This is a genomic window from Allobosea sp. P1_B10 (assembly GCF_056406735.1).
Genome location: NZ_JBFTZP010000008.1, coordinates 286,262 through 343,932 on the forward strand (window position 1 = coordinate 286,262; position 57,671 = coordinate 343,932).

At 66.5% G+C, this 57,671-nt stretch carries 47 protein-coding genes and 1 pseudogene (2 of these 48 running past the window's edge); 28 read left to right on the forward strand and 20 right to left on the reverse strand.

Features of this window, described 5'->3' with window-relative positions; genetic code table 11:
* A protein-coding gene (locus AC1D2L_RS17900; protein ID WP_476847242.1) for a dihydrodipicolinate synthase family protein crosses the window boundary here: on the reverse strand, positions 1 to 512 show its beginning. The gene continues 652 nt to the left of window position 1, outside the view; the window shows 512 of its 1,164 coding nt (coding positions 1–512); it begins with the start codon at positions 510 to 512; its stop codon lies off the left edge, out of view.
* 167 nt (positions 513 to 679) lie between these two features.
* Between AC1D2L_RS17900 and AC1D2L_RS17905 the strand changes: the two genes are divergently transcribed.
* The 8 genes from AC1D2L_RS17905 to AC1D2L_RS17940 all read left to right on the forward strand — a co-directional run bounded on the left by AC1D2L_RS17905 (position 680) and on the right by AC1D2L_RS17940 (position 8,085).
* The gene (locus AC1D2L_RS17905) at positions 680 to 1,729 is read left to right on the forward strand and encodes a LacI family DNA-binding transcriptional regulator (protein WP_476847243.1); all 1,050 of its coding nucleotides are present in this window, start codon (positions 680 to 682) and stop codon (positions 1,727 to 1,729) included.
* Between the two features lie 33 nt (positions 1,730 to 1,762).
* Entirely contained in the window at positions 1,763 to 3,355 is a 1,593-nt protein-coding gene (locus tag AC1D2L_RS17910; protein WP_476847244.1) for an acyl CoA:acetate/3-ketoacid CoA transferase, read from the forward strand.
* Positions 3,352 to 4,125, forward strand: coding sequence for an enoyl-CoA hydratase/isomerase family protein (locus AC1D2L_RS17915; protein ID WP_476847245.1), 774 nt, complete (start codon positions 3,352 to 3,354; stop codon positions 4,123 to 4,125). The genes AC1D2L_RS17910 and AC1D2L_RS17915 overlap by 4 nt, the downstream gene beginning before the upstream one ends.
* Position 4,126: 1 nt before the next feature.
* A complete protein-coding gene (locus tag AC1D2L_RS17920) occupies positions 4,127 to 4,891 on the forward strand; it encodes a 3-ketoacyl-ACP reductase (RefSeq protein ID WP_476847246.1) in 765 nt (254 codons plus the stop codon).
* 110 nt (positions 4,892 to 5,001) lie between these two features.
* Positions 5,002 to 5,670: an amino acid ABC transporter permease gene (locus tag AC1D2L_RS17925; RefSeq protein ID WP_476847247.1), complete on the forward strand. Its 669-nt coding sequence runs from the start codon at positions 5,002 to 5,004 to the stop codon at positions 5,668 to 5,670.
* An 11-nt stretch (positions 5,671 to 5,681) separates the two neighbouring features.
* On the forward strand, positions 5,682 to 6,332 hold the full coding sequence (locus tag AC1D2L_RS17930) for an amino acid ABC transporter permease (RefSeq protein ID WP_476847248.1): 651 nt from the start codon (positions 5,682 to 5,684) through the stop codon (positions 6,330 to 6,332).
* Between the two features lie 48 nt (positions 6,333 to 6,380).
* Positions 6,381 to 7,202, forward strand: coding sequence for a transporter substrate-binding domain-containing protein (locus AC1D2L_RS17935; RefSeq protein WP_476847249.1), 822 nt, complete (start codon positions 6,381 to 6,383; stop codon positions 7,200 to 7,202).
* An 88-nt stretch (positions 7,203 to 7,290) separates the two neighbouring features.
* Positions 7,291 to 8,085 carry an amino acid ABC transporter ATP-binding protein gene (locus AC1D2L_RS17940; protein WP_476847250.1) on the forward strand — a complete coding sequence of 265 codons (795 nt, stop codon included), beginning with the start codon at positions 7,291 to 7,293 and terminating at the stop codon, positions 8,083 to 8,085.
* A gap of 10 nt (positions 8,086 to 8,095) precedes the next feature.
* On the opposite strand, the gene AC1D2L_RS17945 is transcribed toward AC1D2L_RS17940, so the two are convergent.
* Positions 8,096 to 8,920, reverse strand: coding sequence for an MBL fold metallo-hydrolase (locus AC1D2L_RS17945; protein ID WP_476847251.1), 825 nt, complete (start codon positions 8,918 to 8,920; stop codon positions 8,096 to 8,098).
* Between the two features lie 225 nt (positions 8,921 to 9,145).
* On the opposite strand from AC1D2L_RS17945, the gene AC1D2L_RS17950 reads away from it, so the two are divergent.
* A complete protein-coding gene (locus AC1D2L_RS17950; RefSeq protein ID WP_476847252.1) occupies positions 9,146 to 10,339 on the forward strand; it encodes a CaiB/BaiF CoA transferase family protein in 1,194 nt (397 codons plus the stop codon).
* A gap of 15 nt (positions 10,340 to 10,354) precedes the next feature.
* On the forward strand, positions 10,355 to 11,134 hold the full coding sequence (locus tag AC1D2L_RS17955) for an enoyl-CoA hydratase/isomerase family protein (RefSeq protein ID WP_476847253.1): 780 nt from the start codon (positions 10,355 to 10,357) through the stop codon (positions 11,132 to 11,134).
* Positions 11,135 to 11,172: 38 nt separating this feature from the next.
* Here the strand turns inward: AC1D2L_RS17955 and AC1D2L_RS17960 are convergent.
* Positions 11,173 to 11,414 (reverse strand): annotated as a pseudogene (locus AC1D2L_RS17960) (SDR family oxidoreductase); the annotation flags it as partial.
* 285 nt (positions 11,415 to 11,699) lie between these two features.
* Here AC1D2L_RS17960 and AC1D2L_RS17965 point away from each other — a divergent pair.
* Positions 11,700 to 13,154, forward strand: a complete 1,455-nt coding sequence (locus tag AC1D2L_RS17965; protein WP_476847254.1) for a sensor histidine kinase — start codon at positions 11,700 to 11,702, stop codon at positions 13,152 to 13,154.
* Between the two features lie 19 nt (positions 13,155 to 13,173).
* Here AC1D2L_RS17965 and AC1D2L_RS17970 read toward each other — a convergent pair whose 3' ends face one another.
* Together AC1D2L_RS17970 and AC1D2L_RS17975 are read right to left on the reverse strand one after the other, a co-directional pair.
* The gene (locus AC1D2L_RS17970; RefSeq protein WP_476847255.1) at positions 13,174 to 13,449 is read right to left on the reverse strand and encodes a GNAT family N-acetyltransferase; all 276 of its coding nucleotides are present in this window, start codon (positions 13,447 to 13,449) and stop codon (positions 13,174 to 13,176) included.
* Between the two features lie 78 nt (positions 13,450 to 13,527).
* A complete protein-coding gene (locus tag AC1D2L_RS17975; protein WP_476847256.1) occupies positions 13,528 to 13,719 on the reverse strand; it encodes a DUF3008 family protein in 192 nt (63 codons plus the stop codon).
* A 138-nt stretch (positions 13,720 to 13,857) separates the two neighbouring features.
* Between AC1D2L_RS17975 and AC1D2L_RS17980 the strand changes: the two genes are divergently transcribed.
* From AC1D2L_RS17980 to AC1D2L_RS17990, 3 genes are all read left to right on the forward strand, one after another.
* On the forward strand, positions 13,858 to 14,064 hold the full coding sequence (locus AC1D2L_RS17980) for a hypothetical protein (protein WP_476847257.1): 207 nt from the start codon (positions 13,858 to 13,860) through the stop codon (positions 14,062 to 14,064).
* Positions 14,065 to 14,151: 87 nt separating this feature from the next.
* Positions 14,152 to 16,227 carry an ATP-dependent helicase gene (locus tag AC1D2L_RS17985; RefSeq protein ID WP_476847334.1) on the forward strand — a complete coding sequence of 692 codons (2,076 nt, stop codon included), beginning with the start codon at positions 14,152 to 14,154 and terminating at the stop codon, positions 16,225 to 16,227.
* Between the two features lie 204 nt (positions 16,228 to 16,431).
* A complete protein-coding gene (locus AC1D2L_RS17990) occupies positions 16,432 to 19,143 on the forward strand; it encodes a response regulator (RefSeq protein ID WP_476847258.1) in 2,712 nt (903 codons plus the stop codon).
* 90 nt (positions 19,144 to 19,233) lie between these two features.
* Here AC1D2L_RS17990 and AC1D2L_RS17995 read toward each other — a convergent pair whose 3' ends face one another.
* The 3 genes from AC1D2L_RS17995 to AC1D2L_RS18005 form a co-directional block, all read right to left on the reverse strand.
* Positions 19,234 to 20,442 carry an amidohydrolase gene (locus AC1D2L_RS17995; RefSeq protein ID WP_476847259.1) on the reverse strand — a complete coding sequence of 403 codons (1,209 nt, stop codon included), beginning with the start codon at positions 20,440 to 20,442 and terminating at the stop codon, positions 19,234 to 19,236.
* Positions 20,443 to 20,553: 111 nt separating this feature from the next.
* On the reverse strand, positions 20,554 to 21,792 hold the full coding sequence (locus AC1D2L_RS18000; protein ID WP_476847260.1) for an MFS transporter: 1,239 nt from the start codon (positions 21,790 to 21,792) through the stop codon (positions 20,554 to 20,556).
* Between the two features lie 186 nt (positions 21,793 to 21,978).
* Positions 21,979 to 22,425, reverse strand: coding sequence for a MerR family transcriptional regulator (locus AC1D2L_RS18005; RefSeq protein ID WP_476847261.1), 447 nt, complete (start codon positions 22,423 to 22,425; stop codon positions 21,979 to 21,981).
* A 76-nt stretch (positions 22,426 to 22,501) separates the two neighbouring features.
* Here AC1D2L_RS18005 and AC1D2L_RS18010 point away from each other — a divergent pair, with 76 nt between their 5' ends.
* The 3 genes from AC1D2L_RS18010 to AC1D2L_RS18020 are packed head-to-tail and all read left to right on the forward strand — an operon-like array spanning position 22,502 to position 25,896.
* A complete protein-coding gene (locus AC1D2L_RS18010) occupies positions 22,502 to 24,808 on the forward strand; it encodes a heavy metal translocating P-type ATPase (RefSeq protein WP_476847262.1) in 2,307 nt (768 codons plus the stop codon).
* 15 nt (positions 24,809 to 24,823) lie between these two features.
* Positions 24,824 to 25,441: a methyltransferase family protein gene (locus AC1D2L_RS18015; RefSeq protein ID WP_476847263.1), complete on the forward strand. Its 618-nt coding sequence runs from the start codon at positions 24,824 to 24,826 to the stop codon at positions 25,439 to 25,441.
* Between the two features lie 56 nt (positions 25,442 to 25,497).
* Positions 25,498 to 25,896: a group III truncated hemoglobin gene (locus AC1D2L_RS18020; RefSeq protein WP_476847264.1), complete on the forward strand. Its 399-nt coding sequence runs from the start codon at positions 25,498 to 25,500 to the stop codon at positions 25,894 to 25,896.
* Positions 25,897 to 25,899: 3 nt separating this feature from the next.
* On the opposite strand, the gene AC1D2L_RS18025 is transcribed toward AC1D2L_RS18020, so the two are convergent.
* Positions 25,900 to 27,513 carry a hydantoinase B/oxoprolinase family protein gene (locus AC1D2L_RS18025; protein WP_476847265.1) on the reverse strand — a complete coding sequence of 538 codons (1,614 nt, stop codon included), beginning with the start codon at positions 27,511 to 27,513 and terminating at the stop codon, positions 25,900 to 25,902.
* Complete coding sequence (locus AC1D2L_RS18030) at positions 27,513 to 29,564, reverse strand: hydantoinase/oxoprolinase family protein (protein WP_476847266.1); 2,052 nt, start codon at positions 29,562 to 29,564, stop codon at positions 27,513 to 27,515. Before AC1D2L_RS18030 ends, AC1D2L_RS18025 begins: the two co-directional genes overlap by 1 nt.
* 329 nt (positions 29,565 to 29,893) lie before the next feature.
* On the opposite strand from AC1D2L_RS18030, the gene AC1D2L_RS18035 reads away from it, so the two are divergent.
* A complete protein-coding gene (locus tag AC1D2L_RS18035; RefSeq protein WP_476847267.1) occupies positions 29,894 to 30,640 on the forward strand; it encodes a GntR family transcriptional regulator in 747 nt (248 codons plus the stop codon).
* A gap of 67 nt (positions 30,641 to 30,707) precedes the next feature.
* Positions 30,708 to 32,030 (forward strand): NAD(P)/FAD-dependent oxidoreductase, encoded by a 1,323-nt coding sequence (locus AC1D2L_RS18040; protein WP_476847268.1) that lies wholly within the window; start codon positions 30,708 to 30,710, stop codon positions 32,028 to 32,030.
* Between the two features lie 50 nt (positions 32,031 to 32,080).
* On the opposite strand, the gene AC1D2L_RS18045 is transcribed toward AC1D2L_RS18040, so the two are convergent.
* The gene (locus tag AC1D2L_RS18045; protein WP_476847269.1) at positions 32,081 to 33,604 is read right to left on the reverse strand and encodes an ABC transporter substrate-binding protein; all 1,524 of its coding nucleotides are present in this window, start codon (positions 33,602 to 33,604) and stop codon (positions 32,081 to 32,083) included.
* Positions 33,605 to 33,891: 287 nt separating this feature from the next.
* Here AC1D2L_RS18045 and AC1D2L_RS18050 point away from each other — a divergent pair, with 287 nt between their 5' ends.
* From AC1D2L_RS18050 to AC1D2L_RS18080, 7 genes are all read left to right on the forward strand, one after another.
* The gene (locus tag AC1D2L_RS18050) at positions 33,892 to 34,320 is read left to right on the forward strand and encodes a RidA family protein (RefSeq protein WP_476847270.1); all 429 of its coding nucleotides are present in this window, start codon (positions 33,892 to 33,894) and stop codon (positions 34,318 to 34,320) included.
* An 8-nt stretch (positions 34,321 to 34,328) separates the two neighbouring features.
* Positions 34,329 to 35,486: an NAD(P)/FAD-dependent oxidoreductase gene (locus tag AC1D2L_RS18055; protein WP_476847271.1), complete on the forward strand. Its 1,158-nt coding sequence runs from the start codon at positions 34,329 to 34,331 to the stop codon at positions 35,484 to 35,486.
* Between the two features lie 11 nt (positions 35,487 to 35,497).
* Positions 35,498 to 36,211 carry an SDR family NAD(P)-dependent oxidoreductase gene (locus AC1D2L_RS18060; RefSeq protein WP_476847272.1) on the forward strand — a complete coding sequence of 238 codons (714 nt, stop codon included), beginning with the start codon at positions 35,498 to 35,500 and terminating at the stop codon, positions 36,209 to 36,211.
* Positions 36,212 to 36,339: 128 nt separating this feature from the next.
* The gene (locus AC1D2L_RS18065) at positions 36,340 to 37,893 is read left to right on the forward strand and encodes an ABC transporter substrate-binding protein (RefSeq protein ID WP_476847273.1); all 1,554 of its coding nucleotides are present in this window, start codon (positions 36,340 to 36,342) and stop codon (positions 37,891 to 37,893) included.
* A 126-nt stretch (positions 37,894 to 38,019) separates the two neighbouring features.
* Entirely contained in the window at positions 38,020 to 38,958 is a 939-nt protein-coding gene (locus tag AC1D2L_RS18070) for an ABC transporter permease (protein WP_476847335.1), read from the forward strand.
* 13 nt (positions 38,959 to 38,971) lie between these two features.
* Positions 38,972 to 39,862, forward strand: coding sequence for an ABC transporter permease (locus tag AC1D2L_RS18075; RefSeq protein ID WP_476847274.1), 891 nt, complete (start codon positions 38,972 to 38,974; stop codon positions 39,860 to 39,862).
* Entirely contained in the window at positions 39,859 to 41,673 is a 1,815-nt protein-coding gene (locus AC1D2L_RS18080) for an ABC transporter ATP-binding protein (RefSeq protein ID WP_476847275.1), read from the forward strand. Before AC1D2L_RS18075 ends, AC1D2L_RS18080 begins: the two co-directional genes overlap by 4 nt.
* 4 nt (positions 41,674 to 41,677) lie before the next feature.
* Here AC1D2L_RS18080 and AC1D2L_RS18085 read toward each other — a convergent pair whose 3' ends face one another.
* The 4 genes from AC1D2L_RS18085 to AC1D2L_RS18100 all read right to left on the reverse strand — a co-directional run bounded on the left by AC1D2L_RS18085 (position 41,678) and on the right by AC1D2L_RS18100 (position 48,263).
* Positions 41,678 to 43,915: a glycosyltransferase family 2 protein gene (locus tag AC1D2L_RS18085; RefSeq protein WP_476847276.1), complete on the reverse strand. Its 2,238-nt coding sequence runs from the start codon at positions 43,913 to 43,915 to the stop codon at positions 41,678 to 41,680.
* A gap of 136 nt (positions 43,916 to 44,051) precedes the next feature.
* Positions 44,052 to 46,550 carry a glycosyltransferase family 2 protein gene (locus tag AC1D2L_RS18090; protein WP_476847277.1) on the reverse strand — a complete coding sequence of 833 codons (2,499 nt, stop codon included), beginning with the start codon at positions 46,548 to 46,550 and terminating at the stop codon, positions 44,052 to 44,054.
* 42 nt (positions 46,551 to 46,592) lie between these two features.
* A complete protein-coding gene (locus tag AC1D2L_RS18095; protein ID WP_476847278.1) occupies positions 46,593 to 47,654 on the reverse strand; it encodes a DUF4214 domain-containing protein in 1,062 nt (353 codons plus the stop codon).
* A gap of 186 nt (positions 47,655 to 47,840) precedes the next feature.
* Positions 47,841 to 48,263, reverse strand: a complete 423-nt coding sequence (locus AC1D2L_RS18100; protein ID WP_476847279.1) for a hypothetical protein — start codon at positions 48,261 to 48,263, stop codon at positions 47,841 to 47,843.
* 413 nt (positions 48,264 to 48,676) lie between these two features.
* Here AC1D2L_RS18100 and AC1D2L_RS18105 point away from each other — a divergent pair, with 413 nt between their 5' ends.
* Both AC1D2L_RS18105 and AC1D2L_RS18110 read left to right on the forward strand, forming a co-directional pair.
* Complete coding sequence (locus AC1D2L_RS18105) at positions 48,677 to 50,419, forward strand: type I secretion system permease/ATPase (protein WP_476847280.1); 1,743 nt, start codon at positions 48,677 to 48,679, stop codon at positions 50,417 to 50,419.
* Between the two features lie 9 nt (positions 50,420 to 50,428).
* On the forward strand, positions 50,429 to 51,748 hold the full coding sequence (locus tag AC1D2L_RS18110; protein ID WP_476847281.1) for an HlyD family type I secretion periplasmic adaptor subunit: 1,320 nt from the start codon (positions 50,429 to 50,431) through the stop codon (positions 51,746 to 51,748).
* A gap of 118 nt (positions 51,749 to 51,866) precedes the next feature.
* On the opposite strand, the gene AC1D2L_RS18115 is transcribed toward AC1D2L_RS18110, so the two are convergent.
* The 5 genes from AC1D2L_RS18115 to AC1D2L_RS18135 all read right to left on the reverse strand — a co-directional run.
* Positions 51,867 to 53,486 (reverse strand): ABC transporter ATP-binding protein, encoded by a 1,620-nt coding sequence (locus AC1D2L_RS18115; RefSeq protein WP_476847282.1) that lies wholly within the window; start codon positions 53,484 to 53,486, stop codon positions 51,867 to 51,869.
* Positions 53,483 to 54,376: an ABC transporter permease gene (locus tag AC1D2L_RS18120; RefSeq protein WP_476847336.1), complete on the reverse strand. Its 894-nt coding sequence runs from the start codon at positions 54,374 to 54,376 to the stop codon at positions 53,483 to 53,485. Before AC1D2L_RS18120 ends, AC1D2L_RS18115 begins: the two co-directional genes overlap by 4 nt.
* 29 nt (positions 54,377 to 54,405) lie before the next feature.
* Positions 54,406 to 55,347 (reverse strand): ABC transporter permease, encoded by a 942-nt coding sequence (locus AC1D2L_RS18125; RefSeq protein WP_476847283.1) that lies wholly within the window; start codon positions 55,345 to 55,347, stop codon positions 54,406 to 54,408.
* A gap of 157 nt (positions 55,348 to 55,504) precedes the next feature.
* Complete coding sequence (locus AC1D2L_RS18130) at positions 55,505 to 57,073, reverse strand: ABC transporter substrate-binding protein (RefSeq protein ID WP_476847284.1); 1,569 nt, start codon at positions 57,071 to 57,073, stop codon at positions 55,505 to 55,507.
* Positions 57,074 to 57,187: 114 nt separating this feature from the next.
* Positions 57,188 to 57,671: the end of a M20/M25/M40 family metallo-hydrolase gene (locus AC1D2L_RS18135; RefSeq protein WP_476847285.1), read on the reverse strand. Its footprint extends 653 nt past the window's final position; only the last 484 of its 1,137 coding nucleotides appear in the window; its start codon lies beyond the right edge, outside the window; the stop codon is at positions 57,188 to 57,190.

Below are 57,671 nucleotides of genomic sequence, written 5' to 3' on the forward strand. Positions count from 1 at the left end.
AGGTAATCCTCGGGGCTCTTGGCCGCCGCGCAGAGCGCCCGGCTCGCCATCAGGATGATCCGGCCGCCATGGCGCTCGACATGGCCGATCTGCTCCTCATAGGCCGCGACGACGTCATCGAGCGTGTGAGCCACGGCGGGGTCGAGCTGGTCGGTGCCGGCACCGCAGGCGAGATCGGCGCCATCGGTCGTGCGCGCCTCGGCCAGGACCCGCGAGATCAGCTCGGCGGCATTGGCCCAGTCGAGCCCCATGCCACGCTGCGAGGTGTCCATCGCTTCCGCAACCTTGAAGCCCAGGCCCCAGAGATGGCGCCTGAAGGCCAGGGTCGCGTCCCAGTCGATAGCGGGCTTGCGCCAGGGCTCGATCAGGCCGCGCGGATCGGCAACCACATGGGCGGCCGCATAGACCGTGCGGATAGCCGACGGCCTGTGGGCAGCCGGAAAGCGCGAGGCCGGGCCGAGCCGAAACAGCTCCGTGCCCCCGTCCTCCTGGGGCAAAGCGATATGGACCATCGTTTCCTCCCTGGAAATGGAACGTTCCAGTTACATTTTCGTTAGTAACCCTCATAAACGAACAGATAGACGAATGAAAGAGGCCTATTGCCGATAAGGAAAAGCCGATGTATGGAACGTTCCATAAAAAATAACGCACCGCTTCGCGGGCGACAGGGATGGGATGCATGGCGCAGCAGCGCGCGACCAGGGACAGTGTGACGATCATCGATATCGCGGATGCCGCCGGCGTCTCGAAATCGACGGTATCGCTCGTCCTGACCGGTCGCGGCAGCGTCAAGCCGGAGACCCGTAAACACGTCCTGAAGGTGATGGCCGAGCTCGGCTATGTCTATAATCGCGGTGCCGCGAACCTGCGCAACGCGCAGTCGAAGATCGTCGGGCTCGTCCTGAACGACCTCTCGAACCCGTTCTTCGCGGAGTTCGCCATCGGCGTCGAAACCGTGCTGCAGATGGCGGGTTACGTCGCCTTCATGGCCAACACGGCCGAAAGCGTGGTGCGCCAGACGCAGGTGATGCGGATGATGCGCGAGCATGGTGCGGGAGGCATCATCCTGTGCCCCGCCCTCGACACCAAGCCCGAGGATGTCGTCTGGACGAGCGGCCTCGACACCACGCTCCTCGTCGCCATCCGCCGCCTGCCCGGCGCCGAAAGCAGCGTCGTGGTGCCCGACAATGTCGCCGGCTCCGGCCGGATCACGCGCCATCTGCTCAATCTCGGCCACACGCGCATCGCCTATCTCGGCGGCATGCACTCCATGGTCGTGCGGCAGGAGCGCCATCGCGGCTTCAGCGACGCCATGAGCCAGGCCGGAATCGCGGTCGATCCCGCGCTCAATTTGGAGAGCATGCCCACGCGCGATGGTGGATTTTCAGCGATGAGCGCGGCGCTGGCGCTGGCTGACGGGCCGACCGCCATCGTCTGCTACAACGATGTCGTGGCCATCGGCGCCATGCTGGCTGCAGCCAAGCGCGGCCTCGTCGTCGGGCGCGACATCGCCATCGTCGGCTTCGACGACACCAGCGAAGCTCGCCATGTCTCGCCCGCCTTGACCACCGTCGCGATCGACGCGGTGGGCCTGGGCGAGCGCGCCGCCGCCATTCTGCTGGCGGGGATCACCGATCGCACTCCACCGGCCACCTATGTCGGCCCCGCCAATCTTGTCATCCGCGAATCCTGCGGCGCCCATTTCCGCGCCCTGGCCGCCGCCGGCTGACCCCTTCACTCGACCGTCAAGAGACAAAACCCGATGCCATTCCCCCGCGTCCTCACTGCCGATGAAGCCGCCGCCCTGATCCCGGACGAGGCGATTGTCACCGTCTCCTCCTCCTCGGGCCTCGGCTGCCCCGATGCCGTGCTGGCCGCGATCGGCCGCCGCTTCGACGCATCGGGCCATCCGAAATCGCTGACGACGATGCACCCGATCGCGGCCGGCGACATGTGGGGCGTCAAGGGCATCGACCATCTCGCCAAGCCCGGCCTGCTTGCCCGCATCCTCGCCGGCTCCTATCCGTCGGGTCCGTCCAGCGCCGAGCCGCCCGCGATCTGGAAGATGGTCACGGGTAACGAGATCCCGGCCTACAATATCCCGAGCGGCATCCTGTTCGACATGCATCGCGAGGCGGCCGCCAAGCGGCCCGGCGTCCTGACGAAGATCGGCATGGAGACCTTCGCCGATCCCCAGCACCAGGGCTGCGCGATGAACGACCGCGCCGCCGCCGAGCCCATCGTCAGCCGCGTCGCCTTCGACGGACAGGACTGGCTTTATTTCCGCAGCATCGTCCCCAAGGTCGCGATCATCCGCGCCACCACCGCCGACGAGCGCGGCAATCTCTCCTATGAGCATGAGGGCGGCTATCTCGGCCCGATGGACCAGGCGTTGGCCGTGCGCAACAATGGCGGCATCGTCATCGCGCAGGTGAAGCGCCTCGTCGCCGCCGGCAGCCTCAAGACGCAGGACGTCTTCGTGCCCGGCATCCTGGTCGATGCCATCGTGGTCGCGCCCGACCAGATGCAGACCACGCAGACCGTCTACGACCCCGCCATCTCCGGCGAGGTGAAGCGTCCGCTCTCGAGCTTCGCGACACCGGCCTTCGACGTCGCAAAGGTGATCGCCCGTCGCGTAGCGCGGGAACTGCGCCATGGCGACGCCGTCAATATCGGTTTCGGCATCTCGGCCAATGTACCCCGCATCCTGATCGAGGAAGGCCAGCACGGCGCGGTGACCTGGGTCATCGAGCAGGGCGCCGTCGGTGGCGTGCCGCTTCTCGACTTCCAGTTCGGCTGCTCCTCCAATGCCGAGGCGATCGTGCCCTCGCCCTACCAGTTCACCTATTTCCAGGGCGCGGGCTTCGACCTCTCGCTGCTGTCCTTCCTGCAGATCGACCGCAAGGGCTGCGTCAACGTCTCCAAGCTCGGCGTGTGCCCCCATGTCACGGCCGGCGCGGGTGGGTTCGTCGACATCACCTCGCGCGCCCGCAGGATCGTGTTTTCCGGCTATTTTTCGGCAGGCGCCAAGCTGGCCGTCGCCAATGGCAAGCTGGTCATCGAGAGGGAAGGCAAGGTCAAGAAATTGGTCGAGTCCGTCGACCACATCTCCTTCTCGGGCCCCCGCGCCATCGCCCAGGGCCAGGATATCACCTACATTACCGAGCGCTGCGTGATGAAGCTGACGGCAGAGGGCATCGTCGTGACCGAGATCGCGCCCGGCGTCGACCTGCAGCGCGACATCCTCGATCAGGCCGAGTTCCAGCTGCTAGTGCCGCAGGCGCCGGCGTTGATGGACCCAGCCTTGTTCCACGAGGCCCTGCTCGGCCTCGAAGTTCCCGCGAGGGCAGCATGAGCGATCCCGTCCGCCTCGAGATGACTGAGGGCGTCGCGGTCATCACGCTCGCCCGTCCCGAAAAGCTGAACGCGCTCGACGAGACCATGGTCGCGCTGCTCGGCCGCTATGCCGACCAGATCGACGCCGACCGCTCGGTCCGCGCCGTGATCCTGACCGGCGAAGGAAAAGCCTTCTGCGCCGGCGGCGACATCGTCGCATGGGGCGGGCTCTCGCCGCTCGACATGGGCCACGGCTGGGTCCGCGACGGCCACCGCGCCTTCGACAAGCTCGCGCGCATCAAGCCCCCGATGATCGCGGCGCTGAACGGCCACGCGCTCGGTGGCGGTCTCGAACTGGCTGTCACGGCCGACATCCGCGTCTGCGAGGTCCAGGCCAAGATCGGCATGCCCGAAAGCGGGCTCGGCATGATCCCCGGCTGGTCGGGCACGCAGCGCCTGGTCAAGCGGCTGGGCGGCCGCGTCGCGCGCCGGCTCGCCTTGACCGGCGAGATCATCACAGCTGAAACCGCTCTGTCGCTGGGCATCGTCGACGAGGTCGTCGAAAAGGGCGGCGCTCTTGCTGCAGCCAAGATCATCGCCGACCGCATCCTGACGCGTGGCCCGGTCGCCAACATGGTGGTCAAGCAGTTGATCAACGCCGCCGAGGACGAGGACCGCTCTGCCACTATCGAGCAACTCGCGACCTCGCTGGTGTCCTTCACGCAGGACGTCAAGGAAGGTGTCGCAGCCTTCAAGGACAAGCGTCCGCCTGTGTACCGGGGTGAGTGAGATGGCGCGTCCCGTTGCTCTCATAACCGGCGCGCGGCGTGGCATCGGCCGCGCCATCGGGCAGGCGCTGGCGCAAGCCGGCCACGACATCGTCTTCACCGACATCGTCGAGGACGAGGCGGTCGAGGCTGCACGCACGGCCTTCGAGGCGGCGGGCGCGAAGGCGCTCTTCATCCGCCACGACGTCACCGCGATCGAAACCCATGCCGATCTCGTCGCGACTGTGATGCGCGAGTTCGGCCGGCTCGACCTGTTCGTATCCAATGCCGGCATCGGCGCGCCGGTACGCGGCGACATGCTCGATATCACGCCCGAGGCCTATGACCTGGTCATGGACGTCAATCTACGCGGCGCCGTCTTCCTGAGCCAGGAGGTCGCCAAGACCATGCTGGCAGCAGACGACGCGATCGATCCGATGATCGTCTTCGTCACCTCGGCCAGCACCGAGCTGGTCTCGATCGACCGCGCTCAGTACTGCGTCTCGAAACTCGGCCTCTCGATGTGGGCCAAGGCGCTCGCCGTGAGGCTGGCGCCGGAAGGGATCCCGGTGTTCGAGGTCCGCCCGGGCGTCATCCGCACGGAAATGACAGCCAAGGTCGCCGCAAAATACGATGCCCGAATCGCCGCAGGACTGATCCCCGCGGGACGCTGGGGCGAGGGTGAGGACGTCGCGCGCTGCGTCATCGGCCTGCGCAGCGGAAATTTCGGCTATGCCACGGGCACAGTTATCAACGCCGATGGCGGCCTGCTGATCCCGCGCCTGTAGTTTTGATCGACCCTAGGGCAAAGAGCCGATAATGAAGCGGCCAACGAGAGCATTTGGAGGAAACAGATCATGATCAGCCGTTTGGTCGGCAGCAGGGCCGGGTCCGCTGCATGAGCTACGAGTTTGATTTTGCCGACGTGTTCGCAGCGTGGCCGGAGCTGCTGGATGGCCTGCTCAACACGCTCGTGCTCTCGGCGCTGGCGATGGCGATCGGTATGGTGGTCTCGGTCGCAGGCGCGCTCGGCAAGACCTCAGGCCCGAAATGGCTGCGCTGGATCATCGACGAGTATATCGAGCTGATCCGCAACACGCCGTTCCTGATCCAGATCTTCATGATCTATTTCGGCCTGCCGGCGGCAGGCGTGAAGCTCTCCTCCAACGAGGCGGCGCTGCTGGCGCTGGTCGTCAATGTCGGGGCCTACGGCATCGAGATCATCCGCGCCGGCATCGAGAGCATCCACAAAGGCCAGGTCGAGGCCGGCAAGTCGCTCGGCATGCGTCCGCTCCAGATCTTCCGCTACATCATCGTCAAGCCGGCGGTGCAGGCGGTCTATCCGTCGCTGACCAGCCAGTTCATCCTGCTGATGCTGAATTCGAGCGTCTGCTCGGCGATCGCCGCCAGCGAGCTGACCGCGATGGCCGGTGACATCCAGTCGCGGACCTTCCGCAGCTTTGAGGTCTATTTCGTCGTGACCTGCATCTATTTCGCGCTGTCGCTCTTCTTCTGGAGCGCGTTTGCCGCCATCGAGCGCACCTTGCTGCGCAAGCCAACCCGATAGGTCCGGCGATCATGCGTACACTTGGACCCAACGAGATCCTCTACATCCTTGCAGCCGTGCGCTGGACGCTGCTGCTCTCGCTCGTCGCCTTCATCGGCGGAGCCGTCGGCGGCGCGCTGGTGGCGCTGGCGCGCGTCAGCGCGCTGAAATGGCTGCGGATCCTGGCCAATGGCTACATCAAGGTCTTCCAGGGCACGCCGCTGCTGATGCAGCTGTTCCTGGCCTTCTTCGTGCCGGGCCTGTTCGGCTGGTCGGTCGACCCCTGGACCGCCGCGGCGATCGGCCTGTCGCTGCATGCCAGCGCCTTCCTCGGCGAGATCTGGCGCGGCGCCATCGAATACGTGCCGCGCGGCCAGTGGGAGGCAGCGACGTCGCTCGGCCTGCGCTACCCCCACAAGATGGCGCTGGTGATCGTCCCGCAGGCGATCCGGATCGCGATCCCGCCGACCATCGGCTTCGTCGTCCAGCTGATCAAGGGCACCTCGCTGGCGTCGATCATCGGCTTCGTCGAGCTCACGCGCGCCGCCCAGATCATCAACAACGCAACCTTCCGGCCCTTCACCATCTTCGCGCTGGTCGGCCTGATCTACTACATCATCTGCCGGCCGCTCTCGGCCTACAGCAAGCGAATGGAGCAAAAGCTCCTCGTCGCCGCACGCTGAGTGCGGAGGCGCAAGTCCCAACGATAATCACCCCGAGGAGAACGCATAATGTCGGTATTCAAGTCCATCCTGCGCCGCAGCGTCGGCGCGCTGCTCCTGGCCGGCGTCGCCGCCGCTGCCATCGGCACAGCGCCCGCCAGCGCCGCCACGCCGGAGGAAATCAAGACCCGCGGCAAGCTCATGGTCGGCCTTCTGACCGACTACCCGCCCTTCGGCGGCACCGACAACCAGCAGCAGCCCGCCGGCTATGACGCCGACGTCGCCAAGCTGATGGCCAAGGCGCTGGGCGTGCAGGTCGAGCTCATCCCCGTGACCGGCCCCAACCGCATCCCCTATCTGCTGACCAACAAGGTCGACGTGCTGATCGCGACCTTCGGCATCACCGCCGAGCGCACCAAGCAGGTGCTGTTCTCGAACCCCTACAGCTCCCTGACCATCTACGTGCTTGCGCCCAAGGCCCTGAACGTCAAGACGATCGAGGACATCAAGGACGTCAGCATCAGCGTCGCGCGCGCCTCGACCCAGGACACCGCGATCACCGGTTCCGCCCCCAAGGGCACGCCGATCAAGCGCTATGACGACGACGCCACCGCCCTCCAGGCCCTGATCTCGGGCCAGGTCCAGGCGATGGGCGCGAGCAACACCATTCTCGCCCAGCTCAACAAGGACTATCCGCAGCTCAACATCGAGCCGAAGTTGACGATGCGCGAGCAGGCCAACGGCATGGCGTTCCGCAAGGCTGACACCGTCCTCGCCGAGTTCGCCAACAAGTTCATCGCCGACATCGAGAAGAACGGCGAGCTGAGCGCGATCAACAAGCGCTGGTTCGGCATCGAGCTCAACAAGCTTCCCCCGATGCCGACCTTCTGAGCCAGGCTCGGATACAACGACAGGACACGCCCGGCTCAAGGCCGGGCGTGTTGAACGTCCCGATCGAAGCGAGTTCAAGCGAATGACGATGTCCGTGACGCAAGCGACTGCCGGATCAGCCACGTCCGGCAACGTCATGATCGAGATGCGCAAGGTCGACAAATTCTATGGCGACTTCCAGGTCCTGCGCGACATCGACCTGACGGTGGAGCGTGGCGAGCGCATCGTGATCTGCGGGCCCTCGGGCTCGGGGAAGTCGACGCTGATCCGCTGCCTGAACCAGCTCGAGGAGCATCAGGCCGGTGAGATCATCATCGAGGGCACGACGGTGCACGCCCATATGCGCGGCATCGAGACCATCCGTCGCGAGATCGGCATGGTATTCCAGAGCTTCAACCTTTTCGGCCACCTGACCGTGCTCGAAAACTGCACGCTTGCGCCGATGAAGGTGCGCGGCATCAGCCGGGAGGAAGCGGAGGCGACGGCCCGTGCCGTGCTCGAGCGCGTCCATATCCCCGAGCAGGCGCTGAAATATCCGATCCAGCTTTCGGGCGGCCAGCAGCAGCGCGTCGCGATCGCGCGTTCGCTCTGCATGAACCCCAAGATCATGCTCTTCGACGAACCGACCTCGGCACTCGACCCCGAGATGGTCAGCGAGGTCCTGGACGTCATGGTCGAGCTCGCCGAAACCGGAATGACCATGCTCGTGGTGACCCATGAAATGGGCTTTGCTCGCAAGGTCGCCGACCGCGTGATCTTCATGGATGCCGGCGAGATCGTCGAGGTAGCCCCGCCCGAAAAATTCTTCTCAGCGCCCGAAAGCGAGCGCACACGGCGCTTCCTCGGTCAGATCCTGCGCTCAGGCGAGGCCAGCCACGGCTGATTGCCCCCCGTCAGCCTGCCTTGGCCATCCAGAGTTCGTCCTTGAGCACCGCCCTGCCCTCGGCCTGGAGCTTGAGCAGATGGGCAGCGACGTTCCGTTCCGCCGCGCGACGAAGCCAGGGATCGGTCTTGGAATAGAGCCGGTCGACAAGCTCCCAGGTCCCGATCGGCCCGGCTTCGAGCACGGTCGCGATCTCGTTCTCGCGCGCGATGCGGCGATCAAGCAGCTCCTGCACATAGGGCCGCGGCTGCGGCAGCGGCGGACCGTGGCCGGGCAGATAGAGCTGGTCGTCGCGCGCCAACATGCGCTTCAGGCTCGCGCAGTAATCCGCCATATCGCCGCCCGGCGGCGAGACGATGCTGCTCGACCAGGACATCACATGGTCGGCGCTGAAGACCACCCCGTCGGGACGCGCGAAGCAGAGATGGTCGCTGGCATGGCCCGGCGTATGGAGCGCGGTCATGTCGAACACGCTGTCGCCGTCCCGCAGGAGCACGTCGGGCGTGAACGAGGGATCGCCGCTGACATGGAAGGCATAGGTTACCGCACCGGTACGGGCCTTCAGCGCGGTCGTCGAGCCCAAATGGTCGGAATGGGTGTGGCTGATCAGGATCGCGTTGACCGCGCCCTTGGCCGCTCTCAGGATGTCCTCGAGATGCCCGTCGTCGTCGGGGCCGGGATCGAGCACCACGAGTCCATCAGCTGTCTCGATCAGATAGGTGTTGGTGCCGTGATAGGTCATCAGGCTGGGGTTGTTCGCCACGATGCGCGACACCCCCGGGATCACGGGCAGCAATGCGCCCCGCTCGGGCACAGTCTCTGTCAGGAAGGCCATTATCCGTCGACAAGCTCTCGATGAGGGATCGGAGCGGCCATGGCCGGCCGCGGGCTCTGGGACACGTCAGCTCAGGGCTTGGACAAAGCCGCATCCCGGGTCAAGCCGGCGACGTCAATCATCGGCTGCATCCGCGCCGGCTGCGCATGCACGCCGCCGAGCATTGACCTTCTTGCGCGCGCTTCCGATAGTCTGCAGCCCTCAAGCAGCCTTGCAAGACGCCCCATGCCTCGGCCGACCCCCTCTTCCGCCCTCGCGCGTTTGCGTGTCCTCGATCTCTCGCGCGTCAGGGCGGGGCCGACCTGCGCCCGCATCTTCGCCGATTTCGGCGCGGATGTGATCAAGATCGAGAGTCCGCCGGGCTTTGACCCCAACGAGAACATGAGCGGTCCCCGGCATGGCTATGACATGCAGAACCTGCATCGCAACAAGCGCTCGCTGACGCTCAACCTGAAGACCACCGAGGGCAAGGCGGTCCTGCTCAAGATGATCGAGAGCGCCGACCTGCTGATCGAAAACTTCCGCCCCGACGTGAAGGACCGGCTCGGGCTGGATTTCGAGACGCTGCACAAGCACAACCCGCGCCTGATCCTGGTCTCGATCTCGGGCTTCGGCCAGAGCGGCCCGTATCGCACCCGCGCAGGCTTCGACCAGATCGCACAGGGCATGGGCGGCATGATGTCGGTGACCGGACTTGCAGGCCAGGGCCCGGTCCGCGCCGGCATCGCGGTCGCCGATTCCGCCGCCGGCCTTTATGGCGCAATCGGTGCGCTGGTCGCTGTCACCGAGCGCGAGGCCTCCGGCAAGGGCCAGTGGGTCCAGACCTCGCTGCTCCAGGCCCAGATCGCGATGATGGATTTCCAGGCGGCGCGCTTCCTGGTCGAGGGTACGGTGCCGCCCCAGGCCGGCAACGACCACCCCTATTCGACGCCGATGGGCGTCTATGCGACCCGCAACGGCCACATCAATATCGGCGTCGGCGCCGAGGGACACTGGCGCTCCTTCTGCCAGGCCATCGACCGGCCCGACTGGGCCGCCCATCCAGACTATGACGACATGGCCAAGCGCTATGCCAGGCGCCCGCAGCTACGGGACATGATCGAGGCGATCCTGACGCAGCACGACAGCGCCCATTGGCTCGATGCCTTCGAGACGGCCGCCGTGCCTGCCGGGCCGATCTATGCCGTCGACGAGATGTTCGACGACCCGCAGGTCCGGCATCTCGGGATCGCCGCACCCGTCACGCACCCTGCCCTGGGCGACATTCGCGTCGTCGGCGAGCCCGTGCTGCTCTCGCGGACACCGGCGACGGTTGAAACCCCGGCGCCGGATGCCGGCGACCATAATGACGAAATCCTGGCCGAGCTCGGTTATGACGCAGCCGCAATCGCGGCATTGCGGGCCGGCGGCGCGATCTGAGGGAGCCTCTTCCGCATGAGTGACGAAATTCTCTATGAGGTCAGCGACGGCATCGGCCAGATCACGCTGAACCGTCCCCAGGCCCGCAACGCGCTGACCTTCGCCATGTATGAGCGGCTGGCGCAGATCTGTGGCGACCTGCCCGGCCATGGCGACCCCAAGGTGCTCGTCATCACCGGCGCGGGCGAAAAGGCCTTTGCCGCCGGCACCGACATCGCCCAGTTCCGCAGCTTCACCACGCCCGAGGATGCGCTCGCCTACGAGACCCGCATCGACCGCGTCATCACCACGATCGAGAGCTGCCCGATCCCGACCATCGCCGCCATCTCGGGCGCCGTCACCGGCGGCGGCGCCAGCATCGCCTGCGCCTGCGACATGCGCATCGCGACGCAGTCCGCGCGCTTTGGCTTTCCGGTGGCCCGCACGCTGGGCAACTGCCTCTCGATGAGCAACTACGCCAGGCTCGCCACCCTGCTCGGACCCGCTCGCGTCAAGGACATCGTCTTCACCGCGCGACTGGTCGAGGCCGATGAAGGCCTGCGCGTCGGCCTCTTCAACGAGATCGTGGCCGATCATGCAGCCTTGCTCGCCCGCGTCGCCGAACTCGCGCGGACGATCTCCGGCCACGCGCCGCTCACCATGCGCGCGACCAAGGAGGCCCTGCTGCGGCTGGCCAAGTCGAGGGACTTGCCGGAAGCCGATGACCTCGTGGTGATGTGCTATATGAGCGCCGACTTCCGCGAGGGCATGGAAGCCTTCCTCGGCAAGCGCCCGCCGCAGTGGAAGGGCGAATAGCTCTCGCCGCGGGCTCGCATGCCTGCCCAGGCGCGCCCTCACAGGATCGGCTTGCCGCCTGTGACAGCGATCGTCGCACCCGAGACGTAGCTCGACAGCGGGTCGGCGACATCACATAGGCCGTCGCCAGCTCCGCAGGCCGGCCCTGCCGCTCCATCGGCATCTGTTTTCCGAAATTCGCCGCTGCATCCTCTGGCATGGTCGAGGGGATCAGCGGCGTCCAGATCGGCCCCGGCGCGACGGCATTGGCGCAGGTTCCCTTCTCGGCGAGAAGCCGGGCATGGGTTGTCTCTGCTTCGGAAACGGCGGTGTCGGATGCTGGTCTAAGATGGTCGCACTCCTGTTTGGCGTCCAACTTCGAGGGCCGTTCGCGGTTCCGGCGCGGCGCGGTGCCGGGAATTTTCAGGACGCCTGTCACTGGCACTTGCAGGCGCGGCCCGGCCATGGAACGGAAGCGCGGCTGGTTGGTTGAAACGCTGGCGCGACGAACCAGGATCGATCGCGCGGAAGGACGTCGATGCAGAGCGGTCGGGCGGAGTTCGAGTTTCTCGCGGGAGGAGGCGAGATGGGGCTTCTGACTCGCGCCTTCGACTGGGCGAGCACCTCGATCGGCACCCCCGAGACATGGCCCCAGAGCCTGAGGGTGATGGTCCGCCTGATCCTGAACACCCGGCACCCGATGTTCATCTGGTGGGGGCCGGACCTCGTGCAGTTCTACAATGACGCCTATGCCGAGACGATGGGCCCCGAGCGCCACCCCAGCGCGCTAGGCGCCCGCGGCCGCGAGTGCTGGGAGGAAATCTGGCCGCAGATCGGCCCGCAGATCGACTATGTCATGGCCGGCAAGGGCTCGACCTGGGACGAGGAGCGCCAGTTCGAGATGACCCGGAACGGGCGCAAGCAGAGCATCTGGTGGACCTACAGCTACGGCCCCATCGACATCGAGGATGGCGTCGGCGGCGTCCTCGTCGTCTGCAACGATGTCACCCAGCAACACCTCGCCACGGCCGCCTCGCAGTTCCAGACGCGGTTCCTTGAGCAGTTGTTCCAGCAGGCGCCGAGCTTCATGGCCGTGCTAGAGGGGCCCGATCACGTCTTCCGCCTCGCCAACTCCGCCTATCTGCGGCTGGTCGAGGCGCGCGACATGGTCGGCAAGCCGATCCGCGAGGCCTTGCCCGAAGTCGAGGGCCAGGGCTTCGTCGCCCTGCTCGACCGCGTCTACCAGACCGGGGAACCCTATATCGGCAAGGCGGTACCGGTGACGCTCGGGGCCAACAAGAGCCCTTCGAAGGATGTGTTCGTCGATTTCATCTACCAGCCGATCGTCCTCGCCGGCGGCAAGATCGTCGGCATCTTCGTCGAGGGCGTGGACGTCACGGACCATGTCGAGGCCGAGCGAAACCTCAGCCTGATCAATCTCGAGCTGACCCATCGCGTCAAGAATACGCTGGCCATCGTCAGCGCTATCGCGTCGCAGACCCTGCGGGCGGGTGTCACCGACGGCGCCCTCAGGTCTTTCCAGGAGCGCCTGCGTGCCTTCGGCACCGCCCATGACATCCTGACCGACGCCAACAAGGCCGACGCCTCGATCAGGCAGATCGTCAAAGGCGTGCTCGACGCACACATCACCGACCCCGAGCGCTTCTCGGTGTCGGGACCGGAGATCCTGCTCGGCTCGAAGCAGTCGCTTTCGCTTGCGCTGGCGCTCAACGAGCTCGCGACGAACGCGATCCGCTACGGCGCGCTCTCCAATGACACCGGCAAGATCGCGGTCGAATGGGCGGCCGACAGCGGCGGGGAGCAAGCCGTCTTCCGTTTTTCATGGCGCGAGGCCGGCGGCCCGATAGTCTCGGCGCCAACGCGCCGCGGATTCGGCTCGCGACTGGTCGAGCGCGGCCTTGCCGCCGACTTCAAGGGCGAGGTGGACATCCGCTACGAGCCCGGCGGACTGGTCTGCACGCTGACGGCGCCCTGGTCCCATCTGCGCTACGCCCAGCCCTTCTACGACAAGTTGAATTGACGCCGGCGGAAGGTCCCTCTCAGGCCTCGACGAGATCGGCATAGTCCGGGTGCCGGCGCACCCAGTCGGCGATGAACGAGCAGCGGATCACGATCTTGCGCCCGCTGCCGCGCACGGTCTCGAAGATGCCCTGCGCCAAGCGCGATCCGATCCCGCGCCCCGAAAACGCATGCGGCACCTCGGTATGGGTCAGGATCACGCGGTCGCCATCGGCGCGATAACTCGCAAACGCCGTCCCGCCCTCGAAATCCAGTTCGAAGCGTCCGCGGTCGGCACGCTCGATCACAGTGTCCACGCTTGCCTCCTTGGTCAGTCTGCGGTCCCCGCTGAAATGGGATCGACGCCGGAGCATCGCAAATGCCTTGCGGTCAGCTCAGCCCTGCTTGGCGACATGCTCGGGCTTTCCCTTGCGCTTCGTCGACGCCATCTTTTCGAGTTCGCTCTCGCTCATCGACTTCTCCATCGATTTCGAAGCGCCCTGCAATTCGCTTTTCGGGGTGTCGCCGCGCTTGGCCGACAATGCGGCTCCCGCCGCCTTCTGCTGCGCCTTGGATCTGGCCGGCATGTCCAATCTCCTGAAACCCGGTTTGCCCCCGAGCCCCCGGACAACCGCATCCCCGGCGACAGGTTCCCCGCACGCGGAACTGAGAGCGTGCTCGCGCGTCTCCGCTGGCGCCGGTTCAACCCGGATGGAGACAAGACAATGGATGAGGAACGCATCAAGCGGATTGCGCGAGCCATGTGCCGGGCGGCGCGGCTCGATCCCGACAAGCCGGTCGACAAGAACGGCGGCTATACCGTCATGATCCAGACGCCGGGAGCGCAGGGCGTACAGCCGGCCTGGACGATGTTTCGACAGCAGGCCGAACTTTTCGCCGCCAGCCATCGCGAGGGCGCCTGGCACCATTGACCCCCGGCGTGGATGACGTTGCGCCGCATTGCGAACAAAACGCGAATCTGGGAGCCTGACGTCTTCCAGCGTGGATGATTCGTGATCGTGCAGACGGCAGCCGCCTACCTCGAAGCCCTCAATCCCGAGCAGCGGCGCGCCGTCGAGCACGGCGTCGGCGACAGCGCCGCGATGCCGGCGCGCGCCCTGCTCGTCATTGCCGGCGCCGGCTCGGGCAAGACCAACACGCTGGCGCATCGCGTCGCTAACCTGATCGTCAACGGCGCTGATCCGCGTCGCATCCTGCTGATGACATTTTCGCGCCGGGCCGCGGCCGAGATGAGGCGCCGCGTCGAGCGCATCACCCGCAAGGTGCTGGGCGACGGGGCCTCGGTCATGGCCGATGCGCTGAGCTGGGCCGGGACCTTCCACGGGATCGGTGCCCGGTTGCTGCGCGATTTTGCCGACCAGATCGACCTCGACCCGAGCTTCACCATCCATGACCGCGAGGATTCGGCCGACCTGATGAACCTTGTCCGGCACGAGCTCGGCTTCTCGAAGACCGAAAGCCGCTTCCCGACCAAGGGCACCTGCCTCTCGATCTATTCGCGCTGCGTCAACGCGGAAATGCCGATCGAGCCCGTGCTGGCGGCATCCTTTCCATGGTGCAGCGCCTGGGCCGATGAGCTGAAGGAACTCTTCGGCGGCTATGTCGAGGCCAAGCAGCGCCAGAACGTGCTCGATTACGACGACCTGCTGCTCTACTGGGCCCAGATCGTCGGCGATCCAGATCTGGCCAGCGAGATCGGCGACCGCTTCGACCATGTCCTGGTCGACGAGTACCAGGACACCAACAGGCTGCAATCCTCGATCCTGCTGGCGCTGAAGCCCGGCGGGCGCGGACTGACCGTCGTCGGCGACGACGCGCAGTCGATCTATTCGTTTCGTGCCGCGACCGTGCGCAACATCCTGGACTTCCCCAAGGCCTTCGAGCCGCATGCCGAGATCATCACGCTCGACCGCAATTACCGTTCGACGCAGAGCATCCTGGCCGCGGCAAACGGCGTCATCGACCTCGCGGCTGAGCGCTTCACCAAGAACCTCTGGACCGACCGGATAGCAGGGGACCGCCCTCGCCTCGCCAGCGTCCGCGACGAGGCCGACCAGGCGCGCTACATCGTCGAGCGCGTGCTGGAGAACCGCGAGGCCGGTTCGCTCCTGAAGCAGCAGGCGGTACTGTTCCGCGCCTCGCATCACAGCGGACCGCTCGAGATCGAGCTGACCCGGCGCAACATCCCGTTCGTGAAGTTCGGTGGCCTGAAATTCCTGGACGCCTCCCATGTCAAGGACATGCTGGCGCTGCTGCGCTTCGTCGAGAACCCGCGCGATCGCGTCGCCGGCTTCCGCCTGATGCAGTTGCTGCCGGGCGTCGGGCCGACCTCGGCCCAGCGCGTGCTCGACCATATGGGCGAGGCGACCGACGCGCTGGCGGCACTGGCGAGCGCCCCGCAGCCGCCGCGGTCCGGCGAGGACTGGGCGGGTTTCGTCGCCACCGTGGCGGAGCTGGCCTCGGGCCGCGCCGGCTGGCCGGCGGAACTCGGCTGCGCGAGGCTGTGGTACGAACCGCATCTCGAGCGCGCCCATGAGGATGCAGCCACGCGTCAGGCCGACCTGATCCAGCTCGAGCAGATTGCAGCGGGCTACCCCTCGCGCGAGCGCTTCCTCACCGAACTGACGCTCGATCCGCCCGACGCCACCAGCGACCAGGCCGGCGTACCGCTGCTCGACGAGGACTACCTGATCCTGTCGACGATCCATTCGGCCAAGGGCCAGGAGTGGAAATCGGTCTTCCTGCTCAATGTGGTCGATGGCTGCATTCCCTCCGATCTCGGCACCGGCACCACCGAGGAGACCGAGGAGGAACGGCGGCTGCTGTATGTCGCCATGACGCGCGCCCGCGACGACCTCCATCTCGTCGTGCCGCAGCGCTTCTTCACCCATGGTCAGAACGCGCAGGGCGACCGGCATGTCTACGCCTCGCGCACGCGCTTCATCCCGCCCAAGCTGCTCGGGCTCTTCGAAAAGACGAGCTGGCCGCCAGCCGAGACCAGCGCTGCACCACGCATGGCGAGCGCCGGTCCTCGCATAGATATCGCGGCCCGCATGCGCGGCATGTGGCGTTAGCTCCCCCCCGTCAAAAGACATTGTGAAGCACTGTCACGATCTGCAAAGGAGTGGCTGCGCCGAACGTGGAGATGACGGGTTCCAGTCTTTTCAGCTCGTGCTAAACCACAGTCGCGCGGCATGGGGGGAATGATGCGGAGTGCGTCGGCGAAGACTGCTGGAACCGAACGGTTCGGCCGGGGGATTCCGTCTCGGGCGGTCGCATTGGCGCTTGTCGCCGTGATCGTCGTGCCGGGCGTGATCTTCGCCGCATTCCTGCTGCAGCGCTTCACCCAGTCGGAGCGTGGACGCTATGAGCAGGAGGCCCGCGAAGTCGCGCGCGCCGCCGCCTCCGTGCTCGACAGCCACCTGCAGGGCTGGCAGACGACCCTCCATACGCTGGGGACGTCAGAGAACCTGCGCATGGGCAATCTCGAAGCGTTTTATCGTCAGGCGCTGCGCGTCAAGCAGTTGGTCGGAGCCGATATCGGGCTGCGCGCCCCCGACGGCTCCCAGATCCTCAGCACCCGCGTACCGTTCGGCGCGGCAATTCCGCCGACGCGCATCGGCACCGACCAGGAAGCGCTGTCCACGCAGTCGACGTTCGTCTCGAACGTGTTTCTGGGTTCGATCACCAATCGCCCGCTGGTGGCCATGGTGGTGCCTATCGTCCTCGACGGCACCGTACGCTACCTGCTGAATGTCAGCGTGGAGACCGAGGAACTCCGGGACGTCGTGCTCGCGGCTGCGTCGCGCAACTGGCTGGTCGGCGTAGCCGACCGCGACGGCGTCTACGTCACGCGCTCGCAGGACCACGCAGCCTTCACCGGCAAGCCCGGGATCCCGGCATTCCTCGACAAGGCGGTCGGCACGAGCGGGACATTCACGGGCAAGAACGCCGATGGCGACGACGTTCTCGTCGGCTACAAGCGCTCCGATATCTCCGGCTGGCTCGTCGCGGCCAATATCCGCCAGTCGGTCGTCGAGCAACCGCTGCGCTCAGCCCTGATCACGCTGGCGGCCTTCGGCGCCGCCGCACTGGTGCTGAGCTCCCTGGTCGCGCTCTGGCTCTGGCGCCTGATCGAAAGGCCGCTCGCGGTACTGACGCGCGCCAGCGGCCGCATCGGCCAGCTCGACGGGCCGATCGAGGCCCGGACCGGCTTGCGCGAATTCGCCGCCCTGCGCGATGCGCTGTCCTCCGCCTCCGAGCAGATCCGGGCGGACGCCACGGCGCTCGAGGCCCGTGTCTACGAGCGGACGAGCGAACTGGCCCAGGCCAATCTGCGGCTCACCGCCGAGATCGAGCAGCGCGCGCGCGTCGAGGCCATGCTGACTCAGGCCCAGAAGATGGAAGCCATCGGCAACCTCACCGGCGGCGTCGCGCACGACTTCAACAACCTGCTGCAGGTCATCGGCGGCAACCTGCAGCTGCTCGGGCGCGAGATCGCCGGCAACGCCAAGGCCGAGCGCCGTGTCGAGAATGCCATGGCGGGGGTCGCGCGCGGCTCGCATCTCGCCGCGCAGTTGCTCGCCTTTGGCCGTCGCCAGCCCCTGCAGCCCAAGATCGTCAATATCGGCAGGCTGATCCGGGGCATGGACGACCTGCTTCGGCGCACGCTTGGCGAGGCCATAGAGGTCGAGACAGTCGTCGCCGGCGGCCTCTGGAACACGCTGGTCGATCCCGCCAATGTCGAGAACGCGATCCTCAACCTCGCGATCAATTCGCGCGACGCCATGGACGGCCAGGGTCATCTGACGATCGAGGCCGGCAACGCCTTCCTCGACGACGCCTATGCCGCGACCCATCCCGAGGTGGTCGCAGGGCAATATGTCCAGGTCTCCGTCACCGACACTGGCTCGGGCATGACGCGCGAGATCATGGAGAAGGTCTTCGACCCCTTCTTTTCGACCAAGCCGGAAGGCAAGGGCACCGGCCTCGGTCTTTCGATGGTCTACGGCTTCGTCAAGCAGTCGGGCGGCCATGTGAAGCTCTACAGCGAGCCCGGCCAGGGCACGACGATCAAGCTCTACCTGCCGCGCTCCAGCCAGGCCGAGGATGCGCCGGTGGAGAGCGACAGCGGCCCGGTCGTCGGCGGCAGCGAGACGGTTCTCGTCGTCGAGGACGACGAGGCGGTGCGCGAGACCGTGATCGGCCTGCTCTGCGAACTCGGCTACCGCGTGCTAAAGGCGCCCGACGCCCAGAGTGCCCTGACCGTGATCGAGAGCGGCGTCGCCATCGATCTGCTCTTCACCGACGTGGTCATGCCTGGAACCCTGAAGAGCCCGGATCTCGCCCGCAAGGCGAAGGAACGCCTGCCGGCGCTGAGCGTGCTGTTCACCTCGGGCTACACCGAGAATGCCATCGTTCATGGCGGCAGGCTGGATGCCGGCGTCAATTTGCTCTCCAAGCCCTATACGCGCGAGCAGCTGGCCCGGAAGATCCGCCAGGTCCTGACGCTGGATGGCAAGCTGCCCAGCGAGACCGCGGGCTCGCAGGAGCCGAAGGCGCCGGACGCGCAGCTCCATGAGGCGTCGCCAGGGGAAGCCTCGACAGGCGCAGCGCTCGCGCCGGCTGCGAAAGCCGGGCTGATCGTGCTGGTTTGCGAGGACGACGCGATCATCCGCATGGATACCGCCGACATGCTGCAGGAACTCGGACACACCACCATCGAGGCCGAGAACGGCATGAGGGCGCTGGAGATCGCCAGCAACAGCAGGGTCGATATCCTCCTGACCGATATCGGCCTGCCCGACATCTCCGGCGCCGAACTCGCCCGGCGCGCCCGGGAGCTGAAGCCCGATCTCGCCGTGATCTTCGCGACCGGGCGCGAGCATGTCGAAGGGTTCGACAGCACCAGCCGGGTCGCGCTGCTGAAGAAGCCCTATCAGTTCGACCAGTTGGAGCGGATCGTCGGCTCGATTCTCGATGAGGCCTGATCGACCGCTTGCCACCTGCCCCGGAATCAAGGAACCCCGGGAGCCTGGCTCGCGGGGTTCCTCATGCTGTCGGTGCGGATGCCGCCGGGCTCAGGCCGCGGCGTCGAGGCGTTCGAGCCCGAGTTCCTGCGTCACGATGTTGACCCAGTAGCGCACGCCGTCAGGGATGATCGCGTCGTTGAAATCGTAGAGCGAGGTGTGCAGACCCTTGAACGAGCCGTCGGCGGCTACGCCATTGCCGATCCGCATGAAGGCGGCCGGCCGGAGCTGGGCCATCTCGGCGAAATCCTCGCCGCCGGTGCTCGGCCGAAGCGTGGAGTTGACCTTGTCGGCGCCGGCCACCTGCCCGGCCGCGGCCACGGCGACGGCGACCTGCTCGGCCCTGTTGTGGAGGGCGCTGGGCCCGCGACGATAGGTGGCTTCGGCCTGGCAGCCCCAGGCCTGCGCCGTAGCCTGGGCGAGCTCGGCGATGCGCCGTTCGACCAGCGCGCGCACCTCTTCCGAATAGGTCCGGGCGGTGCCGCCTATCTGCAGCTCGCAGGGCACGACATTAGCGGCCTCCGCATCGCCGGAATGGATATAGCCCACCGAGATCACGCAGGTGTCGGCCGGCGCGACATTGCGGCCGACGATGCCCTGCAGGCCGAGCACGAAATGCGCCTGCGCATAGGTGATGTCGGTCGAGAGGTGCGGCTGCGAGCCGCCATGTCCGCCCACGCCGCGGAAGACGACCTTCCAGCTGTCTGCCGCCGCCAGCATCGGGCCGACGCAGGTCGCGAAGGTCGATTCCGGCATCCCCGGCGAATTGTGGAGGCCATAGACAGCATCCGACGGAAAGCGCTCGAACAAGCCGTCCTTGATCATCGCGACCGCGCCGCCGCGGCCTTCCTCGGCGGGCTGGAAGATGATGTTGACGGTACCGGCGAAATCGGGATTTGCGGCCAGGTAGCCGGCGGCGCCGAGCAGCATGGTGGTGTGCCCGTCATGCCCGCAGGCGTGCATCTTGCCCGGATGCTGGGAGGCGTAGGGCAGCCCGGTCTCCTCGACGAGCGCCAGCGCATCCATGTCGGCGCGCAGGCCGATGGCATGCTGGCCCTGGAGGCGGCCCTTGATCACGCCGACGACGCCGGTTCCGCCGACGCCCTCGGTGACCTCGATGCCCCAGGCGCGCATCTGCTTGGCGACGAGGTCGGCCGTGCGATGCTCCTCGAGACCGAGTTCGGGATGTGCGTGGATATCGCGCCGGATCGCGGTCAATTCAGCTTGGTTGGCAGACAGCCAGTTGTCGAGCGTCTTCATAATTGTCCCCTGGTGGAGCCCCGACAATGGCACCCGCTGCCCCCGCCAACAACCCGCGCGGCCCTGCCTGCGGCGGGCATCGCGCCTGCGTTCTCCGCCGGTCGCCTGCCGTCAGCGCCGGTTTGGCGAAAGGTCCGGTATCAGCGGCGGACGCGGGCTGCGGTCGCTGTCGGCCTGCACCGGTGGCGGCTTCTTCAGCATGCGCCAGGCGAGATAGGCCGCAGTACCCGTCGAGAGGACCCCAGCGTACACGAGGAGCCCGTGCGGCCCGACCAACTGCATGAACACGGCCGCCGCCAGCGGTCCGATCGCGGAGCCGATACCCCAGAGCAGCAGCAGCGCGGCGGACAGTCCCACCGCGCGTTCCTGCCCCATGCGCAGATAGGCATGCGTCACTGCAACCGTATAGAGCGAGAAGCTGCCCCCGATCAGCGCGAACAGGCCATAGAACCAGAGCCGGTCATTGCTCGTCCCGAAATAGAGCACCGCGCCCAGCCCCAGCACTGCAGCCACGACGACACAGGCCGTGCTCAGCATGATGATGCGGCTGTCGAGCCGGTCGGCGACCATGCCCATCGGCCATTGCACCAGCAATGCGCCGATCTGGATCGAGGCCGTCAGCAGGATCGCGGCCTTCTGGTCGAGCCCGATCAGGATGCCATAGGCGGGCGTGACATTGGTCATCGCGCCGCCCATCAGCCCGACATAGACGCAGCCGACGACCGCCGCCGGCGCCAGCCGCCAGAGCATGCCGAGATTCATCGAGACCGCATCGGGCGCTTCGGGCGCCCGCGCCCGCGTCAGGCCAAGCGGGATCAGCGCCAGCGAGAAGGCCGCGCTGGCGATCAGGAAGATGTCATGCGTCTGCAGCGCGATATAGCCGACGCCGATCTGCGAGCCGATCAGCGAGAGGCGGTTCAGGATCTGGTAGAAACCGAAGATCCGGCCGCGCTGGCTCGCAGGCGCCTGGCCGCTGATCCAGCTTTCGATGCAGATGGCGTGACCTGCGCCGGCAACGCCCATGATCAGGCGCGCGGCGCCCCACCACTCCACCGGCAGGAGCGCGAAGCTCAGCGCCAGCGAGGCCTGGACTGCCGAGAACACCGCAAAGCCGCGGATATGGCCGATGCGCCGGATCAGGGACGGAATCCTGAAGCAACCCACGAGGAAGCCGACCGAATAGGCGGAACCGACGAGGCCGATCAGCCAGGGCGGATGCTTGCCGATCGCCAGTTGCAGCGGCAGGACCGTATTGAGGATCGTGCTCGCCACCTGGAGGATCAGCGCGCCGGCGACGATCGCGCCGAGTGCAGCGATCGAGCCTGTGCGGGGGGCTGAGTCGGCATCCATGCTCGCCAACGCTCCTTGGCCTGTATTCCGGGTGGTCACGATGCGGCGAGGCGGCCCCGCGCAGCCTGATTCGAACGACGGGGATGAGGAATACCATTCCTCTCGGCCTTGCGGAGGGAAGAATGCCGACCGCCCTGGCCAGAGGCGGGCTCTCCGGAGGGGCGTGAAGCCGCCCGCCCCCCGCCGTCAATGCCGCTCGTGGCGGCACTGGCTGTGGTCGGCGAGCGCGTCGATGATCGCGCAGTCGCAGGCAGCCACGCCGCACGAGCAGGTCGCGGCGATGCGCTCCAACTCCTTCTCCAGCGACCGAAGACGCGCGATCTTGTGCCTGACGTCCTCGAGATGGGCGACCGAGATGGCATGGGCCTCGTCGCAGGCCATGCCGGGCGTGTCCGACAGCTTCAGTAGCGTGCGGATACCCTCGACCGGGAAACCGAGGTCGCGCGCATGCTTGATGAAGGCGAGGCGGGCGACATGAGCCCCGCCATAGCGCCTCTGATTGCCCTCCGAGCGCTCCGGAGGTTGCAGCAGGCCGACCTGTTCATAGTAACGGATGGTCTCGACCTTGACGCCTGTCCGGTCAGAAAGCGCGCCGATCGGCATGACGCGCTCGAGCAATTTTTGATCGGCCATGATTTTTCGCTTGAACCTGAAGTGGCTAGAGCTTGTACATGGGATGTCTCGCAATCGCGTCAAGCGGAGACGGATGATGACGGCAGGCACGCAGAACGCCCCCCAGCCCCTCAGCTGGAAGGTCGGCGGCATGGACTGCGCCAATTGCGCGGCGACGATCCGTGGCGCGGTCGAGCGCCTCCCGGGGGTCAGCGACGTCCGGCTCTCGGTGATGTCGGAAACCCTGACGCTGGCGCTCGACGAGACGCAGACGACGCGCGAGGCCATCGAAAAGCGCGTCACCAGCCTCGGCTACAGTACCGCTGCGATCGCTGCCAAGTCCGCCCCGGCGCAGCAGGAGCCGGAGCCCGCCTGCGGCTGCGGCAATGACCACGCGCATGACCATCATGATCATGCAGGCCACGATCATGCCGCTCACCAGCGCGGCGACCATCGTCACGAGCAGCCAGCGAAAGCTGCCGCCGATACCGGCCACGGGCTGCCGGGCCACGTCCACGAGGAAACGCCGGAGGGCGCGTCCTGGTACCAGACCAGCAAGGGCCGACTCGTGCTCGTCACAGCCACCTGCCTGGCGGCGGCCTGGCTGGCGCATCTGGCTTGGCCGCCCCTCTCCTACTGGGCCTTCGTCCTCGCCTGCGTGATCGGCGTCGTGCCTGTCGCACGCCGTGCCTTCGCCGCGGCTGCTGCAGGCATGCCGTTCACCATCGAGATGCTGATGACCATCGCGGCCATCGGCGCGCTGTTCATCGGCGCGGCGGAGGAAGCTGCGCTGGTCGTATTCCTCTTCGCGGTAGGCGAGGTGCTGGAGGGCGTCGCAGCCGATCGTGCCCGCGCCTCGATCAGGGCGCTTGGCGACCTCGTGCCTAAATCCGCGATCGTCGAGGAGAATGGCACGACGCGACAGGTCGATGCGGCCTCGCTCGTCATCGGGCAGACGGTGCTGGTGCGGCCGGGCGACCGCATTCCCGCCGACGGCGAGATCACCGACGGCATCTCGGGCATCGACGAGAGCCCGGTCACCGGCGAGTCCGTGCCGAAGACCAAGGGCGTCGGGGAGAGCGTCTTCGCCGGTTCGGTGAACAGCGAGGCGGCGCTGCGCGTGCGCGTCACCAAGGCGACCGAGGACAACACGATTGCCCGCATCATCCGCCTCGTCGAGGAGGCGCAGGAGGCCCGCGCCCCGACGGAGCGCTTCATCGACCGGTTCTCGCGGGTCTACATGCCCGCCATCGTCGGTCTCGCGCTGCTCGTGGCGCTGGTTCCGCCGCTCTTCTTCGGGGGCGAATGGGCGGTCTGGACCTACCGCGCGCTGGCGCTGCTGCTGATCGGCTGCCCCTGCGCCCTGGTCATCTCGGTGCCCGCCGCCATCGCCGCAGCGCTTTCGGCCGGCGCGCGCCAGGGCCTGCTGATGAAAGGCGGCGTTGTCATCGAGGCCGCCGCCCGGACCGGCATCGTCGCCTTCGACAAGACCGGCACCCTCACGGAAGGTCGCCCGCGCGTCACCGAAATCGCCGGCTTCGGCCGCAGCGAGGAAGATGTGATCGCGCTCGCCGCAGCGGTCGAGACCGGCTCCAGCCATCCGCTCGCCGTTGCGATCCTCGATCGCGCGCAGGCGCTCGGGGTCGCGATAACTCCCGCCAGCGAGGTCTCGGCCATCGCGGGCCAGGGCGTCGTCGGCAAGCGCAACGGCGTGGAGATCTTCGTCGGCGCGCCGCGCCATGCGCTGAACCTCGCCAGCTTCGACGCGCAGGCGAGCGCGACCGTCGAGCGTCTCGAATCCTCCGGCATGACGCTCGCCGCCGTGATCACCGACGGCACGCTCGCCGGGCTGATCGCCCTTCGCGACGAGCCGCGCGCGGATGCCGCCGCCGCTATCGCCGAGCTGAAGGCGATGGGCGTGCGCTCCCTTATGCTGACTGGCGACAATGCCCGCACCGGCGCCGCCATCGCGCAGGCGCTGGGCATGGAGCACAAGGCCGAGCTGATGCCCGACGACAAGGTCGCGAGCATCAAGGCGCTCTCGGCGCAGACGCCGGTCATGATGGTCGGGGACGGAATCAACGATGCGCCGGCGCTCGCCGCCGCCAGCATCGGCGTCGCCATGGGATCGGGCACGGATGTCGCGCTCGAGACGGCCGATGGCGCGGTTCTGAAGAGCCGCGTCCGCGATGTCGCCGCGATGATCCGGCTCGCGCGCGCGACGATGGCCAACATCCGCGTCAACATCGCCATCGCGCTCGGCCTCAAGGCCTTGTTCCTGGTGACGACGATCCTGGGATACACCGGGCTCTGGGTCGCGATCCTCGCCGATACCGGCGCGACCGTGATCGTCACCGCCAATGCCTTGCGCCTGCTGCGCTTCGACGCCGGCCGTTCGGCCTGACGGGACGAGCGCTGCATGTCTGGCATGGAGATCGCGAGCTATCTGATGGCGGTCGTCTACGTCATCAGCTTCCTCTCGATGTCGGCGATCCTGGCGAAGGAATCCGGGCGGCCGATCTGGCTCTTCGACAGGGGCAGCGAGAGCCAGCGGCTACCGGCAACACTGTTCAGGCTCGCCTTCATCGGCGCGGTGCTCTGGCCGCTCGTGCTGTCGCTGTCCGGCAACCCCGTCGTGAACGATCCACTGAGCGCAGCCCTCGACGGTCCGTGGTTCGATGTCTTCGGTCATCTCCTGATCGTCGTCGGAGCCTGCATCGCGATCCTGTCGCAGCGTTTCATGGGCGCGTCCTGGCGCATCGGCGCGGCTCAGGCGGATCTCGGCGAGATCGTCGATGGCGGCCCCTTCGCGATCTCGCGCAACCCGGTTTTCCTGGGCCAGGCCGTCCTCTTCATCGGGCTCTTCATCGTGCTGCCGAGCCTGGTCCAGGCCGTTTTGACGCTCGCTTTGCTGGTCGCCATCGCGCTTCAGGTCAGGATCGAGGAGCGCGTGCTCGCCGCAGCCCATGGCAAGGCCTATCTGGCCTACAAGGCACGTGTGCGCCGCTGGCTCGGCGTGCGACGAACCGCGCCCTGACGCGGCGGCGACAGGCGCGATAGGCTGCCCGCCAGAAAGCTCAGCGAAAGCGGACCATGTCAGCCGACCTGCCGGACCAGATCTCGGAAGCGCTCGTCGCCCATTTGGTCGACACCTTCTACGGCCGCATCCGCCAGGACCAAGTCCTCGGCCCGATCTTCGAGGCCCGCCTTCAGGGTCGATGGGACACGCACCTCGCGGCCATGGTCGATTTCTGGTCGTCGGTGACGATGCTGACCGGCCGCTATCGCGGCAAGCCGCATGTCGCCCACGAGCCGCTCGGTCTGGCGCCCGAACATTTCCAGCGCTGGCTCGGCCTGTTCAAGGCGACCGTCGGCGACCTCTGCACCGGCCCGGCTGCAGCCCTTTTCATCGACCGCGCGCATCGCATTGCCGACAGCCTGCAGATCGGGCTCAATATCGGCCCCAAGGCGCTGAACCTGACGCCGGCCTGAGGTTCACACCGCCGCCATGCGCCCTTCCGCGATGTCGCGGGCCAGCGCCTCGGGATCGCGCTCGGCGAACGGGCCGTAGCCCCCGGCGCCGGGCGTGATGATCTCGACGATCTGGCCGGGCTCGAGCGCACCGTCGCCATTGACGAAGGGGCCGACGCCCTCGCTGAAGACGAAGGCCGCGCCCTGGCCAGACTCGCCGCCAGCGATGCCCCAGGGGCGCGACTTCAGGCGCGAATTGTCGAGGTTGAGCCGGCAATGCGCTTCGGCGCGATAGACCCGGCGCAGGCCCATGCCGCCGCGCTGGCGACCCCGCCCGCCGGAGTTGTCGATAAGCTCGTAGCGCAGCAGGGTCAGCGGATACTCGACCTCCAGCGCCTCGACCGGCAGGTTCGAGGTGTTGGTCATATGGACATGGACGCCGTCGAGGCCGTCCTTGGTGGCACGAGCACCGGAGCCGCCGCCGATCGTCTCGAGATAGACCCAGAGCTGGCCCGAACCGGGCATCTCGCCGGCAAAGGTCGCAGTCGCCACCACGCCGGAGCATGCGGCGATGACCCGCTCTGGCACGGCCTGGGCCAGCGCCCCATGGATCAGGTCGACGACGCGCTGGCACGGCGCTATGCGACCATTCACGGCGGCCGGATGCTTGCAGTTCAGCACCGTGCCTTCTCTGGCAGTGACAGTCAGCGGCCGGGCGAGGCCGGCATTGGGCGGGATCGTCGGGTCGGCAACCGTCTTGACGGCGTAGTACACCGTCGAGAGCAGCGCAGTGTAGACCATGTTGAAACCCGCCCGCGCCTGCGGCGGGGATTCGAAGGCGAGTTTCATCTCCTCGCCCGCGACCGTGATCTCGACCGAGAATTCCAGGGGCTCGTCGATCTCGGGATTGTCGAAATAATCCGTGAAGCGATAGATCCCGTCTGGAATCGAGGCGATGCCGGCGCGCATCTTGCGCTCGGCATAGTCCTGGAGCGCGCGGCCGGCCGAGAGCACCGTGGCACGGCCATATTTGTCGCAGAGCGCCCTCACCCGTTCGACGCCGAGGCGGTTGGCCGCCATCTGGGCCCGCAGATCCGAGAGACGCTCGCGCGGCACCTGGCAGTTCAGCAGGATCACTTCCTGCACGTCCTTCATCAGCACGCCGCCGTCATAGAGCCGGATCGGCGGGATGCGCAGGCCCTCCTGATAGATATGCGCGTGGCCGCGATCCGCGAAATCGGCGTGGTGGGCTGTGTTGACCGCCCAGGACACCATGACGCCGTCATGGAAGATCGGCTCGGCCAGGACGATGTCGGGCAGATGCGTGCCGCCGCCCTCATAAGCGTCGTTGCCGATGAAGACGTCGCCGGGTTTCATCTCCGCGACGGGATGGCGCTTCAGGATATGCGGGATGATGCCGATGAAGGAGCCGAGATGCATCGGGATATGCTCAGCCTGGCACAGCGTGTTGCCTTCGATGTCGAACAGCGCGGTCGAGCAGTCGCGACGCTCCTTGATATTGGTCGAGTAGCTCGCCCTGACGAGCGCCTCGCCCATCTCCTCGGTGATCGAGGCGAAGGAGGAGCCGATGACCTCGACGGTGATCGGATCAACGGTGACCGTGGCGTTGATGGTCATCACGGCATCTCCAGGATCAGGTTGAGATAGGGTTCGACCGTCGCGACCATGCCGGGCAGCACCACGGTGGTGGCGTCCATCTGCTCGACGATCGCAGGGCCGCTGAAGCGGTTGCCGCATTTCAGCTTTTCGCGATCGTAGATCGGTGTGTCGACGAAGCCGCCGGCCTCGGGGAACCAGACCTCGCGGCGGCCTGTGATCGCGCCGCTCGCATCGGGCCCGGCATCGGGTTGCGGCCGGAACTGCGCCTTGGGCACGAAGCCGATGGCCTCGGCGCGATAGGTCACGAGTTGCACCGCCTCGCCCTCGGCGACGAAGCCGTAGAGCCGCTTATGCGCCTCGGCGAAGCCCTGGCCAAGGGCTGCGATCGTCGCCGAGGTGATCTGTCCCTCAGGGACATCGATCGACAATTCGTAGTTCTGGCCGTGATAGCGCAGATCGGCGGTGCGCCTGAGCTTGCGATCGGCTGGCGCGACCTTTTCCTCGGCAAACCAGTGTTCGGCCTGCTCCTCGAGCCCGGAGAAGATCTCGGCCATGTCGCCGACCAGCCCCTCGCCCAGCGTGGCCAGGCGCGTGGTCGCGAAATTGGCGCGCAGGTCGGTCAGCAGCAAGCCGAGCGCACAGCCGATTCCGGGATTGCGCGGCACGACGATGCGCTTCATCTCCAGCTCCTTGGCGAGCCGGGCGGCATGGAGCGGGCCGGCGCCGCCGAAGGCGACGAGCGCGTAGTCGCGCGGATCATGCCCCCGCTGCACGCTGATCACGCGGATTGCCTTGGCCATGTTCGCGGTCACCACCGAGATGATGCCCTGCGCGGTCGCCATCACGTCGAGCCCGATGGTGCCGGCGAGCCGGCCGATCGCCTCCTTCGAGAGGTCCTGGCGGATCGGCATGCGGCCGCCCAGCAGATGAGTCGGGTTCAGCGTCTGCAGCACGACATTGGCGTCGGTGACGGCAGGCTCGGTCGAGCCGCGGCCATAGCAGACCGGGCCCGGATCGGCGCCGGCGCTGCGCGGCCCGACCTTCAGCAGACCGCCGGAATCGATCGCGGCCAGCGAGCCGCCTCCGGCGCCGACAGTATGGATATCGAGCATTGGCGCCTTGATCGGATAGCCATGCACCGTCGCCTCGCTGGCGAGCTTTGCCTCGCCATTGCGCAATAGCGCGACGTCGGAGGAGGTGCCGCCCATGTCGAAGGTGATGAGGTTGGCGATCCCCGTCATCGCGCCGATAGCCTGCGCCGCGACGACGCCGGTCGAGGGGCCGGAAAGCACGGTGCGGACCGGCAGGCGCGCCGCCATGTCGAAGCCGATGACGCCACCATTGGACTGGGTCAGATGCGGCGTCGTCGTCAGCCCGAGTTCCTTGAGGCGGTCGGCCAGCCGGCGGATGTAGTTGTGCATCACCGGGCCGAGATAGGAATTCACCGCCGCGGTCGAGATCCGCTCATATTCGCGGAATTCCGGCGCAACCTCATGCGAGGCGCAGACGAAGGCCTCGGGAAACTCCTCGAGGACGATGCGCTTGGCAGCCTGCTCATGGGCCGGATTGACGAAACCGTAGAGGAAGCCGATCGCGACCGCCTTGACGCCCGCCGCCTTCAGCGCCCGGGCGGCTGAACGGACGCCGTCCTCGTCGAGCGCAATCTCGACGGAGCCGTCATGGCGCAGGCGCTCGCTGACGCCGAAGCGCAGGTCACGCGTCACCAGCGGCGGTGCCTTGTCGACCTGGAGATCGTAGAGATCGGGCCGCTTCTGCCGGCCGATCTCGATCAGGTCGCGGAACCCTTCCGTGGTGATGAGCCCGGTCTTCACACCGCGATGCTGGATCAGCGCATTGGTGCCCACCGTCGTGCCATGGCCGAAATAGGCCACCTCGCTGGGCTCGGCGCCGACGCGCTGCGTGCCCTCCTGGGTTCCCTTGGCGATGGCACGCGAGGGATCGTCGGGTGTCGAGGGCACCTTCCAGACCGAGACGTCGCCGGTGGTGTCGTCGAACAGGCAGACGTCAGTAAAGGTCCCGCCGGAATCGATGCCGATACGCCAAGCCATTTAACGCGCGCTCCTGGGTTCAAACCGATACGGCTTCGAGGGATCGGGGAAAGGCCCGCCGCTCGTCGATCACCCTCGCTCCGACCTGTCCGGACGGGCCGGCAGAGGGGCGCGATCCTGGCTGACAGGGCATGAGAACGGGCTACTTCCTAGCGGGCAAGAACTGGTATACACCAAACACCTATACCAACCCCTGTCAAGGATAGTCCAAGCAGCGCATGAATACCGTTATCAAGGGCGGATTGGTGTGCTTTTCGGCTTCCGATGAAGCGGGGCGGGCGCTATCCCCACTAGAGATCCATGCGGGAAGCCCCGAAGAGAGCCCGACCATGAGCGACCCCGCAACACGGGCCAAGCCGATCTATGTCGCGGTTCAGGATTACCTGCTCGACCTGATCAACGGCCCCGATTACGGGCCCGGCGACCGCATCCCATCCGAGCGCGTTCTCGCCGACACGCTGGCGATCAACCGGATGACCGTGCGCAAGGCCATCGACAAGCTGGTCGAACGCAACCTGCTCGAGCGCAACGGCACCAGCGGCACACGCGTTCCCCTGGTCCAGGTGACGCGCCCGATCGCGCTCGGCGCCTCGCTCGGCATCACCCGGATCGTCCGCAATGCCGGTGGCAACCCCGGCAACAAGCTGCTGCATTTCGGCGAGGAGCCGGCGACCGAGACCATAGCGCGCCGGCTCGGCGTTCCACCCGGAACCAGCCTGATCATGTTCAGGCGCCTGCGTACGGTGAACAGCGAGCCTTTCTCGATCGAGACCAGCTATCTGCCGGCCGCCCGCTTCGGCCAGCTCGGCGCAGAGGATTTCGTGGCTGGGCAGTCGCTCTACGACCTGCTGAAAGCCCGCTACGGCGTCGAGGCCAGCGCTCGCGATCGCGAGATCGGCGTCGGCACCGCCAATGATTTCGAGGCGCGCCTGCTCGCCCTCTCGCCGGGCTCGCCCACGCTGGTTCTGCGGCTGGTTGCCCGCGACAGTGACGGCGTGGCCGTCGAATACATGAAATCGGTCAACCACCCCCATCACGTCGTCTTCCGGAACTCGACGCTTTCAGCCCAGGACTGACCATGCCGATGCGCGCCGCCTTGATCTTCGCAACGACCTCAGACCGCCCTGCCGGAGACCGACGCTGATGGGCATCACCATCGAGACCATCGAGCCCGACGCGACGCTCCCGGCAAGCAGCGACGTCGTCATCATCGGCGGCGGCATCATCGGCATCATGACCGGCCTGTTCCTGGCCAGGGACGGCATCTCGGTCACGGTCTGCGAGAAGGGCGAAGTCGGGCACGAGCAATCCGGCCGCAACTGGGGCTGGGTCCGGATCATGGGACGCGATGCCAGCGAGATCCCGCTCGGGCTTGAAAGCATGCGGCTCTGGTCCGAGATGGACAGGCTCGTGGGCGGCGACACCGGTTTTACGCGCTCGGGGATCGTCTATGTCGCCGACACCCCGGCAAAGCTGGCCGAGCACGAGGCCTGGCTCGACCACGCGAGGCAGTACCAGCTGGACTCCCGGCTGCTCAGCACGCGCGAGATCGACAGCCTGCTGCCTGGCAACAAGCGCGCCTTCGCCGGCGCGCTCTTTACGCCCAGCGACGCCCGCGCCGAGCCGCAAAAGGCCGTGCCGGCGATGGCACGCGCGCTGCGCCGGCATGGCGGGACCGTGCTGACGCGCTGCGCCGTGCGTGGCATCGAGACCAGCGCCGGCCGGGTGAGCGCGGTGGTGACGGAGCGCGGCAGCATTGCCTGCCAGCGCGTAATCCTGGCCGGCGGCGCCTGGTCGCGGCTTTTTCTTGGCAATCTCGGCATCGACTTTCCGCAGCTCAAGGTGCTGGGCTCGGTGCTGCGCACGCAGCCGCTGGAGGGCCCGCCGACTCACGCCGTCGGCGGCTCGGATTTCGCCTTCCGCAAGCGCCAGGATGGCGGCTACACGATCGCCCATCGCGGCGCGAGCGTCGCCGAGATCGTGCCCGACAGCTTTCGCCTGCTCGGCGATTTCCTGCCGTCCTTCGTCAAGCAGCGTCACGAACTCAAGCTGAACATCGGCGGACGCTTCCTCGAAGAGGCCCGCACGGCTCGCAAATGGGCGCTTGATGAGACGACCCCCTTCGAGACGACCCGCATCCTCGACCCCACCCCGTCCGAGGGCATCCTGCGCGAAGGGCAAGCCAATCTGATCGCCGCCTTCCCCGCCTTCAAGGACATGAAGGTCGCGCAGGCCTGGGGCGGCTTCGTCGACGCGACGCCCGACGCGGTGCCCGTCATCGGCGAGGTTCCGCGCCTGCCCGGCTTCTTCATCGCGAGCGGATTTTCCGGCCATGGCTTCGGCATCGGCCCCGGCGCAGGCCGGCTGGTCGCCGACATCGTCTCCGGCAAGGCGCCGCTGATCGACCCGACGCCGTTCAGGCTCGAGCGCTTCTCGCGTCTGGAGCGCACGACGCGGGCGGGGTGAACCAAACGCACGTCATGCTCGGGCCTGACCCGAGCATGACGTGCGACGGCTCACGCCAGCGCAGCGTCTTCCATCGAATAGGCCGAGAAGAAGTTCGTGCCGCCAGGCAGGCTCTTGAACCCGGTCAGGCCCTTGACCATCGCATAACCCTGCGAGCGCCATGCCAGCCCGACAAGCGGCGCCTGCTCGAGCGCGACCTGTTCGAGCTCGGCATAGATCGCCTTGCGCTTGGCGACATCGAACTCGGCCCGGCCCTTGGCGAAGAGGGCATGGATTTCCGGCGTCGGGAAAGCCCAGCTGCGCGCCATGTTCGGCGGCAGGCCGCCATCGATCAGCGGGGCGAGCCCGTCTGGATCATTGTTGTCGGCGGTCGTGCCCTGGACCATGAACTCATAGCGCCCCTTGCCGGCGGCATCGACGCGGCCGGCCCAGTCGGGCAGGTTCAGCTTCACATCGATGCCTATCTCGCCGAGATGGGCCTGGACGATCTCGGCGGTCGATTTGTGCATGCCGTATTGCGCCGTCGACAGCAGCGTGCAGGAAAATCCCTTGGCCATGCCGGCCTCGGCCATCAGCTTCTTCGCCTTGTCGGGATCGTACTTCCAGTATTGCGAGCGCTCGCTGCTGAAATACGGGCTGCTCGGCAGGATCGGCAGGCCCTCGAGCTTGCTGCCCCGGCCGAAGAACGCCGCCTGCACGATCTCCTCGCGCCGCACCGCATGGGCGACGGCCTGGCGCAGGCGCACATCCTTGAACGGGCCGGTGCCGCCGTTGAAGTTCAGCCCCATGAACGGCCCGTCGGTGGCGTCGAGCTTGAGGCGCGCATCCTTCTCGATCGCGCTCATGTGCTGCCAGGGCACATACTCGATCAGGTCGGTATCGCCCGCCTGCAGCGCCGCGACGCGCAGGTTCTCGTCGGCATAGGCGACGATCTTGATGCCGGCGAGCTTCGGCAGGCCGGGCTTGTAGTATTTCGGGAAGGCGGCCAGCTCCAGCGAAACGCCGCGCTCCTGGTCCTTGATCATGAACGGGCCGGCGCCGACGCCAAGTCCCCGCCCCTCGATCGAGTCCTTGGCGATGATCGGGGCATGCGCGCTGGCGAGCCAGATCGGCAGCGTCGCCGTGGGCTCCTTCATCACGATCCTGACCGTGCGGGCGTCCGGCGTCTCGATGCGCTCGATGCCGCCGAACTCGGCCTTCATGAAGGCCGTGGAATTGGGCGCTGCGATCTGCTCGAGCGTCCATTTCACGTCTTCGGCGGTCACAGGCTTGCCGTTCTGGAACGTCGCCTCGCGCAGCTTGAAGAGCCAGCCGGTCGGCCCGTCCTGCGTCCAGGATTCCGCCAGCTCCGGCCGCACCTCGCCCTTTTCGTCGAAGCCGGTCAGCCCGCGGAAGATCAAGAGCTTCACCGTCAGCGCGGCAGTGCCGGTATGGACCCAGGGCTGCATGCTCGGCGGGAAGCTCGACAGGCCGAAGCGCAGGATCTTTCCCGCTCCTTGGGCGAAAGCTGACCCTCTGACGAGCGGCAGGGAAGCCCCCGCGGCAAGAAGGGCGCGGCGCGATAGCATCGTCATCGAAGGTCCCCTTTTATTGACCTGAAGACTGGTCTGGCCTCAGCATGGATTGGTATACACCAGCCTGTCAATCGCGGCCGCTACCGGCTTTGAGGACGGGGCGTCACCCCATCGCCCGAGGCGCAAAAAGCGGCAGCAAACCGAGATCGGCCGCCAGTGGAGCGGCAATCTCGGGCATCTTCGCGGCTTGACAGCGTCGAGCCGCTTCAATGGTATACACCAAGCCGATCCCGTCCCAGGCGGACGGCCCGCCGTCCCGATGCCTGAGAGTTCCGAGGAGCCGACCCGTGACCGAGATCATCAAAGTCAAATCCGGAAGCAAATACGAGGAGTTGACCAGCTATTCCCGGGTCGTCGTCGCGGGCGACATGATCTTCGTCTCGAACACGGCCGGCCGCAACTACAAGACGCGCGCCATCGCCCCCGACGCCAGGGGCCAGGCCGAACAGGCCTTCCGCAATATCGAGGGCGCCCTGGCTGCCGTCGGCGCCTCCCTCAAGGACGTCGTCTCGATCAAGGTGTTCGTGCCTGATATCGCCGATATGGACGCGGTCGGCGAGGTGGTGGGCGCCAAATTCCGGGGCATCGACCCCGCCAACACCACGACCTGCACCCCGCTCGGCCAGCCCGAGCTCAAGGTCGAGTTCGAGGTCACCGCCTACAGGCGTCGCAAGCCCGAAGAGGCCGAGAAGCGCATCACGGTCGACCTCTCCTGAGCGCCGCCATGCCGGACGTCGTCATCGTCGGAGGCGGGATCACGGGCGCGGCTGCCGCCTATGAGATCGCGCGGGCCGGCCATTCCGTCACGCTGTTTGAGGCCCGCTCGCTCGCCGCGATGGCCTCGGGCTGGACCTTGGGGGGTGTAAGGCAATCGGGCCGCGACCCCGCCGAGCTGCCGCTGGCCAAGGCGGCCGTCGAGCGCTGGGGCGGACTCGACGCCGAACTCGACGCGCAGACGGGCTATCGCAGGCATGGCAACCTGCGTCTCGCCCGCACGGAAGCCGAGGTCGAGATCATCCGCGAACTCGTCGTCCAGCAGCGCAAGCTTGGCCTGGAGATCGACTACCTCCCCGACAATGCTGCGATCCGGGCGATCGCTCCCGCGATTGGCGAGACCATGCTGGCGGCGTCCTTCTGTCCCGGAGACGGACACGCCGACCCTATCCCGGCCGTGCGCGCCTTCACGGCCGCCGCCGAGCGCCATGGCGCCGTGATCCGCGAGGGCGTCCCCGTCCGCGCGATCACCCGCTCGGGCGACAGGATCACCGGCGTCGAGACGGCGGGCGGCGAGATCGTCCCGGCTGACCGCGTCATCCTCGCGACCGGGATCCACGCGCCGGAATTGCTGGAGCCGCTCGGGCTCGCCCTGCCGCTGCGCGTCAGGCTCGTCTCGGTCCTGCAGACTGCCCCGCTTCCGCCGCTGTTCGAGCAGGTGTTCGGCGTCGCCAATGCCGATGCCGCCGGTCGCCAGGAGATCGACGGACGCCTGCGCGTCACCACCGGCGGCGACGACTGGCGCCATCCCCCTGCCATCTGGACGGCGGATTCGCTGGCGCCGCGAGCCGATCTCGTCGCGGCGCTGATCGCGCGCGTCACCCAGGTGCTGCCCGTGCTGGCAGAGGCCGGCGTCGCGCGGATCTGGGGCGGGCTGATCGACCAGACACCCGACGCCGTGCCCGCGATCGATGCCCATACCGGTGTCGAAGGCCTGGTCGTGGCTGCCGGCTTTTCGGGCCACGGCTTCGGTATCGGCCCCGTGACCGGCGAAATATTGGCCGACCTCGCGCTCTCGCGACAGCCGCGCTTCGATCTCTCGCCTTTCAGGCTCGACCGCTTTGCCGGCATGGCGCCAGGCAACGCCGAACTTACATTGCACGGCTGAGGCATATCGCGATGCTCGATCCCCATGGACGCGTCATCCTGGTCTCCGGCGCCAATCGCGGCATCGGCCGCGCCATCGCCGAGGTGCTGCATGCCGCCGGCTACAGCCTGAGCCTCGGCGGGCGCGATCCAGAAGCCCTGGCCGAGCTCAGCGCCGGCTGGGACGGACCCCGCGTCCAGATCTGCCGCTTCGATGCCACGGACTGGGCGAGCCACCGCGCCTGGATCGAGGCCGCGGCGACGCGCTATGGCCGGATAGACGGGCTCGTCAACAACGCCGGCATGCACAGCACCATGACCCTGCGCGCGCCCGACGAGGCCGAACTCGACGCGATCTGGTCCGTGAACTGCAAGGCTCCGCTCAACCTGATCCATCTGGCGCTGCCGCATCTCGAGGCGTGCGGCCATGGCCGCATCGTCAATGTCGCCTCGCTCTCGGGCAAGCGCGTCCGCAACGATCACATCGCCTACAACATGACCAAGCACGCCATGGTCGCGCTGAACCACGCCGCGCGGCGCATCGCCTGGGACAAGGGCGTGCGCGCGACCGCCCTGTGCCCCTCCTTCGTGCCCACCGACATGACCGCCTCGAGCAAGGCGCTCGCCCGCGAGGAGATGACGCAGCCCGGCGACCTCGCCCAGCTGGTTGCCACCGTCCTCGCCTTACCCAACAATGCCGCCGTAGCGGAACTGTTGGTCAACTGCAGGTTGGAGGATACGCTCTGAGGCTAGACGGGCCGGCCTCATGGGATCGGCCATAGAATTCGACCGCCCCGGCAACGATCGGGACCGGGACTAACTGGCTTCGAAGAAAGCCGGCACAAAGCAAACGATAAAACCGCAGGGGACTAGCGATGAAGAAGACCGGATTGACGATTTCCGCCTTGCTCGCGGGAGCCTTGCTGGCCTCGCCCGCGCTGGCGCAGAAGACCGTGCTGACAGTCGGCATGCAAAGCAGCGACGCAGGCGTCCTCGACCCGCATCTCAACTCCGGCACGCCCGGCAAGGCGATGCTGCAATGGATGTTCAACGGTCTGGTCCGCATCAAGCCCGGCGAACTCTCGCCCGAATTCATGGAGCCCGATCTCGCCGAAAGCTGGACGCCATCCGCCGACGGCAAGGAGTGGACCTTCAAGCTGCGCCAGGGCGTGCAGTGTCATCAGAACTATGGCGAGTTCACCTCCGAGGACGCGGTCTATTCGCTCGGCCGCGCCGCGAACAAGGATTCCTCCGCCTTCTCGTCCGACTATACCGCCTTCGACAAGGTCGAGGCTCCCGACAAATATACCGTCAAGATCACGCTCAAGCAGGCGATCCCCAGTCTGCTCGGCATCGTCATGAACTACCATGGCGGCAACATGGTCTGTAAGAAGGCGGCGGAGGAACTCGGCAAGGAAGGCTTCGCCAAGAAGCCGATCGGCACCGGCCCGTTCATGTTCTCCGAATATGTCCCGCAGCAATATGCCAAGCTCGTCGCGAACCCGAACTACTTTCGCGGCAAGCCCAAGCTGACGGAAATCGTCTACCGCTTCATCCCCTCCGATTCCTCGCGCGACCTTGCCTTCCAGTCCGGCGAACTCGACATGATGATCGGCCGGCAGGACCAGGCTTGGGTCGACCGCATGCAGGCGCTGCCTGGCGTCAAGGTCGTCGCGATGGGCCCGGCCGAAATGTCGGTGCTGCATCTCAACATGGCCCAGCCGCCGCTAGACAACCTCAAGGTCCGCCAGGCCATTGCCCATGCCGTCGACCGCAACGCGATCTGGCAGTTCCGTGGCAAGAACATCTCGCGCCCGGCGGTGTCGGTCGTGCCGTCGGGCTATCTCGGCACGGATGAGAAGGCGGCGCTGCTGCCATTCGACCTCGCCAAGGCGAAGGCGCTGCTGGCCGAGGCCGGCTTCCCCAACGGCGTCACGATCAAGACGATCAACACGACGTTGCCTTCGATGCTGAGCTTCACCGAGGCGACGCAGGCTCTGCTCAAGCGCGCCGGCATCACGCTCGAGATCCAGCCCGTGGAGCACGCCACCTTCCACCAGCAGATCCGCCAGGACCTGTCGCAGGTTGTGCATTTCCAGGCGGCGCGGTTCCCGGTCGCGGATGTCTATCTCTCGCAGTTCTTCCATTCGCGCGCGATCGTGAAGACGCCGACGGCGGTGACCAACTTCTCGCATTGCAATGTCGCCGACGCGGAGATTGATGCGGCCCGCTCGGAGACCGACAAGGCCAAGCAGCTGGCGCTCTGGAAGACGGCGCAGGAGAAGATCATCGCGCATGTCTGCGCCATCCCGGTCAACGAGATGATGCAGCTCTGGGCCTACAAGGACAGCCTCGACCTCGGCTACGAGCTCAAGGCCTCGCTGAACCTCGGCCCCCCGGTGCTGGAGACCACGCGCTTCACGAAGTGAGACGAACGTCCGCAGCCATCCCGGACAGGCCGCGTAGCGGCGACGGTCCGGGATGACTGCGCAGACTGGAATTGGCCTCGACGCAGCGGAAAACCGTTGCAGGCCCTCCTCCAACACGGCGGCATCATGGGCGCCTTTCTCGTCAAACGGCTCGGCTTTGCGGTCGTCACGCTGTGGGCCGTGCTATCCCTCGTCTTCGTCGTCGTGCGCATCGTGCCCGGCGATCCCGCGCAGGTTATTCTGGGCGACCAGGCCGATGCGGTCGCGATCGCCGCGATGCGCACACGGCTTGGGCTCGACGCTCCCTTGTTCGAGCAATACTGGAGCTTCCTGAGCGGCGCCGTGCGCGGCGACTGGGGAGTTTCCCTCGTCACGGGCCGCCCCGTGATCCAGGAAATCCTCGCCGTCCTGCCCTGGACGATCGAGCTCACGGTGGTCTCGATGATCATCGGCGTCATCATCGGCGTGCCGCTGGGCGTCTGGGCCGCGATCAACCGCAACAACATCCCCGACTACGTCACGCGCATCGCCTCGCTGCTCGGCCTCTCCTTCCCGCCCTTCGTCTCAGCGATCATCCTGCTGATCCTGTTTGCGATCATGCTGCGCTGGTTTCCGGTCATCTCGGCCGGCTCCGGCTCGCTCTCGGCGTGGTCCCAGTCGATGGCGCTGCCGGCCCTCAATCTCGGCCTGATCATGGCCGCCTACATCACGCGTGTTGCGCGCTCGGCGATGCTGGAGGTGATGCAGGAGGACTATGTCCGCTCGGCCCGGGCCAAGGGCGTGCCCTGGCGGGTCGTCGTCTGGCGCCACGCCCTGCGCAACGCTCTGATCCCGATCATCACAATCGTCGGCCTCTATCTCGGCATCCTGATCGGCAATTCGGTCCTCACCGAGATCGTCTTCAACCGGCCGGGGCTGGGCAAGCTCATCGTCGGCGCGCTGAACCAGCGCGACTACACCATGCTGCAGGGCATGATGGTGATCTACACGCTGATCGTCGTGCTGGTGAACATCGCGACCGACCTGACCTATGCCCTCGCGGACCCAAGGGTGAAGCTGTCATGAGGGTGAAGCTGTCATGAGCACCTCCGTCCACGACGCCGGCCCTCCAGCTCCGCAGCGCATGCGCTGGCTTTCAGCCACGCTGAGCGCCTTCAACGCCAACAAGACCTCCTGGGTCGGCCTCGTCATCGTCATTGCCGTGATCCTGGCGGCGGTGTTTGCGCCGCTGATCGCCCCGCATGACCCGCTCGAGCAGGACATCTTCTCGAAACTCCAGCCGCCACATGACAACTACTATCTCGGCACCGATTATTTCGGCCGCGATATCCTCTCCCGCCTGCTCTACGGCGCGCGCATCTCCCTGGTCATCGGCGTCGCCTCGACCGTGATCGCGATGGTGCTGGGCTCGTTGATCGGCATTCTCGCGGGCTGGTATGGCGGCAAGTTCGACGTCGTGGTGATGCAGGCGATGGATATCCTGCTCGCCTTCCCCTCGCTGATCCTGGGCCTGATCCTGGTCGCGATGCTCGGCCCCTCGATGGAGAACATCACCATAGCGATCGCGCTGACCTCGATCCCCTCCTTCGCCCGCATCGCACGGGCCCCGACGATCACGGTCAAGGAGCGCGATTTCATCGAGGCCGGCCGGGCGCTCGCCTTCTCGGATGCGCGCATCATGGCGCGCCATATCCTGCCCAACATCTTCCCCGAGATCCTGGTGATGGGCTCGCTCTGGCTCGCCAGCGCGATCCGCACCGAGGCCTCGCTCGCCTTCATCGGGCTCGGCGTCAAACCTCCGACCGCGACCTGGGGTGGCATGATCCGCGAAGGATTCGAGAACATCCTGGACAGCTACTGGCTGGTGCTGGCGCCGAGCCTCGCCATTTTGGTCGTCGTCTTCGCGCTCAATATCCTGGGTGACGGCCTGCGCGACGCCATCGATCCCAAGTTGAAGGGCGAGCGATGAGCGGCCCGATCCTCTCCGTGCAGAACCTCCAGACCGCCTTCCGGGTCGGCGGACAATGGCGCTGGGCCATCGAAGACCTGAGCTTCGACGTCAGCCCCGGCGAGACCGTCGCCATCGTCGGCGAGTCCGGCTCAGGCAAGAGCGTCACCGCGCTCTCGATCATGCGGCTGGTCTCCGAGGCCAGCGGCCGCATCCAGGGCAAGATCATGCTCGACGGCCGCGATCTGCTGGCGCTGACCGAGGACGAGATGCGGAAAGTCCGCGGCAACGACGTCGCGATGATCTTCCAGGAACCGATGACGAGCCTCAACCCGGTGCTCACCGTCGGCTACCAGATCAGCGAGGCGCTGCGATACCACCGCGGGCTCGACAAGTCCGGCGCCGAGGCCGAGGCCCTGCGCATGCTGGAGAAGGTGCGCATCCCGTCCGCCAAAACGCGCTTCTCGAACTATCCGCACCAGCTCTCGGGCGGCATGCGCCAGCGCGTGATGATCGCGACCGCGCTAGCCTGCAAGCCGAAGCTCCTGATCGCCGACGAGCCGACGACCGCGCTCGACGTCACCATCCAGGCCCAGATCCTCGAACTCATCAAGACGCTGCAGGACGAGGAGGGCATGTCCGTCCTCTTCATCACCCACGACATGGGCGTCGTCGCGGAGATCGCCGACCGCGTCGTGGTGATGTGGAAGGGCCGCAAGCTCGAGGATGCGCCGGCCGAACAGGTCTTCAACCGTCCCGCCCATGGCTACACCAAGGCTCTGCTCGCGGCCGTCCCGAAGCTCGGCGACATGGAAGGCCACGGCCGCCCGCTGCGCTTCCCCCATATCGACCCCGACAATGGCGAGGTGCGCGGCACACCGATCGAGGCGGCCGACACCGTCAGGGCCGACGAGGCGCCATTGCTGGAGGTATCGGGACTGACGACGCGCTTCGGCATCCGCGGCGGCATCCTGGGCCGGTTGCGCGGCCGGGTCCACGCGGTCGAGAACCTCTCCTTCACGCTCCAGCGTGGCGAGACGCTGGCGCTGGTCGGCGAGTCCGGCTGCGGGAAATCGACGACCGGGCGCACCATCCTGCGCCTGATCGAGCCGACAGCCGGGACCGTGCGCTTTCAGGGCCGCGACGTCACCGGGCTCGGCAAGAGCGACCTGCTCGATGTCCGCCGCGACATGCAGATGATCTTCCAGGACCCCTTCGCCAGCCTCAATCCGCGCAAGAGCGTGGGCGCGGCCATCGCCGAACCGATCATCGTGCACGGGCTCGCCAAGGGTGCCGAGGCGCGCGATCGTGTCGCCGAACTGATGCGCAAGGTCGGGCTATCGCCCGACATGGGCACGCGCTACCCGCACGAGTTTTCGGGCGGCCAGCGCCAGCGGCTCGCGATCGCCCGCGCGCTGGCGCTGTCGCCAAAACTCGTCGTGGCCGACGAGGCGGTCTCGGCGCTCGATGTCTCGGTGAAGGCGCAAGTGCTAAACCTGATGCTCGACCTTCAGGCCGAGTTCGGGCTCGCCTATCTCTTCATCTCGCATGACATGGCGGTGGTGGAGCGTGTCAGCCACCGCGTCGCGGTGATGTATCTCGGCGAGATCGTCGAGCTCGGCACGCGCGAGGCCGTCTTCGCCGATCCCCGGCATTCCTATACGCGAAAGCTGCTCTCGGCCGTGCCGGTGCCCGATCCGGCGCGACGCTCGCTGCGCCGCGAGCTTGCGGTGGACGAGATCCCGAGCCCGATCCGCGCGCTCGATTGGCAGGCCCCGGCGCAGGCACTGGTCGAGGTTGCGCCGGGCCATTTCGTCCGGCAGGCGGTGTGACGCCTCAGAACCGCACCGGTCTCACGCGAAAACGCCTGTCGCGCGGCGGCAGCGCCAGCCCGGTGAAGGCGTAGGCGTCGAGGTTCAGGTTCGGATTGTAGTACTCGTCCGCCATCAGCTGATCGCCCCAGCGCCGCCGCAGCTCCGCCAGCTCCTTCTCGAGCCGTGCCTGCTTGGCCGGCGAGTCGCAGTCGTGCGCCCGCGACGCGGATTCGCGGTGAAGCAGTTGCGCGCTTGGCGACCAGACCAGCGTCTTGCCGGCCTCCCGCAGTTTCAGGCAGAGGTCGACATCGTTGAAGGCGACCGGGAAGGCCCGCTCGTCGAAACCGCCGACCGCAAGGAAATCCTCGCGGCGAAGCAGCAGGCAGGCGGCCGTCAGCGCGCTGCACTCCCGTGCCGCGAGGACCCCGTCGGCATAGCCGGGGTCGTTTGCGAGGTAACGATCATAGGCGTGGCCAGCACCGAAGTTCATGCCGAGCACGACGCCGCCATGCTGCAGCATGCCATTGGGCCAGACCAGCTTGGCTCCGACAGCGCCGACACGGTCTCGCGAGAAGAACGACTGCATCCCGGCGAGCCAGTCGGCCTTCTGGACCTCGACATCGTTGTTGAGCAGACAGGCGAAGGGTGAGGCCACTTCGCGAATGGCGAGATTGTTCAGTCGCGCATAGTTGAAGCTGCCGGCGTCGCGCAGGACCGTGACGCCCCGGCGTGCCAGCAGCGCCAGGTAATCCAGCGTCTCCTGCTCGCGACTGCCATTGTCGACGATGACGATGCGATGATCGGGGTGGTGCGTGCGCTCGCCTATCGATGTCAGGCAGGGTTCGAGCAGGTCGAGACGGTCCCGCGTCGGGATGATGATCGCGACCTCCCCCTCGGGACGCGGCCGCCGCACATGCACGAGAGGGAGCACCGAACCCTCGCCCGCCTCAACCGTGGCCACCTGCCCTGAGCGCGCGAGATGTCGACACACCGCTGCCGCAAGGCTTGCGCCAGCTGCGGCAGGATCGGGCCGCTGCGCAGCGGCCAGGATGCGTGGAACCTGGACGATCCTGCCGCCTTGGGCCTGCGCGGCCTCCAGCGCGGCGAACAGGATGTCGTAGCCGCTTAGATTATCGTCTCCTGCTCCCTCGATCTCGGGCAGGTCGCGCACCGCGAAGACGCCTTCCGCATAGCCTTGCGAAAGCAGCCGCTCATAGTCGAAGGCCGGACCAAAGAATGGCAGTCCGATGCCCTCCAGCTCGGCGACCTCATAATCCCCGACGCAGAGCATCAGGCGTCCGCCCTCGGGATCGCTGTGCGCGAATGCCTGCGAGACCGCCTGGCACGCGAATGGCCTGAGGATCGTGCCGGCGCGGATCACCAGCGTCGCCGACACCGGCGCGACAGCGAAGGCCCCGAGAGCGTCCCGCCACTCCGCCCCGCTGAAAGCCGAGGATCCGGCGCCCTCGCTATCGAGGATCACCACGCGGGTCGCGAAGGCACCACGCTGAATTCGCAAGCTGTCCAGCGTGGCCTCGCTGCCGACGCGGCCCAGGATGACGACGCCCAGAGCAAAGCCGGAAGGGACATCTGCGAAGACGGGATCGTCGGCGAATGCATCGGACCAGGCGCGGTAGCGCTCGAACGGCAGCGAGGCCGGGACGAGCCTGTCCAGAAAATCGCGCGCGAGCGCATCGAAACCGGACTCGTTCGCTCCGAAGCCGCGAGGATGAACAAGAACCGAGACCGGCGAACCCTCGAGTTCGGCCCCGTTAGCGGTCACGACCCGCAGACGATGAAGCTGTCCGTCAGCCAGAGCGGTCGAGAGCATGAGATCGAATTGACGGCCTCCGCCGTCGCGGCTTTCGCCGGGATACAAAACGAGGCTCGCATCCAGAGGTCGCGAGCCCTCATAAACCTGCAGCTTGCAACCGGCATGCTCGTTCAGCGTGCCGCTCAGGCGCAAGCCGCCGCGCCAGCGGACCGCCCCGCTCGCAAACACCGTCGGCATTGCGCCGACGCTCCCTCTACACTGCGCAACGACGCGGTCGCTATTGGCGACCAGCAACTCGTAATGGATGCAGGCAAAACGCGGATCAGGCGCGATCGCAAAGCCATAGCAGCCATCGCCCTGCCCCTCGTCGCGCAGTTGCGCGACATGCATGTCCGCACGCATGATCGCCAGGCTGATCCCGTCACCCAGAATCTCGACGATGAAACGCCGCTGGGGGGCATCGGGGTCTAAGACCCATCCGGACAATCTGCCCTGCGGATCAAGCGATATGGAAGCGCGGAGCGCCTCGTACGCATCTCCTCCTGCGTGCCGCCCCGCGACAGAAGTCGGTGCTCCGGAACGCCGCGCAGCCCTCTTGGCCCGAAATCTGCCTCGGCTGAACTCAACCATGTCGGCCGTCCAGGGCGTCTGTGATGAGCCCGAGTACGAGATCGACCGGCTGATCGGCCGTGAAGGACAGGTAATCGCCCTCGCCGTAGCCAAGGACATCCGCGAGATAGCTGTTCCAGCTGAGAAGCGGGCGCGGCCCCAGCGCAATGACCGGGAGATCGGGATACTCGATGCGATCATCGGGCAAGAAGGCAATTGTCGCGGCGCAGCGATGCAGGGCGAAGGCTGCGGATGCGAGCGCTGGCGCCGGCATGCCGGCGACGGTGACCGCCCCGGTCCGTTGCAATGCGTCATCGTCACGCGTCGCGCCGAATACCACCAGCCGCAGTGGCGACCGGTTTCGCATGATCGCACGGCCCAGGTCCTGAACCCGGCACCAGGCCGTGCCGTCGCTCGCGTCGAGGAAAACCGCGAGCCCGACGGGGCCATCCGCCGCGTCCGTACGCGCGTAGACCGGCGGCGCCTCGAAATGCAGCGGCGCATGATCTGGCCGCCGCTGTCCGATCTTCTCAGAGAGATCGCAGAGGCCCGGAGAGGCACTGACAAACCGTCTGGCGCCGTCCAGAAAGGCGCGCCTTTCGACAAGCATCTCGCATGGCCGGAGAACGCTGTCGTCGACCGCAATCACATCATATGCGACGCCCAGTTGCGCCGGGAGAGAACGCACCCAAGGCGGATCGCCGGCGCCGAGGTACATGATCCGCTCGACGCCCTGGCCGCGCAACAGAGCGACCAGTTCGTCCGACGGATCGCCGGTCCGCAGATCGAGCGCGAGGCGGTACGGTGCCATCGCCCCCTCGCGGTGCAACATCGCGCCGCCGCGACGGTCGAAGCCCAGCCTGAGTAAAGGGCCCTCCATGCCGAGAGCAACGACACTGGGAAGATCCGGTGTTCCCGGGGCGGGAATGGCATGCCGCCCGATGACGAGGGTGACGGGCTCGCAGCGCGGACGAGCCTCGATCAAGAGGCGGCGCTGCAGTGTGTCTCTCGTGGAGCGAAGGGGGTCGGCGGCGATGAAGCGCTCCGTGACGCCCCGCACATCCGGGAAACTGCGCTCCAGCGTCGCGAGATTATGCGTCGAAAGGCTGCGTTTGCGCGCCTGGAAGGAGCGCCCACCTGCGTGTCCCACGAAGACATCGCAGGCGCAGACATGCGAAAATCCGAGTTCCGACGCCCTCAGGCAATACTCGACCTCCTCGCCATAGCCCTCGCGATAATCGACATCGTTCAGCAACCCCGTCGCATGGCGGCAGGCTTGCGTGATGTAGATGCAGAAGCCGACGCCGTTTGGGAGATCGACGGTCAGGCCGGCATTGAGTTCGCTGGCCGCGCGGTCGATCGCGGTGATCTCGCTGGGATCGGGCATGCTGACGGGGTCGAAGGGCGCGGGCACGCTGGTCAGTTCGCCATGATTGGACAGTGGCGTCGCGGTTCCGATGCCGGGACGCGAATGCGCCGCCCGTGAAAGCCGTTCGAGCCAACCCGACGCGACGATGCAATCGGCATTGAGCAACACGACATCGCCGTCGGGATAGTCCAGCAGAGCCCGATTGACGCTCCCGATGAAGCCGAGATTGATGGGGTTCACGATCAGGTCGACGCCCGGAAGCCGGGCATAGTCGACGAGCCGGGCGCGCAAGGCCGGATCGGGTCCGCAGTCATCGATCAGGACGAGGCGCTGCAGCGCATCCGGGCGCGCCGACAGAACCGAGTCGATTGCGGCGCGCGTCATGTCGAGGTCGGCGTAGACCGGCATGATCACGGTCGCGCTTGCGGGTTCTTGCTGGCACCGCTCCGGCGGGCGCGAAGGCCGCGCCGGACCCGGATGGAACGGTCGGAACGCGGGAGCGCCGGTCCAGTCCAGAGGCCGCTCGCTGGTCAGCCGCGCGGTTCGTGCATACTCGGGCCACCGCAACGAGATGCTCCCGGCATAACCGAGAACGTCAGCCAGCGCGTGGTCGGCAGCCGCGCGTATGCCATGGCGCTCGCTACGCTGCTCGAAGTCGACTGTGATCTCGAAAGCGAGCGGCGTCACGCTGACGACCGTGACCTCGAGGCCCGCGGGGCCAGCCCTCGACCAGGCAATGCCCTCGGCATCATCGCCACACACAAGCGCGGCAACGGCAATCCGGATCACATCCGGTTGTGGATCCAGCCGCAGGATCGCCCTCGCCACGGCGTCGGCCGCTCCGGCCTCCCCCCACCTGCACAGGAGCGCCAGCATTCGAACCTGCGCCGCCGGCAAGGATGGATCGATAGCAAAGGCGGCCTCGACATCCGCCCGCTCCAGCGACGCAAACCCCAGCCGCGCAGCAATTTCGCCACGCAGCAGAAGATCCTCAACAGCCGGTCGCCGGCACTGGCACGACATGTCCGCCAGCACATACGCCTCATGCAGCCGTCCTCGATCCAGACTGCGCAGGCTGCGCCCGATCAGGTCGAGCCGCCGTTGCGACGCGCTCGCGTAATACGACAGCGCGACGCCCGGCATGTCAGGACCGTCCCCAAGGCGGCTCGCACGGCGATATCGACATCAACCGGGATGGTCCCTGTCGATGACGTTGATGATTGCCGAGAATCCGGCATGGGCTTCGGCAGAGCCTGCGAAATGCACGGCCACCTCGCCACGGCTCATGCCCGAGGCGAGCTTGTCGAGCCAATAGGACAGACCCTCCGGATCGGCAGGGCGCTCGAAGGAGGTGCCATAGATGATCTCGATGAAGGCGGCATCCGTCAGCTCAGAGGCCGGGCCGAACGTCTCCGCGAACTCCTGCGAACCGAGCATCAGGTTGGCCGCCTCGATCAGGCGCCCCGTATCGGCCTGCGCAAAATGCTCGTGCACCACCGGGTCCGCGCTGCGTCCGAGGATCACCTCGTAGAGAGACGCCGCCACGTAGCCCGCCTCGCTCGTGACATTCAGCATGACAGCGCCATCCTCAAAGGTCAGGAATTCGAGATTGGCCAGCGTGGTCACGGCGCCGCTCGCCTTGTGTGTCAGGATGAGCGAGCCATCGACCCCGATCACCGAGCTATAGTCATCGATGCCGCCATGGACAAAAGCCCGGTCGTAGCCCGCTCCGGCATCGACGGTATCGCTGCCATGCCCGACATCGAAGAGATCGTTGCGCGCGCCGCCGATCATCCTGTCGTCGCCCTCGCCGCCGACAACGTGATTGCGCGCGTCGCGGGCCCCGATGAACAGGTCGTCGCCAGCCCCGAGATCGACCGAGACGACCAGATCCGTCCAGCCCCCGGCGGGCGCAGACATGCTGACGAAATCGGAGCCGTCGCCCAGCTTCACCGCGATTGAGGCCTCGACACTCAGGCTCGCCGCAACACTATCCGAACCGGCGAATACGATCGCGCCGACATGCGCGGGAACGCTGACTGTCGCTCCGGCGCCCGGCCTTACGATGACAACGTCCGTGCCATCCGGCACGATGCTGCCCGGGACGAAGTCGTAGACGACGGACAGGCCACCGCCTGCGCGCGCGGGGCCGTCGATCGCAGCCTGGATCTGGCTTGCCAGGAAACTGCTGACTGCTGGAGCGAGATGGTCCATCGCCTGGGCGCGAGGCAGGTCATAGGTGGCCATCCGAGCCTCCCTTGCCAGCGACACATCCCATGAGGACACCTCACTCATTCACCGCCAGGGCTTGCACGGATGGCCCGCGCCTGATCAGCCACCGCTGAGAAAATAAGATTCCTGCAATACTATAATTGATTATCTAACGTGGACGTTCAGCTGCTTATCGAAAAAGAAACTGGGCGAATAAAATCTTTATCGCGACAGAAGTTCTGAATGTTCTGTCTTCTTGATGATCTCGACTGTCGCCGTCGCACTTTCGGCGCGGCCTGGCGCAGGCACTCGTCCACCAATTCGTTCGATCTTCAGGACGGCGGCGCCCGCGCCGGGGCTGGCCGACGCAATCGTCGCGACAAGCCGCACATCGCGCAGGGCCTTGATCACTATGATATCGCCCGGCGCTTCGAGACTGCAGCCCGCATTGTCTTTCGAGGACAGCAACGTGACGTAGGCGCAGTCTTCCGGCATTGCCTGAAGCAAGACGACAGGTGGATTCTCATCGTTCTTGGCGGTGTCGTAGCGAATGATCTGGAGACCGGCGCGCACTGAAATCAAGCGCGCTTGCAATCGGAATGCCTCCGCTGGCGGATAGACTTCACCGGGAGCGATCGTCAGCACACGCACCTCGACCAGAACGCTACGATTACAATTTTAGTAGAGCCCGGCGCGCGAGCTTACGCAAGAGGGCATAATCCAAACGATATATTACTATAAGTTGCATTCGCAGATCGATTCTATTTATGGGGGTAATCCTGCCGATAATCGCGCACTCCATGGGGCGCAAGCACCTGAGCAAGCATCGCATACCCAACTGACCGTAACATTCCGTAGGAGACTCGCGTCAAAGATAAGTCTTTCGGACTAACTCGACATTGCGCAATGCCGGACAGGAGGCCTATCCTCAGTTGAGCCTCAAGCCGACGTGGACCAAGCCGCGGCATTGAGCTTAGCCGGCATCCCGCGATGCCTGCTCGCTACGAAGATGCCGGGCCTGATCGGGTAAGCGTTGCGGAGCGGGAATGGCAAAGAACGTGGCAGCTGTCCCCATCGCGAATGGCCGCCGCGAACCGATGGCCCCGACCGCGCTCGACGCAGCGACGGATTCCGTCCAACCCGCCATCATCTGGTCCATTGTCTTCGGTTTCTGCATCACACTGCTGGCCTTCATCGGCCCCCTCTACATCATGAACATCTATGAGCGAGTGCTGAGCAGTCGCAACCAGACCACCCTGGCGATGCTGACGCTCGTCGTCGTCTTCGCGCTCCTGATCCTAGCCGTCCTCGAGGCAGCACGAGCCGACATGATGCGCCGGGCCTCGGTTCTGTTCGATCGCAAGCTTGCCGGCCCTGCCTTCGACGCGATCCAGCGCGCTATCGTCAGGCGTCCCCTCGACGCGTCGCTGCCGAACCTGCGCGATATCGACAGCCTGCGCGAACTGATCGCCAGCCCGGCCCTGGCCAGCCTGCTCGACCTTATCTGGTTCCCGCTCTTCCTGGTCGCCTGCCTGATCCTGCACCCGGCCTTCGCCCTGCTGGCGCTGGTCAGCGCCGCCTTGGTCGCTGGGCTGACCGCTCTGACCGCGCGCACGATCAGCGAGCCCATACGCGAAGCCGGCAAAGCACAGCATCTGGCGGCGCGGCGGGCGAGCGCCGCCTTCCAGAACTTCGAGGCCGTGCACAGCATGGGCATGGGTCCCGCGACCCGACGCGGATGGCAATCGCTGCACGAGGCAGCGCTCGGCTGGCTTGTCGTCGCCGACGATCGCTCGATGCTCCTGCGCACCCTGTCTGGCTTCGCGCGCTCGGTCTCGCAGACGGCGACGCTCGCGCTCGCGGCCTTCCTCGTACTGCACGACGCGCTCTCCCCGGCCCAGATCTTTGCCGTCAGCATCATCGTCAGCAAGGCGACGCAGCCGCTCCAGCAGATTGCCGGCCAGTGGAAGGCGATAGCGGGCGCCCGCCAGACCTATGAGCGTATCCAGGCTCTTCTCCGGGAGACCGAGCCGCAGAATGCTCGAATGAGCCTGCCTCGACCCAGGGGCGAACTCAGCGCGCTCGGGCTCGTCGTCAGCGCCCCCGGGCGGGGCGTGGACCAGATCATCCTGCGCGCGATCTCGTTCGAGGTGCCGGCCGGCGCCGTGCTCGCGATCACCGGCGCCAGCGCCTCGGGTAAATCCTCGCTGCTGCGCGTCATGCTGAATGTCTGGAAACCGCTCGCGGGCGAGTTCCGCCTCGATGGCACCGACATCCGCCACTGGGACCACGACGCGCTGGCGCGCTATGTCGGTTATCTCCCGCAGACAATCGAACTCTTCCCCGGGACAGTCGAGCAGAACATCGCCCGCTTCACGGACACCGGGCACGAGGCGGTGATCGCCGCCGCGCGCCGCGCCGGCGCCCACGAGGTGATCCAGCGCCTGCCCGAGGGCTACGACACCGAGATCGGCGAGCAGGGCATCGCGCTGTCTGGCGGCCAGCGCCAGCGCATCGGGCTCGCCCGCGCCCTGTTCGGCAATCCGTCGATCGTCCTGCTCGACGAGCCCAATGCCCATCTCGACGCGGCCGGAGAGGACAGCCTGATGCTGGCGCTGTCGATGCTGCGCGAGGCCGGGAAGACAGTCGTGCTGGTGACGCACAGGATCGGTCTGGTCGCTGCCGCCGACTATGTGCTGATCCTGAGCAATGGCACGGTGAAAGGCTTCGGCGAACGCGCGGACATCCTGGCAGGCATCGCGCAGCCCCGCGCCTTTCCTGCAAGCGCCCGTGCCGGTTGAGCCGCCGCCATGAGCAGCCTCGTCATCGCCGCGCCACCTGCAGCCAGCGCCGACTGGCAGCGCCCGCTCCGGCGAGGCGGCGCGGCCGGCATCTTCGCGCTCATCGGCCTGCTTGGTTGGGCGACTCTGGCCCCGCTCGATTCAGCCGTGGTGGCGCCCGGCCTCGTCGCCGTCGAGGGCGGCCGCCAGGTCGTGCAGCATCTCGAAGGTGGCATTATCCGCGCTATCCATGTCCGCGACGGCCAGTCCGTCCAGGCAGGGGAACTGCTGTTCGTTCTCGACGACACGCAGGCGCGCGCGACCCTCGACACGCTGTCTGCACAGCTCGACATCCTGACCGCACGCGAGCACCGGCTCCTCGCCGAGCGCATCAAGGCGCAGGCAGTCGCTTTTCCGGCCGCCCTCCTCGCCAAACCCGACGCCCCGATCCAGCGCGCTATCGCCGATGAGAGCGCCAATTTCCGCGAGCGCGCCGATCTCCGAAAAGTCCAGAACGAGGTGCTGCTGAACAGGATCGCGAGCTTCAGGCGTGAGATCGACGGCTTGTCGTCGGAGCAGACGGCGAGTGAACGCCAATTGGAGCTGATCGACCAGGAACTGCCCGGGCTCAACAGCCTGAGGGCGCGCGGGCTGGTCTCGGTCTCGCGCGTTTCGGCGCTGGAACGCGAGCGCGCCCGGCTGACGGCCGTCATAGCCCGGTCGATCACCGACAGCGCCAAGGCAGAACGCAGCATCGGCGAGGTCGAGCTGCAGGTCGTGCAGGGTGACGTCGAATTCCAGCGCCAGTTGGTCGCCGACCTGATCGATACCCGCCGCCAGATCGCGGAACTCGACGAGAAGGCCGGAGTTGCGCGCGACGTCCTGGGACGGCTCGAGGTCAGGGCGCCGCTGGCCGGCGTCGTGCAAGCGCGAAGATTTGCCACCATTGGCGCGGTTGCGCGGCCCGGCGACATCCTGGTCGAGATCGCGCCTGTCGAACAGAACATGGTGATCCGCGCCCAGTTCGACCCCCGTGATATCGACCTGCTGCGTATCGGCCAGCGCAGCGAGATCCGCTTTCCGAACTTCAAGACCTCGGAGGCCCCGGTCCTGTTCGGCACGGTGCGCGCGCTTTCGAACGACAGGATTCAGGACCCTGCCAATCCCGCCAGCAGCTATTTCTTCGTCGAGGTGGAGGCCGACGCCACCACGCTTCCCGGAGCGCTGCGCAGCCGCATCCGCGCAGGCATGGCAGCCGAGATCATCGTGCCCACCGGCGAGAGGTCTGCCGCAAGCTACGTTCTGCAACCCCTGACGGATCGCCTGAGGCAATCCTTTCGCGAGCGATAGAGGTTGGGCTGGTGGCTGCAAGCCCACCCGTCATTGCGAGCGAAGCGAAGCAATCCAGAACCGCAGCACTCGACGCCCAGCTGGATTGCTTCGCTTTGCTCGCAATGACGACAAAGGCTCAGCCCTCGCCGACGCCAAACTCCCGTCCCGGCGCGGCGTCGATCAGCGCGCGCGTGTAGTCATGCGCCGGGGCGGAAAACACCTGCCCGGTCTCGCCCTGCTCGACCACGAGCCCCTTCTCCATCACCACGATCCGGTCGCAGATCTGGGCCGCAACTCGCAGATCATGGGTTATGAACAGGATCGCCAGGTTGAAGCGCTCCTGCACATCGGCCAGCAACGCCAGAACCTGCTTCTGCACGGAGACGTCGAGCGCAGAGACCGCCTCGTCCGCGATCAGGATTTCGGGCTCCATGGCGAGCGCACGCGCGATCGCGACACGCTGGCGCTGCCCGCCCGAGAACTGGTGCGGATAGCGCTCCAACGCGTTGGGCTGCAGTCCCACCAACGCCATCAGGTCGCGGGCTCGCGCCATCGCATCAGCCGGGCTCAGGCCGAAATTGACGGGTCCCTCGATGATCGAATCGCCCACTGTCCGACGCGGATTGAGCGACCGATACGGATCCTGGAACACCACCTGGATTTTCCGGCGATAAGGCCGCAGGCGGCGCTCTGGCAGGGAGGCGATGTCGATGTCGGGCACGAGGATCGCGCCCTCGGATGGCGCCATCAGCCTGGCGATGCAGCGCGCAACGGTCGTCTTGCCGGAACCGGATTCGCCGACGATCCCAACCGTCTCGCCGCGCCGGATCCTGATATCGACGGCCTGCGCGGCCTGGACGGCCCGCTCCTTCTTGAACAGGCTCTTGCTGCGATAGGTCTTAGCCAGGCCCACGGTTTCCAGCGCGACCGTGCCGAGCACCGGCTTGCGGTCCGCCGGCGTCAGGCTCGGCACGGCTGCGATCAGCATTCGCGTATAGGGATGCTGCGGCTGCCGCAGGATCTGCTCGGCCGGGCCCTGCTCGACGACAAGGCCCTTTTCCATCACCACGACCCGGTCGGCGATCTCCGCCACCACGCCGAAATCATGGGTGATGAACAAGACGCCGGTGCCGCGCCGTCCTTGCAAGTCCGTGATCAGGCGCAGGATCTGCGCTTGCGTTGTGACGTCGAGCGCCGTTGTCGGCTCGTCGGCGATCAGGAGCGCCGGGTCGAGCACCAAAGCTGCCGCGATCATGATGCGCTGGCGCTGCCCGCCCGAAATCTGGTGGGGATAGGAGCCATGGATGCGCTCGGGATCAGGCAGGCGCATCGCCTCCATGATGCCGAGCACCTTGGCGCGGCGCTCGCCCGCATCGAGCTCGGTGTGGATGCGCAGCACCTCCTCGATCTGGTCCCCGATCGTCAGCACGGGGTTCAGCGCCGTCATCGGCTCCTGGAAGACCATGCCCATGCGGTCGCCGCGCAGTGCCCGCAGGCGCTGCGGCGTGGCGGCGAGCACATCCTCGCCCTCGAGCAGGATTTGCCCCGCAACGGGCTTCAACGCCCTTGGCAGCAGCCCCATGACGGAGAAGGCCGTGACCGACTTGCCCGATCCGGATTCGCCGACGACGCAGACGATCTCGCCTCGCCCGACCGAGAGCGAGATGCCCTCGATGGCATAAGAGCGGTCGCCGCCGCCCGGCAGGCGCACGCTCAGCCCCTTGATCTCGAGCACCGGCATCGCAGCGTCGCTCATCGGCCGGCCATCTTGGGATCGAGCGTGTCGCGCAGGCCGTCGCCGAGCATGTTCACCGCCAGCACGGTCAACCCGAGGAAAATGCCGGGATACAGGATGTTGTGCGGGAACACGCGAAAGACGTTGCGCCCTTCCGCCATGATGTTGCCCCAGGTCGGCACCTCCGGCGGAATGCCGATGCCGAGGAAGGACAGGATTGCCTCCACGAGAATGGCCGAGGCCGCGATGAAGGTGCCCTGCACGATCAGCGGCGCGATGGTGTTGGGCAAGATGTGGCGCACCATCAGCTTTGGCAGGCGCGTGCCCTGCATGATCGCCGCCTCGACATAGGGCTCCTCGCGCACCGAAAGCACGATCGAGCGCACCAACCGCACCACGCGCGGAATTTCCGGCACGATGATCGCGACGATGACCGCAGCCAGCCCTGCGCGGAACAGCGAGACCACCGCGATGGCGAGCAGGATCGACGGTATCGCCATCAGCCCGTCCATGAAGCGCATGATGATGCCGTCGAGCGGCCGGACATAGCCGGCGATCAGCCCGATCACGAGCCCGATCGCGATGCTCACCGCCGCCACCGATACCGCGATCATCAGCGAGACCCGCGCGCCATAGATCACCCGGCTATAGACGTCGCGGCCGAGCGAGTCGGTGCCCATGCGGTGCTTGAAGGTCGTGGTCGTGCCGTCATCGGCGCGGATCTGGCGCTCGATGCCCGGCACGCGGTTGCGCGCGCTGGGATTGATGCCGGCGGGGTCGATCGTGCCCAGAAACGGCGCGAGCAGGCCTATCAGCGCCATGATCAGCAGCACGGTGCCGCCGATCAGCACGGCGGGGTTGTGCGCGAGGCGGCGCATCACCTGGGTCCGCGGGCGGGCGACCTCGTCCAGGACCGGGGCGATCAGGCTTGGCTCGGCGCTCAATAGCGGATCCTCGGGTCGAACAGGCAATAGGCGAGGTCGATGCCGAGATTGATCACGACATAGACCACCGAGAACAGCAGGATCACCGCCTGGATCGTCGGGTAGTCGCGCGCCAGCACCGCATCGACGGTGAGCCGTCCGAGGCCGGGGATCGCGAACACGCTCTCGGTCACCACCACGCCGCCGATCAGCAACGCGATGCCGATGCCGACCACGGTGACGATCGGCACCGCGGCGTTCTTCAGCGCATGCCGGAACAGGATCTTGCGCTCGACCTGCCCCTTGGCGCGGGCGGTGCGGATGTAGTCCTCGCTCAACACCTCGAGCACGCTCGCCCGCGTCATCCGCGCAATCAGGGCGATGTAGATCACCGACAGCGTGACGGAGGGCAGGATCAGGCGCTGGATATAGCCACCGAACCCGCCCGACAGCGGCTGGTAGCCCTGCACCGGGAACCAGCCCAGCGTGATCGCAAAAATGTAGATCAGCAGGTAGCCGATGACGAAGACCGGCACCGAGAAGCCCAGCACCGAAAACCCCATCACGACACGGTCGATCCAGGAGCCGTGCTTGTAGGCGGCGAGCACGCCGAGCGGGATCGCGACCGAGATCGCAATCAGCATGGTCAGGAACGCCAGCGACAGCGTCGGCTCGATCCGCCCCAGGATCAATTCGCCGATGGTCTTCTTGAAAAAGAAGCTCTCGCCGAGATTGCCCTGCAGCAGGTTGGCGGCCCAGATCCCGAACTGCGCGACGATGGGCTGGTCGAGCCCAAGCTTGGCCCGGATCGCCTCGATCTGCTGGGTCGAGGCGTTGTCGCCGGCGATCACAGCCGCGGGGTCGCCGGGCGTCAACCGCAGCATCAGGAAGACCAGCACCGCGACGATCAGCAGCACGGGGATCGTCGCGAGCAGGCGTCGGAGGATATAGCCGAGCATCAGGCTTCTTTCCAGACGTCGGGTTCAAGCCGCCACGTCATTGCGAGCGTAAGCGAAGCAATCCGGCATCGTAGAGCTCCTCGCCCCTCTGGATTGCTTCGTCGCACTGCTCCTCGCAATGACGGCTGAGCGCAACCGGAAGCCAATTGCATCCGCCTCACTTCTTCTCGACATTCCAGAACACCGGCGCAGCCGCCGTCAGGATGCCGCTGATGTTCGGGCGGGTCGCGATCGGCACCGTGTACTGGCCGAGATGGATGTGGGTGACGACCTCGCGCCAGCGCAGCTGCACGGCTTCCGTTATCGCCTTCTGCTTGGCCGGATCGGTCTCGCGCGCGAAGTCGTCGCGCAGCTTCTCCATCTGCTCGTCGCAGGGCCAGCCGAAGGCGGCCTTGTCGCAGCTCGCATTGAAGAAGCCGGCCATCACCGGGTTGAGCACGTCCGCCGAGACCCACGCCGTCAGCATCGCGTTCCAGCCACCATCGCTCACCGGCGTCTTGCGCACGCGCCGCGCCACCACCGACTGCCAGTCGGAGGACTGCATGTCGACCTTGAAGCCGCCCTTCTCCATCAACTGTTTGGCGACGGGAGCCAGATTGGTCAGAGATTGCAGGTCGGTCGAGTGCAGCAGCACGACCGGCGTGCCGTCATAGCCGGCCTCCTTCAGGAGCTCCTGCGACTTCTTGAAGTTGGACTCCAGGAGCCCGTCCATGCCGGCCTCGGTCGCCAGTGGCGAGCCGCAGATGAACATGGCCTTGCAGGTCTTGTAGTAGTCGGGATTGCCCACGACCGCGTCGAGAAAATCCTTTTGGTTCAGCGCATAGGTCAGCGCCTGACGGATTTTCGGGTTGTCGAAGGGCTTGATCGTGTGGTTGGGGCGCAGCGTGTATTGCAGCCCCAGTGGATTGTAGTCGAACAGCTTGATCGCCTTGTCGGCCTTGAGCAGCGGGATCAGGTCGAAAGAGGGCTGCTCGATCATGTCGATCTCGCCGGCGAGCAGGGCGTTGACCGCCTGCTGCTGGTCGGACACCGCCAGCCACTCGATACGGTCGATCTTGGCGACCTTGCCGCCTGCCAGCCCCGATGCCGGCTCGGAGCGCGGCTTGTAGTCCTTGAACTTGGTGTAGACGATCTTGTCGCCGGGCTTCCATTCGTCGGTCTTGAGCACGAAGGGGCCCGAGCCGATGAATTCGGAGATCTGCGTGTTAGGGTCGGTCTCCGCCACGCGCTTGGGCATCATGAACGGCACGTTCGACGACGGCTTTCCGAGGCCGAAGATCAGCAGGCCGGTCGGCGACTTCAGCTTGACGGTGAAGCTCTTGGCATCATCGATCACCATCGCGTCGACGAAGGTCATCAGCTTCTGGCCGATCGGGTCGCGCGCAGACCAGCGCTTGATCGAGGCGACGCAGTCCTCGGCGGTGACCGGCTTGCCGTCATGCCAGAGAAGGCCGTCGCGCAGGGTAAACTTGTAGGTCAGCTTGTCCGGGGATTCCGTGAAGCTCTCGACCATCTGCGGCTTGACCTCGCCCTTCTCGTCAAGGGCGAAGAGCGTGTCGTAGATCATGTAGCCGTGGTTGCGAACGATGTAGGCCGTCGTCCAGATGGGATCGACGATCTTGACGTCGGAATGCATGACGACCTTCATCGTCGTCTGTGCCTGCAGGGCAGACATGCTGGCCGCCAGGGCAGCCGCAGCGACGAAGACCTTCCAACGCAATGCCATCGATCTCTCCCTGACCCGTTTCAGCGTCTGGTCACGCGCTGATTACATGCACGCCCTGTGCCAGACGCAAGGTCATGGTCCCGCGAAACCGCCGGGAATGTCAACGGATCGAGATCAGGCCGACAGTCTCGCAAGCAAACCAGCCAGGAGGCGCGTGCGCTGGACGAGGCTGTCCACCTCGATATGCTCCTCCAGCGTATGATAACCAGCGCCGAGCAGCCCGAGCCCGTCGAGCGAGGCGATCCCCTCCGCCCCGGTGAAATTGGCATCCGAGCCGCCGCCGGCCGAGGCGTGCTCCATCTCGAAGCCTATCTCCTTGGCGATGTCGCGCGCGACCCGAAACAGCCGCAGCGTCGCCTCATCGGGCTCCCAGACCGGCCGCGTCACGCCGCGCGTCACGGTGAAGCGCGTGCCGTCGGGATTGGCGGCCGTCAGCGCCAGCATGCGCTCGACGCCACGGTCGAGGTCGGACTGGCGCTTGGCCATGCTCAGCGCCTCGGCCTGGCAGGTCGTGGCGACGCAATTGACCCATTGCCCGCCATGGATGACGCCGACGCTGAAGGTGCAGTCGTCATCGGTCATGGCCTCAATCGCGAGC

Excerpts from the sequence above, each read along its gene's own strand:
- AC1D2L_RS17905 (WP_476847243.1), top strand. The coding sequence starts at position 680 with ATGGCGCAGCAGCGCGCGACCAGGGACAGTGTGACGATCATCGATATC.
- AC1D2L_RS17910 (WP_476847244.1), top strand. The coding sequence starts at position 1,763 with ATGCCATTCCCCCGCGTCCTCACTGCCGATGAAGCCGCCGCCCTGATC.
- AC1D2L_RS17915 (WP_476847245.1), top strand. The coding sequence starts at position 3,352 with ATGAGCGATCCCGTCCGCCTCGAGATGACTGAGGGCGTCGCGGTCATC.
- AC1D2L_RS17920 (WP_476847246.1), top strand. The coding sequence starts at position 4,127 with ATGGCGCGTCCCGTTGCTCTCATAACCGGCGCGCGGCGTGGCATCGGC.
- AC1D2L_RS17925 (WP_476847247.1), top strand. The coding sequence starts at position 5,002 with ATGAGCTACGAGTTTGATTTTGCCGACGTGTTCGCAGCGTGGCCGGAG.
- AC1D2L_RS17930 (WP_476847248.1), top strand. The coding sequence starts at position 5,682 with ATGCGTACACTTGGACCCAACGAGATCCTCTACATCCTTGCAGCCGTG.
- AC1D2L_RS17935 (WP_476847249.1), top strand. The coding sequence starts at position 6,381 with ATGTCGGTATTCAAGTCCATCCTGCGCCGCAGCGTCGGCGCGCTGCTC.
- AC1D2L_RS17940 (WP_476847250.1), top strand. The coding sequence starts at position 7,291 with ATGTCCGTGACGCAAGCGACTGCCGGATCAGCCACGTCCGGCAACGTC.
- AC1D2L_RS17945 (WP_476847251.1), bottom strand. The coding sequence starts at position 8,920 with ATGGCCTTCCTGACAGAGACTGTGCCCGAGCGGGGCGCATTGCTGCCC.
- AC1D2L_RS17950 (WP_476847252.1), top strand. The coding sequence starts at position 9,146 with ATGCCTCGGCCGACCCCCTCTTCCGCCCTCGCGCGTTTGCGTGTCCTC.
- AC1D2L_RS17955 (WP_476847253.1), top strand. The coding sequence starts at position 10,355 with ATGAGTGACGAAATTCTCTATGAGGTCAGCGACGGCATCGGCCAGATC.
- AC1D2L_RS17965 (WP_476847254.1), top strand. The coding sequence starts at position 11,700 with ATGGGGCTTCTGACTCGCGCCTTCGACTGGGCGAGCACCTCGATCGGC.
- AC1D2L_RS17975 (WP_476847256.1), bottom strand. The coding sequence starts at position 13,719 with ATGCCGGCCAGATCCAAGGCGCAGCAGAAGGCGGCGGGAGCCGCATTG.
- AC1D2L_RS17980 (WP_476847257.1), top strand. The coding sequence starts at position 13,858 with ATGGATGAGGAACGCATCAAGCGGATTGCGCGAGCCATGTGCCGGGCG.
- AC1D2L_RS17995 (WP_476847259.1), bottom strand. The coding sequence starts at position 20,442 with ATGAAGACGCTCGACAACTGGCTGTCTGCCAACCAAGCTGAATTGACC.
- AC1D2L_RS18000 (WP_476847260.1), bottom strand. The coding sequence starts at position 21,792 with ATGGATGCCGACTCAGCCCCCCGCACAGGCTCGATCGCTGCACTCGGC.
- AC1D2L_RS18005 (WP_476847261.1), bottom strand. The coding sequence starts at position 22,425 with ATGGCCGATCAAAAATTGCTCGAGCGCGTCATGCCGATCGGCGCGCTT.
- AC1D2L_RS18010 (WP_476847262.1), top strand. The coding sequence starts at position 22,502 with ATGACGGCAGGCACGCAGAACGCCCCCCAGCCCCTCAGCTGGAAGGTC.
- AC1D2L_RS18015 (WP_476847263.1), top strand. The coding sequence starts at position 24,824 with ATGTCTGGCATGGAGATCGCGAGCTATCTGATGGCGGTCGTCTACGTC.
- AC1D2L_RS18020 (WP_476847264.1), top strand. The coding sequence starts at position 25,498 with ATGTCAGCCGACCTGCCGGACCAGATCTCGGAAGCGCTCGTCGCCCAT.
- AC1D2L_RS18025 (WP_476847265.1), bottom strand. The coding sequence starts at position 27,513 with ATGACCATCAACGCCACGGTCACCGTTGATCCGATCACCGTCGAGGTC.
- AC1D2L_RS18030 (WP_476847266.1), bottom strand. The coding sequence starts at position 29,564 with ATGGCTTGGCGTATCGGCATCGATTCCGGCGGGACCTTTACTGACGTC.
- AC1D2L_RS18035 (WP_476847267.1), top strand. The coding sequence starts at position 29,894 with ATGAGCGACCCCGCAACACGGGCCAAGCCGATCTATGTCGCGGTTCAG.
- AC1D2L_RS18040 (WP_476847268.1), top strand. The coding sequence starts at position 30,708 with ATGGGCATCACCATCGAGACCATCGAGCCCGACGCGACGCTCCCGGCA.
- AC1D2L_RS18045 (WP_476847269.1), bottom strand. The coding sequence starts at position 33,604 with ATGACGATGCTATCGCGCCGCGCCCTTCTTGCCGCGGGGGCTTCCCTG.
- AC1D2L_RS18055 (WP_476847271.1), top strand. The coding sequence starts at position 34,329 with ATGCCGGACGTCGTCATCGTCGGAGGCGGGATCACGGGCGCGGCTGCC.
- AC1D2L_RS18060 (WP_476847272.1), top strand. The coding sequence starts at position 35,498 with ATGCTCGATCCCCATGGACGCGTCATCCTGGTCTCCGGCGCCAATCGC.
- AC1D2L_RS18065 (WP_476847273.1), top strand. The coding sequence starts at position 36,340 with ATGAAGAAGACCGGATTGACGATTTCCGCCTTGCTCGCGGGAGCCTTG.
- AC1D2L_RS18070 (WP_476847335.1), top strand. The coding sequence starts at position 38,020 with ATGGGCGCCTTTCTCGTCAAACGGCTCGGCTTTGCGGTCGTCACGCTG.
- AC1D2L_RS18075 (WP_476847274.1), top strand. The coding sequence starts at position 38,972 with ATGAGCACCTCCGTCCACGACGCCGGCCCTCCAGCTCCGCAGCGCATG.
- AC1D2L_RS18080 (WP_476847275.1), top strand. The coding sequence starts at position 39,859 with ATGAGCGGCCCGATCCTCTCCGTGCAGAACCTCCAGACCGCCTTCCGG.
- AC1D2L_RS18090 (WP_476847277.1), bottom strand. The coding sequence starts at position 46,550 with ATGCCGGGCGTCGCGCTGTCGTATTACGCGAGCGCGTCGCAACGGCGG.
- AC1D2L_RS18095 (WP_476847278.1), bottom strand. The coding sequence starts at position 47,654 with ATGGCCACCTATGACCTGCCTCGCGCCCAGGCGATGGACCATCTCGCT.
- AC1D2L_RS18110 (WP_476847281.1), top strand. The coding sequence starts at position 50,429 with ATGAGCAGCCTCGTCATCGCCGCGCCACCTGCAGCCAGCGCCGACTGG.
- AC1D2L_RS18115 (WP_476847282.1), bottom strand. The coding sequence starts at position 53,486 with ATGAGCGACGCTGCGATGCCGGTGCTCGAGATCAAGGGGCTGAGCGTG.
- AC1D2L_RS18125 (WP_476847283.1), bottom strand. The coding sequence starts at position 55,347 with ATGCTCGGCTATATCCTCCGACGCCTGCTCGCGACGATCCCCGTGCTG.
- AC1D2L_RS18130 (WP_476847284.1), bottom strand. The coding sequence starts at position 57,073 with ATGGCATTGCGTTGGAAGGTCTTCGTCGCTGCGGCTGCCCTGGCGGCC.